The organism is Porphyromonas gingivicanis JCM 15907, assembly GCF_000614585.1.
GTDB classification, from domain to species: Bacteria; Bacteroidota; Bacteroidia; order Bacteroidales; family Porphyromonadaceae; genus Porphyromonas; species Porphyromonas gingivicanis.
Window position 1 is genome coordinate 57672 of the sequence record NZ_BAKX01000005.1, and the last position, 57516, is coordinate 115187.

General features: G+C 42.4%; 55 protein-coding genes, 3 tRNA genes and 5 pseudogenes (2 of these 63 running past the window's edge). 49 read left to right on the plus strand and 14 right to left on the minus strand.

Translation table 11 applies throughout. The features are described from left to right. The 4 genes from JCM15907_RS06320 to JCM15907_RS06335 form a co-directional block, all read right to left on the minus strand. Positions 1-1602: the 5' portion of an Omp28-related outer membrane protein gene (locus JCM15907_RS06320; protein WP_025843165.1), read on the minus strand. The gene continues 315 nt to the left of window position 1, outside the view; 1602 of the gene's 1917 nt are visible here — the first part of the coding sequence; its start codon is at positions 1600-1602; the stop codon falls past the left edge of the window. 67 nt (positions 1603-1669) lie between these two features. Then, positions 1670-4744 (minus strand): T9SS-dependent choice-of-anchor J family protein, encoded by a 3075-nt coding sequence (locus JCM15907_RS06325; protein WP_159099924.1) that lies wholly within the window; start codon positions 4742-4744, stop codon positions 1670-1672. Next, positions 4663-4899 carry a hypothetical protein gene (locus JCM15907_RS06330; RefSeq protein ID WP_025843167.1) on the minus strand — a complete coding sequence of 79 codons (237 nt, stop codon included), beginning with the start codon at positions 4897-4899 and terminating at the stop codon, positions 4663-4665. The genes JCM15907_RS06325 and JCM15907_RS06330 overlap by 82 nt, the downstream gene beginning before the upstream one ends. Before the next feature lie 185 nt (positions 4900-5084). Then, positions 5085-5270, minus strand: coding sequence for a hypothetical protein (locus JCM15907_RS06335; protein WP_025843168.1), 186 nt, complete (start codon positions 5268-5270; stop codon positions 5085-5087). Positions 5271-5336: 66 nt separating this feature from the next. Here JCM15907_RS06335 and JCM15907_RS06340 point away from each other — a divergent pair. The 5 genes and pseudogenes from JCM15907_RS06340 (at position 5337) to JCM15907_RS06355 (ending at position 9246) form a co-directional block, all read left to right on the plus strand. Continuing rightward, a tRNA-Gly gene (locus JCM15907_RS06340) sits at positions 5337-5409 on the plus strand. Between the two features lie 717 nt (positions 5410-6126). Further along, positions 6127-7562, plus strand: a pseudogene (locus JCM15907_RS11130) (CCA tRNA nucleotidyltransferase). Between the two features lie 72 nt (positions 7563-7634). Beyond that, a complete protein-coding gene (locus tag JCM15907_RS11135) occupies positions 7635-8501 on the plus strand; it encodes a cation diffusion facilitator family transporter (protein ID WP_242396826.1) in 867 nt (288 codons plus the stop codon). After that, positions 8471-8665, plus strand: a complete 195-nt coding sequence (locus tag JCM15907_RS13395; protein WP_242396828.1) for a hypothetical protein — start codon at positions 8471-8473, stop codon at positions 8663-8665. The genes JCM15907_RS11135 and JCM15907_RS13395 overlap by 31 nt, the downstream gene beginning before the upstream one ends. An 11-nt stretch (positions 8666-8676) precedes the next feature. Next, positions 8677-9246 (plus strand): hypothetical protein, encoded by a 570-nt coding sequence (locus tag JCM15907_RS06355; protein WP_025843169.1) that lies wholly within the window; start codon positions 8677-8679, stop codon positions 9244-9246. Between the two features lies 1 nt (position 9247). Here the strand turns inward: JCM15907_RS06355 and JCM15907_RS11140 are convergent, their stop codons facing one another. The 3 genes from JCM15907_RS11140 to JCM15907_RS06365 form a co-directional block, all read right to left on the minus strand. Beyond that, positions 9248-9976, minus strand: coding sequence for a pirin family protein (locus tag JCM15907_RS11140; protein ID WP_242396830.1), 729 nt, complete (start codon positions 9974-9976; stop codon positions 9248-9250). Continuing rightward, a complete protein-coding gene (locus JCM15907_RS13400; RefSeq protein ID WP_242396832.1) occupies positions 9907-10125 on the minus strand; it encodes a hypothetical protein in 219 nt (72 codons plus the stop codon). The genes JCM15907_RS11140 and JCM15907_RS13400 overlap by 70 nt, the downstream gene beginning before the upstream one ends. A 70-nt stretch (positions 10126-10195) precedes the next feature. Then, positions 10196-10801 carry a Crp/Fnr family transcriptional regulator gene (locus tag JCM15907_RS06365; RefSeq protein WP_025843170.1) on the minus strand — a complete coding sequence of 202 codons (606 nt, stop codon included), beginning with the start codon at positions 10799-10801 and terminating at the stop codon, positions 10196-10198. Between the two features lie 392 nt (positions 10802-11193). Between JCM15907_RS06365 and JCM15907_RS13405 the strand changes: the two genes are divergently transcribed. The 5 genes from JCM15907_RS13405 (at position 11194) to JCM15907_RS06385 (ending at position 16202) form a co-directional block, all read left to right on the plus strand. Further along, complete coding sequence (locus tag JCM15907_RS13405; RefSeq protein WP_242396834.1) at positions 11194-11751, plus strand: hypothetical protein; 558 nt, start codon at positions 11194-11196, stop codon at positions 11749-11751. Then, positions 11685-13829, plus strand: coding sequence for a transglutaminase-like domain-containing protein (locus tag JCM15907_RS11145; protein WP_242396836.1), 2145 nt, complete (start codon positions 11685-11687; stop codon positions 13827-13829). The genes JCM15907_RS13405 and JCM15907_RS11145 overlap by 67 nt, the downstream gene beginning before the upstream one ends. Positions 13830-13864: 35 nt before the next feature. Beyond that, on the plus strand, positions 13865-14845 hold the full coding sequence (locus JCM15907_RS06375) for a D-alanine--D-alanine ligase (protein ID WP_025843171.1): 981 nt from the start codon (positions 13865-13867) through the stop codon (positions 14843-14845). Next, the gene (locus tag JCM15907_RS06380; RefSeq protein WP_051522419.1) at positions 14842-16020 is read left to right on the plus strand and encodes a lysophospholipid acyltransferase family protein; all 1179 of its coding nucleotides are present in this window, start codon (positions 14842-14844) and stop codon (positions 16018-16020) included. The genes JCM15907_RS06375 and JCM15907_RS06380 overlap by 4 nt, the downstream gene beginning before the upstream one ends. 110 nt (positions 16021-16130) lie before the next feature. Beyond that, positions 16131-16202: transfer RNA gene (locus JCM15907_RS06385), tRNA-Arg, on the plus strand. Positions 16203-16329: 127 nt separating this feature from the next. On the opposite strand, the gene mfd is transcribed toward JCM15907_RS06385, so the two are convergent. Both mfd and JCM15907_RS11150 read right to left on the minus strand, forming a co-directional pair. Further along, a complete protein-coding gene (gene mfd, locus JCM15907_RS06390) occupies positions 16330-19749 on the minus strand; it encodes a transcription-repair coupling factor (RefSeq protein WP_025843173.1) in 3420 nt (1139 codons plus the stop codon). 168 nt (positions 19750-19917) lie between these two features. Continuing rightward, positions 19918-20513 (minus strand): annotated as a pseudogene (locus tag JCM15907_RS11150) (sugar transferase). A 299-nt stretch (positions 20514-20812) separates the two neighbouring features. Between JCM15907_RS11150 and ruvB the strand changes: the two are divergent. After that, positions 20813-21850 carry a Holliday junction branch migration DNA helicase RuvB gene (gene ruvB / locus JCM15907_RS06405; protein ID WP_025843175.1) on the plus strand — a complete coding sequence of 346 codons (1038 nt, stop codon included), beginning with the start codon at positions 20813-20815 and terminating at the stop codon, positions 21848-21850. 144 nt (positions 21851-21994) lie between these two features. Further along, positions 21995-23388 (plus strand): annotated as a pseudogene (gene xseA / locus JCM15907_RS13410) (exodeoxyribonuclease VII large subunit). A 33-nt stretch (positions 23389-23421) separates the two neighbouring features. Here xseA and JCM15907_RS06415 read toward each other — a convergent pair. Continuing rightward, the gene (locus JCM15907_RS06415) at positions 23422-24300 is read right to left on the minus strand and encodes a hypothetical protein (RefSeq protein WP_025843176.1); all 879 of its coding nucleotides are present in this window, start codon (positions 24298-24300) and stop codon (positions 23422-23424) included. A 311-nt stretch (positions 24301-24611) separates the two neighbouring features. On the opposite strand from JCM15907_RS06415, the gene bamJ (JCM15907_RS06420) reads away from it, so the two are divergent. From bamJ (JCM15907_RS06420) to bamJ (JCM15907_RS06430), 3 genes are read left to right on the plus strand one after another with little or no spacing between them, the layout of a single operon-like run. Next, positions 24612-25208 carry a BamJ family beta-barrel-assembly machinery protein gene (bamJ, locus tag JCM15907_RS06420; protein WP_025843177.1) on the plus strand — a complete coding sequence of 199 codons (597 nt, stop codon included), beginning with the start codon at positions 24612-24614 and terminating at the stop codon, positions 25206-25208. A 25-nt stretch (positions 25209-25233) separates the two neighbouring features. Further along, positions 25234-26034, plus strand: a complete 801-nt coding sequence (gene bamJ, locus JCM15907_RS11160) for a BamJ family beta-barrel-assembly machinery protein (protein WP_025843178.1) — start codon at positions 25234-25236, stop codon at positions 26032-26034. A 26-nt stretch (positions 26035-26060) separates the two neighbouring features. Continuing rightward, positions 26061-26897 carry a BamJ family beta-barrel-assembly machinery protein gene (bamJ, locus tag JCM15907_RS06430; protein ID WP_025843179.1) on the plus strand — a complete coding sequence of 279 codons (837 nt, stop codon included), beginning with the start codon at positions 26061-26063 and terminating at the stop codon, positions 26895-26897. Between the two features lie 290 nt (positions 26898-27187). Here bamJ (JCM15907_RS06430) and JCM15907_RS06435 read toward each other — a convergent pair whose 3' ends face one another. Further along, the gene (locus tag JCM15907_RS06435; protein ID WP_025843180.1) at positions 27188-27637 is read right to left on the minus strand and encodes a PEGA domain-containing protein; all 450 of its coding nucleotides are present in this window, start codon (positions 27635-27637) and stop codon (positions 27188-27190) included. 345 nt (positions 27638-27982) lie between these two features. Between JCM15907_RS06435 and JCM15907_RS12335 the strand changes: the two genes are divergently transcribed. The 8 genes from JCM15907_RS12335 (at position 27983) to JCM15907_RS06465 (ending at position 33764) form a co-directional block, all read left to right on the plus strand. Further along, positions 27983-28699 (plus strand): hypothetical protein, encoded by a 717-nt coding sequence (locus JCM15907_RS12335; RefSeq protein ID WP_051522422.1) that lies wholly within the window; start codon positions 27983-27985, stop codon positions 28697-28699. Positions 28700-28722: 23 nt separating this feature from the next. Beyond that, on the plus strand, positions 28723-28959 hold the full coding sequence (locus JCM15907_RS12340) for a hypothetical protein (RefSeq protein WP_051522423.1): 237 nt from the start codon (positions 28723-28725) through the stop codon (positions 28957-28959). A gap of 38 nt (positions 28960-28997) precedes the next feature. Continuing rightward, positions 28998-29543, plus strand: coding sequence for a hypothetical protein (locus tag JCM15907_RS12345; RefSeq protein ID WP_051522424.1), 546 nt, complete (start codon positions 28998-29000; stop codon positions 29541-29543). 16 nt (positions 29544-29559) lie between these two features. Continuing rightward, entirely contained in the window at positions 29560-30567 is a 1008-nt protein-coding gene (locus tag JCM15907_RS12350; protein WP_025843181.1) for a glycosyltransferase family 2 protein, read from the plus strand. A gap of 9 nt (positions 30568-30576) precedes the next feature. Beyond that, complete coding sequence (locus tag JCM15907_RS12355; protein ID WP_025843182.1) at positions 30577-31581, plus strand: glycosyltransferase family 2 protein; 1005 nt, start codon at positions 30577-30579, stop codon at positions 31579-31581. Between the two features lie 8 nt (positions 31582-31589). After that, positions 31590-32747, plus strand: a complete 1158-nt coding sequence (locus tag JCM15907_RS06455; protein WP_025843183.1) for an EpsG family protein — start codon at positions 31590-31592, stop codon at positions 32745-32747. A gap of 1 nt (position 32748) precedes the next feature. Beyond that, positions 32749-33378, plus strand: a complete 630-nt coding sequence (locus tag JCM15907_RS06460; RefSeq protein ID WP_025843184.1) for a glycosyltransferase family 2 protein — start codon at positions 32749-32751, stop codon at positions 33376-33378. A 77-nt stretch (positions 33379-33455) separates the two neighbouring features. Further along, the gene (locus JCM15907_RS06465) at positions 33456-33764 is read left to right on the plus strand and encodes a hypothetical protein (RefSeq protein ID WP_025843185.1); all 309 of its coding nucleotides are present in this window, start codon (positions 33456-33458) and stop codon (positions 33762-33764) included. Positions 33765-33824: 60 nt separating this feature from the next. Here the strand turns inward: JCM15907_RS06465 and JCM15907_RS13415 are convergent, their stop codons facing one another. Both JCM15907_RS13415 and JCM15907_RS11180 read right to left on the minus strand, forming a co-directional pair. Further along, positions 33825-34082, minus strand: a complete 258-nt coding sequence (locus JCM15907_RS13415; protein ID WP_242396838.1) for a hypothetical protein — start codon at positions 34080-34082, stop codon at positions 33825-33827. Beyond that, positions 34079-34687, minus strand: coding sequence for a glycosyltransferase (locus JCM15907_RS11180; protein WP_242396840.1), 609 nt, complete (start codon positions 34685-34687; stop codon positions 34079-34081). Before JCM15907_RS11180 ends, JCM15907_RS13415 begins: the two co-directional genes overlap by 4 nt. A gap of 188 nt (positions 34688-34875) precedes the next feature. Between JCM15907_RS11180 and JCM15907_RS06475 the strand changes: the two genes are divergently transcribed. The 12 genes from JCM15907_RS06475 (at position 34876) to JCM15907_RS11190 (ending at position 42263) form a co-directional block, all read left to right on the plus strand. Next, positions 34876-35499, plus strand: coding sequence for a Crp/Fnr family transcriptional regulator (locus tag JCM15907_RS06475; protein WP_025843186.1), 624 nt, complete (start codon positions 34876-34878; stop codon positions 35497-35499). Between the two features lie 45 nt (positions 35500-35544). Further along, positions 35545-36369 carry a sulfite exporter TauE/SafE family protein gene (locus tag JCM15907_RS06480; RefSeq protein WP_242396842.1) on the plus strand — a complete coding sequence of 275 codons (825 nt, stop codon included), beginning with the start codon at positions 35545-35547 and terminating at the stop codon, positions 36367-36369. A 272-nt stretch (positions 36370-36641) separates the two neighbouring features. Next, the gene (locus JCM15907_RS13420; RefSeq protein WP_242396843.1) at positions 36642-37217 is read left to right on the plus strand and encodes an MBL fold metallo-hydrolase; all 576 of its coding nucleotides are present in this window, start codon (positions 36642-36644) and stop codon (positions 37215-37217) included. Next, entirely contained in the window at positions 37214-38056 is an 843-nt protein-coding gene (locus JCM15907_RS13425) for a rhodanese-like domain-containing protein (protein WP_242396846.1), read from the plus strand. The genes JCM15907_RS13420 and JCM15907_RS13425 overlap by 4 nt, the downstream gene beginning before the upstream one ends. Before the next feature lie 35 nt (positions 38057-38091). Beyond that, positions 38092-38412 carry a rhodanese-like domain-containing protein gene (locus JCM15907_RS06490; protein ID WP_025843188.1) on the plus strand — a complete coding sequence of 107 codons (321 nt, stop codon included), beginning with the start codon at positions 38092-38094 and terminating at the stop codon, positions 38410-38412. 263 nt (positions 38413-38675) lie between these two features. Further along, positions 38676-39668 carry a tryptophan--tRNA ligase gene (gene trpS, locus JCM15907_RS06495; protein WP_025843189.1) on the plus strand — a complete coding sequence of 331 codons (993 nt, stop codon included), beginning with the start codon at positions 38676-38678 and terminating at the stop codon, positions 39666-39668. A 34-nt stretch (positions 39669-39702) separates the two neighbouring features. Continuing rightward, complete coding sequence (locus JCM15907_RS06500; RefSeq protein ID WP_025843190.1) at positions 39703-40113, plus strand: DUF3127 domain-containing protein; 411 nt, start codon at positions 39703-39705, stop codon at positions 40111-40113. Positions 40114-40144: 31 nt separating this feature from the next. Beyond that, positions 40145-40621, plus strand: a complete 477-nt coding sequence (locus JCM15907_RS06505) for a 23S rRNA (pseudouridine(1915)-N(3))-methyltransferase RlmH (protein WP_025843191.1) — start codon at positions 40145-40147, stop codon at positions 40619-40621. Between the two features lie 59 nt (positions 40622-40680). After that, positions 40681-41010: a PAS domain-containing protein gene (locus JCM15907_RS06510; protein ID WP_025843192.1), complete on the plus strand. Its 330-nt coding sequence runs from the start codon at positions 40681-40683 to the stop codon at positions 41008-41010. A gap of 7 nt (positions 41011-41017) precedes the next feature. Beyond that, positions 41018-41275 (plus strand): hypothetical protein, encoded by a 258-nt coding sequence (locus JCM15907_RS06515; RefSeq protein WP_025843193.1) that lies wholly within the window; start codon positions 41018-41020, stop codon positions 41273-41275. A 27-nt stretch (positions 41276-41302) separates the two neighbouring features. Continuing rightward, entirely contained in the window at positions 41303-41443 is a 141-nt protein-coding gene (locus JCM15907_RS13430) for a hypothetical protein (RefSeq protein ID WP_242396848.1), read from the plus strand. Then, the gene (locus JCM15907_RS11190) at positions 41430-42263 is read left to right on the plus strand and encodes a type I phosphomannose isomerase catalytic subunit (RefSeq protein ID WP_242396850.1); all 834 of its coding nucleotides are present in this window, start codon (positions 41430-41432) and stop codon (positions 42261-42263) included. Before JCM15907_RS13430 ends, JCM15907_RS11190 begins: the two co-directional genes overlap by 14 nt. A gap of 109 nt (positions 42264-42372) precedes the next feature. Here the strand turns inward: JCM15907_RS11190 and JCM15907_RS06525 are convergent. Next, positions 42373-42456 (minus strand) — tRNA-Leu (locus JCM15907_RS06525). A gap of 597 nt (positions 42457-43053) precedes the next feature. Between JCM15907_RS06525 and JCM15907_RS06535 the strand changes: the two genes are divergently transcribed. From JCM15907_RS06535 to rpsC, 14 genes and pseudogenes are all read left to right on the plus strand, one after another. Then, positions 43054-44742, plus strand: coding sequence for an MSCRAMM family protein (locus JCM15907_RS06535; protein ID WP_148297481.1), 1689 nt, complete (start codon positions 43054-43056; stop codon positions 44740-44742). 15 nt (positions 44743-44757) lie between these two features. After that, positions 44758-47469 carry a T9SS type A sorting domain-containing protein gene (locus tag JCM15907_RS06540; RefSeq protein ID WP_036885592.1) on the plus strand — a complete coding sequence of 904 codons (2712 nt, stop codon included), beginning with the start codon at positions 44758-44760 and terminating at the stop codon, positions 47467-47469. Positions 47470-48022: 553 nt separating this feature from the next. Continuing rightward, positions 48023-50218, plus strand: coding sequence for a hypothetical protein (locus JCM15907_RS06545; protein WP_025843196.1), 2196 nt, complete (start codon positions 48023-48025; stop codon positions 50216-50218). A 267-nt stretch (positions 50219-50485) separates the two neighbouring features. Beyond that, positions 50486-50869, plus strand: coding sequence for a 30S ribosomal protein S12 (gene rpsL, locus JCM15907_RS06555; protein ID WP_025843198.1), 384 nt, complete (start codon positions 50486-50488; stop codon positions 50867-50869). 203 nt (positions 50870-51072) lie between these two features. Further along, positions 51073-51549 carry a 30S ribosomal protein S7 gene (gene rpsG / locus JCM15907_RS06560; protein WP_025843199.1) on the plus strand — a complete coding sequence of 159 codons (477 nt, stop codon included), beginning with the start codon at positions 51073-51075 and terminating at the stop codon, positions 51547-51549. 22 nt (positions 51550-51571) lie between these two features. Beyond that, a pseudogene (gene fusA / locus JCM15907_RS11195) lies at positions 51572-53694 on the plus strand (elongation factor G). A 16-nt stretch (positions 53695-53710) separates the two neighbouring features. Further along, positions 53711-54016 (plus strand): 30S ribosomal protein S10, encoded by a 306-nt coding sequence (gene rpsJ / locus JCM15907_RS06570; RefSeq protein ID WP_025843200.1) that lies wholly within the window; start codon positions 53711-53713, stop codon positions 54014-54016. A gap of 28 nt (positions 54017-54044) precedes the next feature. Next, positions 54045-54662, plus strand: a complete 618-nt coding sequence (gene rplC / locus JCM15907_RS06575; RefSeq protein WP_025843201.1) for a 50S ribosomal protein L3 — start codon at positions 54045-54047, stop codon at positions 54660-54662. Positions 54663-54666: 4 nt separating this feature from the next. Then, complete coding sequence (gene rplD / locus JCM15907_RS06580; RefSeq protein ID WP_025843202.1) at positions 54667-55296, plus strand: 50S ribosomal protein L4; 630 nt, start codon at positions 54667-54669, stop codon at positions 55294-55296. An 18-nt stretch (positions 55297-55314) separates the two neighbouring features. Beyond that, entirely contained in the window at positions 55315-55608 is a 294-nt protein-coding gene (gene rplW, locus JCM15907_RS06585; protein WP_025843203.1) for a 50S ribosomal protein L23, read from the plus strand. Positions 55609-55616: 8 nt separating this feature from the next. Beyond that, positions 55617-56443 (plus strand): annotated as a pseudogene (gene rplB / locus JCM15907_RS11200) (50S ribosomal protein L2). A gap of 20 nt (positions 56444-56463) precedes the next feature. Then, positions 56464-56730 carry a 30S ribosomal protein S19 gene (gene rpsS / locus JCM15907_RS11205; RefSeq protein ID WP_036884877.1) on the plus strand — a complete coding sequence of 89 codons (267 nt, stop codon included), beginning with the start codon at positions 56464-56466 and terminating at the stop codon, positions 56728-56730. A gap of 42 nt (positions 56731-56772) precedes the next feature. Continuing rightward, a complete protein-coding gene (gene rplV, locus JCM15907_RS06600) occupies positions 56773-57183 on the plus strand; it encodes a 50S ribosomal protein L22 (protein ID WP_025843204.1) in 411 nt (136 codons plus the stop codon). 4 nt (positions 57184-57187) lie between these two features. Then, on the plus strand, positions 57188-57516 hold the beginning of the coding sequence (rpsC, locus tag JCM15907_RS06605; protein WP_025843205.1) for a 30S ribosomal protein S3. It continues 412 nt past the right edge of the window; 329 of the gene's 741 nt are visible here — the first part of the coding sequence; its start codon is at positions 57188-57190; the stop codon falls past the right edge of the window.

The window sequence follows — 57516 nt, forward strand, 5'->3', positions numbered from 1 at the left end:
AGAATCAAGCTGGAGGGTGTAGTCTTTTTGATAGTTATAACTACTCAAATCCAACTTATCTCCCCATGTAGAGGCATTCAAAATAGCTCGAACGACCCCATTTTGGATGTATTCTTTCTTTCCCAACTGAGTGGTAGATTTAATAGAGTCTTCTACAATGAGAACCGTAAGGCGTGGTTCTTTAGCAAAAGGCAACTCTTTCGCAGCAGACTCGCCTTTAATTCTAATATCCAATCGATTTGTTGCCTTGTCGAGTTTAAGCTCTCCATTTACGGAAATAAATGCAGGAAAAGAAGCTCCGTTATTTATGACGAAAGTCGTTAAGCCCTCTACACCAACAAAATAAGCAGGTCCTCTCTCTTCAAGCCCTGGATATATATCTCTGTTTATAGCTATTGCAGGGAGGAATGTTTTATTATTTTCAAAAAATACAGAAAGATCATTTGTATAGGGCAAGGAGTAAGTATCTTCGTATAGATGGTGCTTAATCCAAACCACATCCTTACGTTTATTAATAGCAACAGCATAAAGAGAGTCTGCTTCGGGCATAGCCCTATGGCGCTCAGAAGTGAACTGCTCGAAAAGGACTTTCTTAGACATTACACTACCACCTTCTTTGAAAACGAAGAGGTTCTTCTCTAAATGGTCATTCCCCTTATTACTATCAAGTTTTTCATTAACAGTAAGTACATCCAACTCGATGGTATGGTTGCCTTCTTCGGGAAATTTTATGCCTCCCATTGTAATGAAAGACTCCAATCCTATGGGTAAATTGAGGGTGTCTACTGTTATCTGCTGAAATTCTTTTCCATCAGATTTAAGAGAAAAAGTTACCTTTTTGACATTACTCTTAGAGTAGTTACGAAGGCAGAAATCAACGGACGAAGGCGTGTTGCGACTCACGAAATCACTCGACTCCAATCGTCTTATACCCACATCATTCAAAGGAGCATTATCTCCCTTGGCATAGGCAAATATGGCGATGTTATAGTCAAGAGGAAAACGATCTAAGGGATCCCATTTAGTCGCAGGGGGACCTAAGAAAAAGTTTGCTCCACTCTCTCGAGCGCCGCGAGTAAAACTCAACTGAACAGCAGGAAAATTACCAACACTATAATGTGCAAATATCCCTATGTAGAGAGGCTTGTCGGCTTCGATAGGAATCTCGCGTTGTAGCGTTACTACATTCCAAGCATTTTCCTTGAGATTTTCGACTTTTTGCTTTAGAGGAAAGTTGCTGAACCCCATATCTAAGTCAGGAGTTACAAAAACGTATATCGCATCTAAAATACTTTTTTCCAAAGAGGGCTGGTAGAATACGATATCGGTCAATGTATTGCCAGCATACTTATTAACGATTTCTTTTTTTAGTAGAACAGCTGCACCTTGATCCACAGGTTGATCAGACCATTGGAGCTTCAATGTACCGCCTACGCGGTCTTCGGTGTATCCAATACGTAACTTACTTTCATCTGTTCGAGGGCTTTTTATAGTATTTTTTCCCGAGGAAGGCTCAAAGAAAACACCGCCATTCCCTTGAGACCACCCTAAAGTAGCCCCAGTAGAAAAGAGAGTAAGTAGTAGTAAAAGTTTCTTTATCATAAGTTCTTGATTATACGATTTGGAGGATAGAATCGACAACAATCCTATCCTCCGAAAAATATAAATATTATTGATTTACACTAACCTTAATACTGGCAGTAGAACCATCTACTCCTTGTGCCGTCACTACGTAAACGCCAGGAGTCAAGTCTAAATCAACTTCATAATTACCCTCTACGACATGCTTCTTTTCGATGAGACGCCCCGTCAAATCGTAAACACGTACCATACTTGCATTAAAATTACCAAGCTGAAGTTTCTTTGTCATAGAGTTATAAGAGATAGCAGCTCCTACAACAACTTCTTGTACCCCCGTACCTCCCTTGATAGCCAAACGAAGTTGAGGTACCCAATCTAATAAAAGCATAGCTTGTGCATTGGGGTTAGATGGATTTAATTCATTACGAGCCATGTAGCGCATTGAGCGAAGCTCTCCACTCCCTTTTCCAAAAGTTACAAACTGAGCAGGGTAACTATTTCCTGTTGTTCCTTCTTTCCACACTTGGATGCAGAGGTGTTTGTCTTTTTGGTATTCAAAATCTTTAGAGAAGTTGAACTCCATTCGATTAACTCCATCCTTGATACTTAACTGTCCTTCATACACGAGTGTCATATCTTTTGGATTCATACAAGCCGCAACTGGAGTAAGATCTTTATAGTCCTTTATGTCTACGTTTGCCATATAAATCTTAACGTCTACATCTTCCACAGAAGCTACCCCATTGATATAGTCGTATGCCATACGGGAAATCAGTGCATCTTTTACCAAAGCAAGCTCTTCTGCATGGTAGATGGTTTGGCTCACAGAGTATTGTCTTGAGAAACTCATTGGGAGAGTCGTTTCGTGGGTAATAGAATTTCTCGTAATCAAGTGACTCCAAGGAGCAGTGCCTGCGGGAAGGATTTTCACATCAAATGTTTGAGAACGATTGTTATTCTTTTCTCCGTCGCCTTCCAAGACTACCTCTGCTGCCAACTTTATCATTCCTTCTACTTGAGGATTGTAGTTAATAAAGCATACTGCGCCCTTCTTAGATTCTATAACGGGAACGTCCGAAGTTTCTGCAAGGATAGTAGCATTATCTCCCTTCACTTCGAGAAGCCTTACTTTGTAAGAGCTTTGAGCTTCAGAGCCTTCGTTGTAAATTTTGACAGCCACTTTATTCTCTAAATCTTTGATCAATTCACTAATTTCAAATTCTTCTACAGAAAGGTCTTTCTTGTATAGTTCTTTGACCATAACATCTTGTATAGAGAACTTGTTACGAACCTCCATCGTACCAACTGAAGTACAGTGAATGCCAAGATTATAATTTCCATCTTCGGAAATATCTACAGTCATCACCTCTGTTTGAATTTGATTGGGCTTCGATGAAGTGTAATCTTCAAATTTTTGAATTTCTTTCTGAGCAGCTACAGATGCTCCTTTGCCAATATTCACAGAGAAGTTATGAACAGAGTAAGCTATATCGAGCTGTGTTTGAATGATGATTTCGTAGCGCTTACCAGCTTTCAATGTGATAGCTGGAGAGAAGAGCCAGTCATCAGCTGCTTGTTCGTAGGGTGCTGGATCAAGAGCCATACGTTGGAAGTTGTCGAAACTTCCTCCTAAATACTCAAAAGTCTTACCATCTTTGTTAGCATCAAGTACAGTCCAGCTATCTGCATCGTCTTGGGTTTTGAAAGAAGTGTGATAGGGAGTTGAGTAAGCCTGTCCTGCTTTAATCTTCTCCGATTCCGTTGGAACACCTTTACCCACATCGTTTTTGGGGACGATAATGTAAGAGTAGGCTTGTATTACTCCCAAAGTATTGTCTAAGAATGTTGTTTCTTTAGTATTCTCTACGACTACTTTTTGGTCGGGCATACGTATAACAGAGTAAGAAATCTTAGATGGATCAATCCACCCCTCGTGTCCACCCTTAGTAGGCGCAGACCACGTAATTTCTATATCCGAACCCTTCTTTTCTCTCTTTAGATTTTCTACCTTTCCAGGGATGTCTTCGCCTACATAGCAACGAATACTATCCAAAACACCCATACCAGCACTGTTCTCTACCTTTACGTAGTAGGTATGTATACCTTGTGGTACATTGGTATCTATCCATTGCATTGTAGCTCCAGGATACCCTCCTGCTATGCTACTAACGATATTGCTTCTTTTGTCTCGGGCAATATAAACCTTTTGGATAGAAGGCAACTCTGTTTTATCCCATGTTTTAGAAGGATTCTTCCAAGTTATTTTAGCGTTATTCTTATTTTTTGAATCAAAAGTAGCACTCAAATCTTCAACACGAGCTGGAGCCTTTCTTTCCGAAGCGACTTCATAGGGGATATAAAGACCTGTAACAATATCTCCAAAACCAATAGAACCCAAAAAGAGAGACTCCCCACTTTTAGGATCTACCTTTACTGCATACTGTATTCCCGAGTTGTCGGATGCCAGCCAGTAGAGATCGCCCGTAGTATGATCAAAATCTACAGTATGGGTATAGTTAGGAATAATTGCACTATTGTCTCTCTTTATCTCTTTTTTAGTTGATTCTATTTCTTGGAAATTGGTGGTATCAAACTGTACGATTTGGCTTCCTACATAATTGCCCTCTGCATTAGGCTTCCCAATTATTCCATACAGGTTGCCATCATAATCATAGGCTGCTCCAAACACATAAACATCTAAATCCTTTACAAAAGTAAATTCTCCTGTATTCGTGTTTATCTTGTAGACAGCAGAAACTGCTTTGTCTGTACGCTTGCTACGTCCCAATCCCCAACATTGTTTATTCTTATGGTCGTAAGCCAACTCATAGATTGTAGGCCAATTTTGAGACTCTGGAGATTCGTACACATACTGTCTGATAGTTTTTATCTCTCCCGTATTAGTATCTATTTCCACAAAAGCATGTGGAAGGACCTGATGGGTATAGAGGGTTACAATGTATCCGATATACTTATCTCCAGTATAAGTCCCTCCATGGAGTACCTTGATTTTGAATTCGTTTTTCTCTGCTATAGGACCAAGGCGTTCTATATCTAATGTCTTTGTAGAGTAAAAACGCACTACACTCGGATAGGCAACTCCGTCTTTGAGTGTTGTCCCGAAAAATAGTACGCCTTTTTTTGCACTGCTCCCATCATCCAAACGAAGTTGAGGTCTGGATCTTTGGGCGCAGTACTACTCTTTTCTGTCAATGCAGGGTAGGTACCTTGCTGAGGCATACTCCCCTCTTTTTGAGCAAAGAGAAGACTAAACGAGGCACCTAACAAAGACAAACAAAGTAAAATCTTCTTTTTCATCTTGTTCTATCGTTACTAAAAATTAAACATATTTATCCACTCACTGAAGTTTTGCACTCTACCGTGTGTCATTACGACAGTGATTATACAATGTCGTCGAAAGGAGTTTGACCATTGCACAAGACACTTGCAGTGTATGTACACTGTCGGTCTCAGAAAGCTCTATTATTAAGTCTTTCCGATCATCAAAGATTATCATTTCTCTCTACCGTCTTCACAAGGATTACTCCTTCGGGAGAGAAGATTTTGAGAAGTGTATTGCAAAAAAACTTCCCCTTTTCCACATAATATATCGCTATACGCCCATCTAAAACAAAGGTAGCAAAAAGAATGATAATAAGAGAATGGATAGCAAGTCTTCTTCTGTTCATTCTCTTCAAACTATTGTTTTTGTCAAATTATTTGCTACCTTTGCACTTGGATTTGAAATATCTTATGCGGAAATAGCTCAGTTGGTAGAGCATAACCTTGCCAAGGTTAGGGTCGCGAGTTCGAGTCTCGTTTTCCGCTCTCGGGTTTGGCTCTCCTATCTTATCATTAGATGGGGGAGTTTTTTTGTCAAATAGAGTTTCTACATACAAGTATAGAGAACCTGTCCCTCTTGCTCGCTCAATAGTTCTGAAGAAAAAATATTGAAAAAGAATCTCTTGTTGGCTATTACCTCCTCTTATACTATCGGGAATGATTTCTCCACGATGTAGCCTTATCTTAACCCCCTCTATTTCTATCTTTCATAACCATTATAGCTTTTCATCGTAACCCTTAACCCTTTTGAGCAAAAAGGTCTGTGCTAAGTCTCGAAAGGATTAACCCTTTGTTTTTCCTCCTACAATGGGAACTGTTGTACACTGCCCTATTTAGCGCATTACTGCCTGCATACAGGCTGGTTATCTACTTGTGTATACTCTCTTTCTTATCATTATCAGTGATTTATAGTTATGGTTAATTGCAAAGTCTCATAAAAGTTCACGCAATCGCCTCAAGGCAAAGGAAACACTCACAAATACCTAACCCGAACAAAACATCGGCGACAACTATAACGAACAGATAGCAAATAAAGCCTCTAAAAGCTATTTCAACAACTCTTTAGATTGTTCTTGCAGGGTTATCCCCACCTTCTGTATTTTCATCGTACTATCCCCTACAAGCCAAAAGGAGAGAGGTTTTCTCTAAGAGAAAAAGCCTAATTTTGTTACCATAATATTGAAATAACTCCGTTTCCTTAATATGTTGGATGAGAAAAGTTTAGCACAAGCCATCAATACACCTCTATTTCACCTCATCGGAGAGGCTGCTGACGAATTGGGAGTTGAAGCCTATGTGGTGGGGGGGTATGTACGAGACCTAATACTGAATCGTCCCTCCTACGATATTGATGTGGTTTCAGTGGGGAGAGGGATTGACCTTGCTCGTGCTTTCGCCAAAAAGTGGGGCAGAGGAGCGCACCTTTCCGTATTTGCCAACTTTGGTACTGCACAGGTCAAGAAAGGAGGTAAAGAAATTGAGTTTGTCGGGGCAAGAAAAGAAAGCTATCGTAAGGATAGCCGTAAACCCATTGTAGAAGACGGCACACTTGAAGAAGATCAAGAGCGTAGAGACTTTACTATAAATGCTATGGCTCTCTGTCTAAATAAAGAACGCTATGGAGAGCTGGTAGACCCTTTCTATGGCATTGAAGATTTGGAAGACTGCCTCCTGCGCACCCCCTTAGACCCCAGCATCACGTTCAGCGATGACCCGCTGCGTATGCTACGTGCTATTCGCTTTGCGGCACAATTGGGCTTTTTCCTCCACGAAGAAACTTTTGAGGCTATCGAACATAATGTAGAGCGTATTTCCATCGTATCTGGCGAGCGTATTATGATTGAATTGAATAAAATCATGGCGTCTCCACGACCCTCCATAGGGTTGGAACTTTTAGAGCAAACGGGGCTTATGAAAGTAATTCTACCAGAGTTACTGGCTCTAAAAGGAGCAGAAACGAAAGATGGTATCGGACATAAAGACAATCTGACGCACACCTACCGAGTAGTGGATAATCTTGCTATGAAGAGTGACCACCTATACTTACGGTGGGCAGCTCTCTTGCACGACATTGCCAAGCCTATAACGAAACGTTTTGACCCTAAATTGGGCTGGACTTTTCACAATCACAATATCGTGGGGGCAAAGATGGTTCCTCGTATTTTCAAACGTCTTAAACTCCCTATGGATGGCAACATGAAGTACGTCGCTAAAATGGTAGACCTCCATATGCGCCCTTCTACGCTGGTAGATGAGGGAGTGAGCGACTCTGCCATACGACGCTTACTATTCGAGCTGGCGATGATATAGATGATTTGATGCTATTGGTAGAGGCTGATATTACGAGCAAAAACCCTCAACGAGTAAAGCGTTATTTAGATAATTATGTTATAGTACGCCGAAAATTGAAAGAAATTGAAGAGAAAGATCGCATCCGCAACTTCCAACCTCCTATATCCGGAGAGGAGATCATGGAACTTTTTGCTCTCCCCCCCTCACGCATTGTGGGTACACTTAAAGAGTCTATCAAAAATGCCATCTTGGATGGTGTTATTCCCAACGAATATGAAGCAGCCTTCCAATATCTCAAAGATAAGGCAAGTAGTATGGGGCTTGCTTGTAAGGATACCCAAAAGTGAGTAAAAAGAGGTGAGCTTTTGACAGTTTTTTGTATATTAGCCCCCAAAAAACAACATATAATATCAAAAGTTATGAGACACACAGAAGACCACAAACATCCTACCTCTTGTAGCTCTACCCATGAGCATGAGGCACACAAGCATTGCCACCATCACGAACATACTCATGAGCATGGAGTGCATGAGCATCATCACCACCATGGGCATAGTCACATTTTAGGACATCACCATCATGGGGCAGAGGGCAATATCAAGATGGCTTTCTGGCTCAACTTGGCATTTGCGCTTTTTGAACTTATTGGAGGTTTTTTTACACAAAGTATAGCTATCCTTTCGGATGCTCTACACGACTTTGGCGATGCGCTTTCCTTAGGTGTGGCATGGTACCTACAACGATTGAGTGGCAAGGGGCGTGATGCGCGCTTTAGCTATGGCTACAAACGCTTTTCTCTCCTTGGAGCCCTCTTCATCTCCACAGTGTTGTTGGTCGGCTCTCTATTCGTTATCACAGCAGCCATACAAAGACTCTCTGATCCTGGTGAACCCAAGGCGGGGTGGATGATTGTTATAGCTGTGGTGGGGCTTGCAGTCAATGGAGTAGCTGCACTACGAGTAAGCAAGGGAAGTAGCCTTAACGAGAGGGCTGTGATGCTACATCTATTGGAAGACGTATTAGGTTGGGTCGCAGTACTTGTGGTAAGTATTGTAATGAATTTTGTAAACTTGCCTATCTTAGATCCTATCCTCTCAATTGCTATCTCCTGTTGGGTACTTTTCAATGTAGTTCGTACCCTATTGAGTACCTTCAAAGTTCTTCTTCAGGGAGTGCCTGCCAACATCTCTTTGCATGATATTGAGGGACGACTTACTACCCTGCCCGAAGTCGTTTCTATGCATGACTTACACCTTTGGAGTGTAGATGCGAGTGGCACGTACTAACGATTCATGTGGTGTACAATACTACCCTCTGCAACTCTGCCCAAGAGGTTTTGGCTCTTAAAGAGCGTATTCGTCAAGAGATTACCGCCTGCGGAGTACAGCATGCTACCATAGAAATGGATGCTCCCGATACCGATTGCGGTATGACCTCTTGCTGTCAATAAATCTTACCTATATGACGCAATTACCTATCCCACAGGAAGAAGAGGAAGAGGTTTTCGACTTTGCCTCACATCGTTTCAACGCCAGCCACTACTCATTAGGGCGCGTCATCCCCTTCTTTCCGTGGGATGCCCTTTTTCGCCACCTCGATATGGAGGGCGAATACCCAGCACTACTTTACACGAACGAGGAGGCAGAGCAGATTTTCGAGTCGCTCTCCGAAGCCCTCTCTTCGCTGGTTTTAGAGCCGAACATCGAACTAAGCATTTCGCTGGACTATACAGAGGCGACTACCCCATCGGGGCAAGAGCAACTGATGGGTGTCCTACAAATTGAATGGGAGGATAGTAGCCGTTGGAGAGATGAACTCTCTGACATTATGGAGTATGATAAACTGATGCCTTTCCTTATCGAAGCAGTGGTACGCCACATTATCTGCGAAGAGGGATACGGACAGCCTTTAACGCCTCAACTTGAGGAGTACACGGCTATGCAAGAGGGAGAGAAGTATCGTGTCAAAACTCTATATCATTTGCTCTCTCCCTATCTTGATTTTAAGATTAATGGAAGGGTAGAGTGTTAAATCAATCTTCTAAATGGCCAAAACGTCCCTGATTAACATCATCAAAAGCCTGTAGTACCTCCTGTTTACTATTCATAACAAAAGGACCATAGGCTACAATCGGTTCATTTAGGGGCTCTCCACTCATTACAAGTACTATAGTATCAGGTTCAAGGGCTCGGAGGGTAAAAAGCTCACCCTCGTTTTCAAATTTGAGCAGATTATCGGTAGGCACATCGTACTCCTCTACCTTTATGCTGCCCTTCACAACCAGCAAAGCCGTATTGTAGTGGGCAGGAAAAGAGAACTCTACTTCGGCTCCCTCTTGCAGTTTAGCATTCATCAAATGAATAGGCGAGTGGGTTTTAGCTATCCCTTCTATACCTTGGAAAGAACCTGCGATAACTTCCACAAACCCTCCTCCATTAGCGAGGGGTACTTTAGGAATATCTTTATTGGAAAGAGCTTGGTATCTGGGGGCTGACATTTTATCCTTTCGAGGCAAATTGGTCCAAAGTTGCACCATTTGAAAAGTACCTCCTCTTTGCGCCCATTCTTTGGCATGATACTCTTTGTGGAGAACTCCACGAGCAGCCGTCATCCACTGCACATCTCCCCTTCCTATCACACCTCTATGCCCCGTGCTATCATGGTGTTCAACCATACCTTCGTAGGCAATGGTTACTGTTTCAAAACCTCTGTGGGGATGCACCCCAACTCCTCCAGGAACAGCGCTGGGAGGTACTTCCATCTTGGCATTATAATCCAAAAGGAGGAAAGGTCCATCTCCTGCATAGAGAGTCCATAGACAGAAGGCACAAAGTTGTGTACCCGAAACCCATCTCCTACCCAATGAGAAGACTGTGGGTAAGTAACGAAAGCAATCTTCTTGTTTGTCATAACACTAATACTTTTGTTTTAATTGTACAACAAAAATAGCTCGACAAAAGAAGGTGTACATTGATCTATATTAAGAGTTTCGAGGGGGAGTATAGTGCCTCTCGGCAAGCTCCCGACGAATACGGCTCAAGCTCTCAGGAGTAATGCCGAGATAGGAAGCTATCATCAGTTGAGGTACGCGCGACATAATCTCCGGATAAGTTTGAGTAAAATAGAGGTAACGCTCTTCGGCAGAATCGCTTTGTAAAGAGGTTATGCGTCGTTGCAAGACTTGAATGTGTTCATAGAGAAGATTTTTAGTAAAGTTGTCAAAGGAAGAATCTTCTGCTATCAGGTGTTGAACTTCATCTTCATCTAAGAGGAGTATTCTGGAGGGTTCTATTGTCTCTATGAAATAGTCTGATGGTTGATTAAAAAAGATGCTATTCACATTCATTAAAAACCAACCTTCGATGGCAAAATGCAACAGATGTTCTCGCCCCTTCTCATCTATAGAATACTCTCGAACAGCTCCTTGTTCTATAAAAAAACGATGTTTACAGAGCTGACCCGGAGTAAGTAGAAACTCGCCTTTTTTCGGCATTAACACCTTGCTACGCTTAAACAATTGCTCCATTTGTTCGTTCGAGAGCTTAGTAGAGGAGCGTAAATATTCACTAAATAGGTATTCTTTCATCTCCTATCTTCTCATAATAATCCTATAAAGAACAAAGGTAAAGAAAGGAAACAAAGAAGAGACTCTTGCTTTACACTACACTCGCTACATTATTGTACAACGCTCTCTATTGATAAAGGGTATAATGGTTAGAAGCAAAAAGATTAACCCTTTTGATCATTTGCACAGAGGGTTTTACCAATTTGCATTAATGGTTCTAATTACAATGGTAGAAAACAATCTCTGCTCCCATCGTTCCCTTGAATCTTGGAAAAAGCAGTAAATTATTTTGGACAAGCCTTCTTTGGGTTAAAATATCGTACCTTTGCCTCATATAGGGCATAGGGTATGACCCGACTACGTTAATGTAGCCTATATTTTAGATAAATTATTTCCATTATTATCTTCATCGTATGAGCCGTAAGCCTCTCGTTTTAGCGCTCCTTTGGAGCCTTCTTTTTTTAGGGTTAAACCTCTCTTGTGGTCGTAACCACTTTATCAAAGATAAGGATATAAGAGAGCGTGTAACAGAAGACTTTCGTCAGAGAGACTCTCTTTTGGGAGGGCAACTATCACAACAATTTCAGTTTGCTGAAGAAACTCCCACCCAAGAAGAACTCGAAGCCTTGGAGTTTCTCTACGCTTATATGCCCCTGTCTGACATTATAGATTATAGCGCATATGATCATCTATATGATGTACGTGCTAGTTTTCAGGCTCGCAAGGAGTTACCTTGGGGCAAACTTGTACCAGAAAGAGAGTTTTTACACTTCGTACTCCCTCAAAGAGTCAATAACGAAAATTTAGATGGAGCACGCCCTCTTTTCTATAAGGAGCTTAAAGAACGAGTAGAGGGACTTTCTATGCGTGAGGCTGCTCTGGAGGTAAACCATTGGTGTCATGAGTGGGTAACTTATGCTCCAGTGATGCTCGCACACGCTCTCCTCTGGCCACGAAACGTAATGCCTTAGGACGTTGTGGCGAGGAGTCTACCTTTACTGTTGCAGCCCTACGTGCAGTAGGTATTCCTGCTCGACAAGTTTATACCCCTCGTTGGGCACATACCGATGACAATCATGCTTGGGTAGAAGCATGGATTGAGGGTAAGTGGTATTTCTTAGGAGCTTGCGAGCCTGCTGCCGACTTAAATATAGCTTGGTTTAACTCTTCCGTTGTACGTGCCATGTTGGTACATACGAAAGTATTCGGCTACTACGATGGTCCCGAAGAGGTGCTTGTCCGCACGCCCAACTACACTGAAATCAACTGTATAGATAACTACATAACCACTCGCAAAGCAGAAGTACGAGTAGTTGATCAAGAGGGGAATGCTGTGCCCAACGCCACCATACGCTACTGTATATATAACTATTCGGAATTTTTCCCCGTGGCTAAATTAGAAAGCGATGCAGAGGGAGGAGCCTCTCTATCGGTTGGTTATGGAGATATGCTCATCTGGGCAAGTAAGGGAGATAAAATGGGCTATGTACTCTCTAAATCTGACCAAAAAGAGCCTTTGACAATCACTCTTGGTGCTTTCGAAGAGTTACCTATTGCAGCAGAGTTCTCTATTATTCCTCCAAAAGGAGAACCTCTACCCTCAACTGCTTCTGAAGAAGCTATTGCCTTCAATGACAAACGACTTGCAGAGGAGGACTCTATACGAAAAGCTTATGAAGCAACCTTTGCTCTTAGCGATGAACAGCGTGCCACCTGTGCCACTTGGGGATTGCCCCAAAAAGAGTTGGATGCACTCTTCTCTACGGCAAGAGCTAATGCGCAGACCCTTTACGACTTTTTGTCTCAAGAGGGGAATAAGGAGTTAGCCTTTGCTTTCTTACAAACACTCGGCACCAAAGATTTAAGCGATATAAAGCCAGCCCTACTACGGGAGTTTTTTGAACAAGTACCACAAGGGGCTACCTCTTTCGAGCTACAATATCTCTACAATCCTCGTATTCAATATGAAGAGCTGTCGCATTGGCAAAAGGCATTGGCACTCTTCGATGGAGTACCCAGTGATCCTCAAACAATCTTCGATGTTTTGGTCCAAAAAGTAGTGGTAGAAGAGAAACAGAATACCAATGGGGCACCGATCTCTCCTGCAGGAGTCCTCGCCTTGGGATATTCAGACACACGCTCTCTAAAGATAGCCTATGTAGCAGCACTGCGTACTAAGGGTATCCCTGCGCGTATCAATCCCACTACAAGAGCAGTCGAATACTCTCTCGATAAGGGAGCTAATTGGCATAGAGTAGACTTCGAAACACAGAGTATTACCCTACCTAAAAAGGGGAAACTTGACCTTATGCGTCATACGGACACGACTATTGAACCGAAGTATTATAGCCATTTTTCTGTGGCGCGGGTAGACAATACTACATCATTCCCTACTACTATTTATTATGACGAAGAGGGTGCTACCGAACTAAGCAACCTTTTTGCCCAGCCACGAGAAGTAGAGGAGGGTAACTACTTGGTTGTTTCGGGTACTCGCATGGCTTCGGGTACGGTATTGGCACATATAGAAACTTTGAAAATCGCCGAAAAAGAGACCACAAAGCATACTGTAAAAATACCCTCTGATCCCGATGATGTATCGGTTATCGGTTCTATAAATGCCGAAGCGACCTACCTCTCTGTACCCTCTATGGAGCCTACCTCTATCATATCAACAACGGGGAGAGGCTATTTTGTATTGGCTATTCTCAAACGAGGTACAGAACCGACTAACCATGCGCTTAAAGATTTGGAGCGTGTGCAGGCACAACTTAATGCTTGGGGACGCCCTTTCTTGCTCCTCTTCTCCAACGAAAGCGAGTACAACGGATACAAAGCAGAAGAGTTCCCCGCGCTACCTAATTTATTAAGCTACGGTATAGATGCTAATGGAGCTATCGAAAAGATGGTTCGAGAGGCTGTGAATAGTACTTCTAAAGACCTACCTTTAGTCGTTGTAGCTGATTCTTTCGGGCGCGTTGTGTTTGTTCGACAGGGCTATACCATCAGTTTAGGCGAGCAAATCCTCTCTATTCTACCTAAGTTGTAAGCCTAATTTTTCACTTTCAAAGATAGATGCTTTCTATGCGTTCTGTTATAGCAGTGGTTGCGGGTGGATATTCGGGAGAATACGAAGTTTCTCTACGTAGTGCCGCCAACATTATGCGTTCGATAGACCAAGCCCTCTTCGAACCCTACTTAGTATTGATAGGCAAAAAGGCTTGGCAAGTACGAATAGGGGATAGCTATTACCCCATAGATAAGAATGACTTCTCTTTTGAAGAAGAGGGGGTAAAACGTCGCTTCTCTTACGCCTTTATAACACTACATGGTACTCCGGGAGAAAATGGACTTTTGCAAGGGTATCTGGATATGTTGCAAATACCCTACAACACAGGAGGGGTACTCACCGAAGCTCTTACCTTCGATAAATATTGTTGCAATCGTTACCTCTCTACTTTTGGCATTCGTACAGCTCAATCTGTACGTCTATTGGCGAGAGAAGTGTACGATATAGAGTCCATTGCCCGAGAGATTACACTACCCTGCTTTGTTAAACCCAATGTAGGAGGTTCCAGTATAGCCACCAGTAAGGTAACAGATAAAGAACAGCTTCAGCCAGCTATAGAGCGAGCCTTTCAAGAGGCCCCTGAAGTCATGGTAGAGCGTATGATAGTAGGCACGGAAGTAACTTGTGGATGTTATATAGTCGGAGGAATTGCCCATGCCCTTCCTGTTACAGAAGTAGTAGTACACGATGTAGAGTTTTTCGACTACGAAGCAAAGTATTTGGGCAAAAGTGATGAGATAACGCCAGCTCGTATTCCTGATGAACAAACTCAGCAAATACAACAACTTACCAAAGATATAGCACGCTATATCCAAGCTAATGGTATCATTCGTGTCGATTATATTATCGAAGCAGATGGTAGACCGACCCTCTTAGAGGTAAATACAACTCCGGGTATGACCGATGCCAGTTTTATACCACAACAGGTACGAGCTGCCCAAATGGAGCTGAGCAACCTTTTTACAGAAATTATTCAAGATAAACTTCAGAAATGATGGATAATAGCCATTTGACAGCTTCCGTACTGGAGAGCATACGCCCCTATACCGATCAAGAAGTAGAGGCTGCGGCAAAAGCCCTAACGCAAAACCCAGAGTTCAATATGGTACTACGGCTTGCCACTCCAGAGCATGCCGATGCCTTTATTGCAGCTATCCAAGCGGCACGTACCATCAAAGATTTTAAGCTCAATTTTAGCTACAAACTCATAAAAGGGATTGTACAGGGTAACTCTTTCAGTTGCAATATATCGGGTCGCTCTCGGTTAGGTGCAGATGTCCCCTATACATTCATCTCAAACCATCGAGATATTGTGTTGGACTCTGCCCTCCTTAATATATTACTGGTCGATATAGGGTATCGCCTTCCACGTATAGCCATTGGTGATAATCTTCTGGTACGCCCTTGGGTCAAAGACTTGGTACGTCTCAACGACAGCGTTATTGTGCAGCGTTCGCTCCCTCCGAGACAATTCTTGACCTCTGCACAGACATTATCGCAATACATCCGGTTCTCTATACAAGAGGACCAAAGTTCTATGTGGATAGCCCAGAGAGAAGGAAGAGCAAAGGATAGTGATGACCGTACACAAATAGCCCTCCTCAAAATGATAGCCTTATCGGGAGAGGGAGAGGTCATAGACCGTCTTAAGAGTATCAACATAGCCCCCGTGAGCATAAGTTACGAATACGACCCCTGTGACTACCTCAAAGCACGCGAATTATACCTACGTAAACGTAACCCTGAGTACAAGAAACCCGATGGCGAAGATGTACTCAATATGAAAGAGGGGATAATGGGCTATAAAGGGCGCATTCACTTTGCCTTGGGAACACCTCTCAACCAACTCTTAGAAGGTGTAGAGTTGCCTAAAGCGAGTAACGAACAGTTGCAACTCGTAGCGGCAACCATCGACAGAGAGATACATAAGCTCTATCGACTCTACCCAGGCAATTACATTGCCGAAGATTTACTTTCTGAAACGAATACCTATGCTCAAGCGGGGCATTATAGTACTTCAGAGAGAGAGCATTTCGAGAAATATCTTGCTCAACAAATAGATAAGACAGGGCTTCCCGAAGAGGCACACGAAGAGATTAGGGCATGGCTTCTCTTGATGTATGCCAATCCTCTGCGCAATCAGCTCAAAGCCACCGAGGTAAACGTGTAGGTCGGAATAAAGAATTCTTCGGAGATAAATCGCTATTTTTGCAGAGCATTTGTTTTCTCTGCTCTACACTCGATAGAAGAGAGAGGCGATGCTACGACTCTGAAAGGTTTGGCTTCGTAGTTCAACGGATAGAATAGTGGTTTCCTAAACCATAGATTCGGGTTCGATTCCCGACGGAGCTACTTCTCAAAAAGAGACAATCGGTCTCTCCTTGAGCGAACTTAGGATTTTCTCTACAATAGGCTCAAAGAGCATTGTAGTAGCCCCCTTGTTTGCTCTCTTTTATAGTATTTTTAGGCAATGTCATTCTTAGTATTCCGTTGGGGTACTAAGGATTTCTTTTAGTATCTCGACTCCTTGTTGTACGGATGAGACATAGCGAATGCGAGCTACTCTATGCCCTTTCTTACCTTCCTCTATGAGACAGGTCTTGGTGTGTTGAGTGATATAGACCAAAAGCTGGGAGAAAAGTTCCGATTGATAGTAAGCATTGGAAGAGTCTTCGGGTAAGAAAAGATTCATTCCCCCCTTGCGAAGCGTTATTTTGATTAAGCCCAAACGCCGTCCAAGGGAACGTAAAGAGGGCACCCGTATTAGCTCCTCGCCCTCTTGGGGTATTGGCCCAAAACGATCTTTGAGACGCAAACAAAACTGTTCTATGCTCTCCTCGGTAGTTAAACTATCTAATTCTCGATATAGGGTAATACGCTCGGCATCTTGAGGGATATAATCAGGCGGAAAAGAGAGGGCAAGGTCGCTCTCGAAAATTGTATCTAAAGGCTCTTCCAGAGCCTCTTTATCTTCGGTAAATAACTCTGCAAACTCCTCTCTCTTGACTTCTCTAACCGCTTCTTCAAAGACTTTATGATAGGCATCTATACCCATATCGGCTATAAATCCGCTCTGCTCGCTGCCAAATATATTGCCCGCCCCTCGGATATCTAAGTCCTGCATGGCAATACGTAAGCCACTCCCCAAGTCGGAGTACCCTTCTATGGCACGTAATCTTCTTTGAGAAGTGTCGTTCAAAAGCGAAAGGGGTGGAGCAATTAAGTAGCAAAAAGCCTTTCGGGAAGAGCGTCCCACTCGTCCTCTCAGTTGATGCAGACTACTCAACCCATAGTGATGGGCTCTGTCGATTATAATCGTATTGGCATTGGGTATATCAATGCCGTTCTCAATAATAGTGGTTGCAACCAAGACGTCGTACTCATGGCGAGCAAAGTCCAAGATAAGCTCTTCTAAGTCGGAGGGTTGCATCCGTCCATGCCCTACAGCCACTCGACATTTCGGTACATTACGACGTATCATAGCGGCAATGTCCTCAATGTCCTCTATGCGGTTGTGTACATAGTACACCTGTCCTTGACGACTAAGTTCGTAGTTTATCGCCTCGGCTATAATCTCGGTATTGAAATCTATTATCTCTGTATAAATAGGGTATCGGTTAGGTGGAGGCGTAAGTATATTGCTTAGGTCTCTTGTGCCCATTAGAGAGAATTGAAGGGTGCGCGGAATCGGTGTAGCACTCATGGAGAGAGTATCGACATTGACCTGTAACTGGCGTAAAGCCTCCTTGACTTTGACGCCAAACTTCTGTTCTTCATCAACGATGAGTAGACCTAAATCTTTGAATTGTATATTCTTGCCCACCAAACGGTGTGTGCCGATGACAATATCTATCTTTCCCTCTGCCAACTCTGTAAGAAGGTTTTTAGTCTCCTTAGCTGTTCGAGCTCGCGAGAAGTAGGCTATTCGTACAGGGAGGTCTTTGAGTCTTTCGTTAAAAGTGCAGTAGTGCTGATAGGCGAGCAGAGTAGTAGGCACCAAGACAGCTACCTGCTTACTATCGCATACTGCTTTGAAAGCGGCTCTTATGGCGACTTCAGTTTTTCCAAAGCCTACATCTCCACACAGCAAACGGTCCATAGGACGAGCTTGCTCCATATCTCTTTTAACAGCTTCGACTGCTTTTAATTGATCGGGAGTCTCCTCATAAATGAACGAAGCCTCCAGTTCTCGTTGTAGATAGGTGTCGGGCGAAAAAGCGAAGCCCTCCGATTCTTTACGAGCTGCATAGAGTACAATAAGCTCCCGAGCTATATCCTTGATCTTCTTTTTAGTCTTCTCTTTGATGCGTAGCCACGCTCCACTTCCTAATTGGCTCAATTGAGGCTTGCCATCATCCTTAGCCCTATACTTCGAGAGCTTGCGCAGATTGTGTAGGCTCACGAGGATATAATCGTTGTTTCGATACACGATTTTGAGAACTTCTTCCTCTTTCCCCTCTCTCATCATAGTAATCAACCCCGCAAACTGTCCGATGCCGTGATCATAGTGTACGATATAATCGCCGGGGCTAAAGCTATTCAAGTCTTTGATGGTGAGGGAGACTTTTCCCAAACGCACCTTATCGCTCTTGAGTCGATACTTGTGATAACGCTCAAAGAGCTGATGGTCGGTGAGGAAAACCTGACGTGTAACGTGATCTTCAAATCCCTCGTGGAGCGTAATAGAAAGTATGTGAGGGAACAAATCCTCTCGACCCAAATCTCGTAAAATTTCACTCAAACGCTCCGCTTGATTAGCTCCTTCCGAGAGAAAATACACCTTGTATCCCTGTTCTCTATAACGCTCCAATCCCTCTATGAGTAATTCAAAGTTCTTATGAAATAGAGGTTGTAAGACCGTTTGAAAAGCTACTTCGGGCATTGAGGGTAGTGTGCGAGTCGTCCGCAAATGCAGCGTAGAGAAGGATTGCATCTCTTGCTCCAGTTGAGCAACAGGAAGCAATCGAGCTTTCATATCGTAGGTAGAATCGAATCCCTCCCCTCCCTCAACCACCATAGCTTCGGTGTCTTGGAGTAGGAGAAGGCTCTCTATGGCATGGTCATAGTCGGAAAAAACGAGGCGATACGTGGAGGCAAGGAGAGAAAAGAGCGAATGTTTCTGCTCTGTTCCCATTGACGAGAGTTTAGAAACGATACTTACCGTTTCCATTTTTTTCTTGGAGAGTTGGGTTGATGGGTCGAACGTACGGATGCTTTCTATCTCATCGTCGAAGAAATCTAAGCGATAGGGAAAGTCATTGTTATAAGAGTAAATATCTACAATGCTCCCTCTGAAAGCCACTTCGCCCGGTTCATAAACGTAGTCCGTTAGGGTAAATCCCTCCTCGACAAGCCAAGCCCTAAGAACTTTAAGATCGTACTTTTCACCCACGACACAGTGTTGTATGCGCTCTGATAATTGTTCCTTAGCAGGAATAGCCTCTGCCAGAGCCATTGGGTAGGTTATGATAAGCGGTTGCTCCCCATCGCTAAGAGCCGTAACCAATTCTGCACGAAGTACCTCATAACCAGCGTCTACGTGACCATACTTTATGTGTCTTCGATAGGAAGAGGGGAAGAAACAAACCCTCTCTTTAGCTGTCAATTGTACCAAATCACTGTACAAATAGCCTGCCTCTTCTTCATCGTGTGCCACTACGAGTAGAGGTAAAGCTCCCCATTGCTCTTGTTCCCATTCGCCTCCTCTATACAGAGTGGCAAGTAGTGTAGCTACGGCAGAACCCTGCAAGCCCGAACAATGTAGGGCAGGCTCTTGTGTTTTTTCAATACGCTGTATAGCAGACTGCTGAGTCCATCGTGCCCAGTGGCTGTTATTTTTTACACTCTGCTCTTCATCAGTTCTGTGCTGGGGGAATAAGTCGCTCTTTAGCTCGCTCATACTATACAGGATTTGGTGCCCTAAAGTTACGTCTTTCTCAAGAGAATATGTAGTTTGCCCTTTAGGAATGAGCGAGGGGAGGGAATGATTCGATACAAAAAAGACCGCTATTCATCGGTCTTTCAAAAAGTGAAATAGGAGTATAAAGGCTGTACAGCCTACCGAAATTTATTTTTTGAAGAGGGTCAAATAAGCCGTCTTGAGGAGCAATTTGAGGTCTCCCATCATACTCCTGTTCTTGACATACTGCAAGTTCAATTCTATCTTCTTGGGCATTATAACCTCTCTAAAATAGGTTTCGGGGTCTTCTACACTGCCCAAAAGAGCATTTTCGTCTCTAAAATAGATTGAAGCCTCACTGGTTATGCCCGGACGTACCGAAAGAATTGGTTCATATAGTTTGGGGTAAAGCTCTACTTGCTGGCGCACTAATGGACGAGGGCCAACGAGACTCATGTCGCCCTTCAATACATTAATCAGCTGTGGGAGTTCATCTATTTTCATACGGCGCAATACATACCCAGCTTAGTAATACGAGGGTCATTGTCTCCTACGGTAAGAAGCTGGTCTTTACCCCAATCTTGATACTCCATGGAGCGGAATTTATAGAGGATAAAGTCCTTATTGTAACGCCCAACACGAGGTTGACGAAAGAAAACCGTACCCTTGGTATCAAGTTTTATCCAAATAGCAACGATTAAGAATACAGGAGAGAGTAGGATAAGTCCTAATAAGCTGACAATTATATCAAGTAATCTCTTCATTCGGTGTTGTTGGTGCTTATGGGCTCTTTAGGCTCTCTTTTTTCTGTGTGTAAAGGTAGTAAAATAAACCTGCCCTTAAAAATAGCAGGGTAAACTTTTTACCAAAAGGTGGCGCATAGAGCCCTGACTCGTTTTGCAAAATTAAATACTTTGTGTGATAACTAAAGAATTGTAGGTAAGAAATATTCGCTGTGAAGTGCTTTTCTCCTCGCTCCATTGGAACTATTTGTCTCAGTATCCAAAAAACAAGGCTCTAAGAAGTAATAAGCAACACATATTCTCTTTACCTTTGCGTACAAATGAACCCAGAGTTTGACATCAGAAACGAATCGTTTAAGCCTGAAACCGAAGAGCAAATCGAAGCTGCTCTCCGTCCCATTAGCTTTCGTTCTTTCCACGGACAGGAAAAGGTTGTGGAGAACCTTTCCATATTCGTCAAGGCTGCTTCATTGCGAGGCGAGGCCTTAGATCATGTATTACTACACGGTCCTCCCGGGTTGGGTAAGACTACTTTATCCAACATTATCGCTTCGGAGCTTGGGGTAGGTATCAAAATAACGTCGGGCCCTGTGCTCGACAAGCCGGGAGATTTAGCAGGGCTACTCACTTCCTTAGAACCCAAAGATGTGCTTTTTATAGACGAGATACATCGTCTAAGCCCCATTGTGGAAGAATACCTCTACTCCGCAATGGAGGACTTTAGGATAGATATAATGATTGATAAGGGGCCTGGGGCTCGCTCTATCCAAATAGACCTCAATCCATTTACCCTCATCGGTGCTACTACTCGTAGCGGTTTGCTTACTGCTCCTCTAAGGGCACGATTTGGGATAAATATGCACTTAGAGTACTACAACGTGGAGACCATCAAATCCATCGTACTACGCTCTGCCACCATATTGGGAGTGCCGTGCGATGAATCTGCCGCGCTTGAGATAGCCAGCCGTAGCCGAGGTACACCCCGTATAGCCAATGCTTTGTTGCGCCGTGTGCGAGACTTTGCTCAGGTTAAAGGCGATGGTGCAATTGATTTGGAGATTGCCACCTATGCCCTTGAGGCACTCAACATAGATAGTTATGGTCTTGACAATATAGACCATAAATTGTTGGCGACGATAATTGACAAATTTGCAGGAGGGCCTGTGGGGCTAACCACTATAGCGACTGCAATGAGCGAGGATGCTGGTACTATCGAAGAAGTGTACGAGCCTTTCCTTATCAAGGAGGGATTTTTGAAAAGAACTCCGAGGGGGCGTGAGGTTACCGAATTGGCATATCGGCACCTGAACAGACCCTTTGCGGGAGTACCTTTAACACTCTTTCCCGAAGAAGAATAGCCCCTTACTCATAAGGTATAATGGTTTCCGTTCAAAGGGTTAATGCTTAGGATCAAAAGGTATAATGGTTTTTGGAAAAAGGTATAATGGTTTTGAGCTATCGGGGTATAGCTTGCAAAAAAGGCTACTAAACAGCATAAGTCAATGAAGATATTCACTCTCTTTGAATTGAATAGCTCTATTCGAAGAGCCTTTGACCACCATTTCAATGGGATGTATTGGGTTAAAGGAGAGGTTAGTGGGCTTATGCGTTCGGCAACGGTACAGAGTTGCTACTTCGATCTTATAGAAAAGGAAGAGGGTTCTCCCCGTATCAAAGCTAAAGCCTCTGCAGTCATTTGGTCTTCCATAGCCTCCCAGCTTATACAAAAGTTTGAACAAGCTACGCAACAGCGTTTTCAGAGCGGATTGAGCGTACTACTACTCGTTAAGTTGCGTTTTCATGAACAGTATGGGTTCTCTCTCGATGTACTCGACATAGACCCTTCACATACCTTAGGTGGTATGGCTCTCAAACGATTAGAGACCATAAAACGTCTAAAGGTAGAGGGGTTACTCTCCCGACAAAAGAACTTACAACTACCTTTGCTTATCCGTCATATTGCAATTATTAGTTCTCCTTCGGCAGCAGGATATGGCGACTTTTGCCGTCATATTGTAGATAATCGCTACGAGTACCCTTTTCTATACCAGCTCTACCCTGCCACTATGCAGGGGGAGAATACGGAACGCTCTATTATTGAAGCCTTACAGCGTATCGTAGCCTCTGGTGTCCCCTATGATGCGGTTATCATAATCCGTGGCGGAGGTGCGGTGAGCGACCTCGTAGCTTCGATGGTTACGAACTTTGTGCCTCGGTGGCACGCTTCCCACTACCTGTTATTACAGGCATTGGACACGAGAGAGATCAAAGTGTACTCGATATGGTAGCCCACTTGGCTCAAAAGACACCTACTGCTGTGGCAGACTTTTTGGTACATAGGCGCAAAGCAGAGAGCGATAGAGTAGAAACCCTCTGCGAGCAACTCCGTAGGGCTGTGGGCGTAATGGTAGATATTAACGCGCGTTACTTGGACCGCTTACTGCTAAAACTACCCCAAGTAGTACATCATGTTACACGAAGAGAGGAACTCAATGTACAACAACTGGAGCAAAAACTCTTTCGAGAAATAGGATATAGCCTCACCCATCAACACAACAAATTATCGCTTGTAGAGCAACAACTTTCGCTCCAAACACATCGACTCAGAGAGCAAAAATACTCCGAACTACAACGTCTGAGTGATAAAATCGGCTACCTCATCCCAATAAAACTATCGGAAGAAAAGCAACGCTTGGCACATCTCGAGGCCATACACTCGTTATTAAGTCCACAAAGCACTCTCAAAAGAGGGTATAGCATTGTGCGTACTCGAGGAAAAAGCCTCTCCTCTGCCTATAACGTACAGCAAGGAGAGTCCCTTGATATTATCCTCTATCAAGGTCGTCTTGAAGCCATGGTAACAAAAACAACCCTCCCAGAAAATTCTGAAAGTTGATAAAAGGGAATAAACTCTATTGACGGTCTCTATTTAGTGCTTAGTTTGCTTAGTCTTACGCTTCTTGTCCGACCAATAAAGGATTACGATAAGCACTACAAAAGAGAGCAGCATAAGCCCCATTTCCAAGAGATAATCTAAGGGATGTACCCAAATCTCCTTAAATAAGTCCCAACGTCCGAGTATTTCCACAAAATTCCAAAAAATAATTACCGTTGGTATAGCATAGCGAATAGCTGCTCCCATATCTTGGATACGTATCAGTCGCATGAAAAGATAGAGCGACCAAACGAGAGACCCAAAAGCTACAATATAAGTAACAGGATGCCTATCGCCCAAAAAGGCTTGGTCATAAACATAGAGCAAGAGGAGGTAAAAAGTCCACAGAAGGATATTTAACTCCATGAACGTAACAATAGATTTGTTTTGCAACGATGGAGTAAAAGAGGATCTCCCTTCTTTGCGTACAATGCGACGCTGTATCCAATTCAAAAAAGTACATCCTGTACGAGAGTTAAAAAGATAGCCCATCATAGTCATAGCCCAGAAGCCTATGCTTGAAGGCATCAATAGGTATTCGGGCTTGGTCACAATCTCTCCTCCCTCCATTAAAGGCTCTATACCATAGCGACGAGCTATGTAAACGTAGCCAAACTCTATCCATCCTGTCCAAAAGAGCAACCCTCCAATGAAGCCAAGTAGGGTTTGCGGTCCCGTCTTCTTTATATAAAAACCTATCAATGTTACAATCAAACCTATAAGTCCCATTATAAAGGCTGCGATGAAGAGCTGGTCATCTCCGAAAAGATGTTCGCAGACAATCATCAAGGCATGCCCCAAAGGCATACTAAAGAGTACTATCAAAAAAGCCCATACTCCGTGCAAATTGAATCTTTTTGTATTGCTTTCCATTTGTTTTTACGAATCACTTTATTTTTTTATCTCCGCAAAAATAGTATCTAATTGTATTATTTCCCTGTTTTTGAATACGATTATGTTTTATTGTCCTCCTTGTCATTGCTTTTCTATTTCCCTAAAACGAAGGCGCAAACCTCTGTGCTACGCTACAAATAGGTTGATTGTAAAACAATTATCTAATAAAGCCAAACATACCCCTCTTCATATATCAATAAAAATAGGTACATTTGTCCCGATTTATACCCTACATAACAGGGACTTAATCTATACACCAAGTAATTAATAAGGATAATTGATAGAAAAATATGACAGATAAGGTAAGTTATGCATTGGGCTTGAGCATCGGCTCTAATCTCAAAGGAACAGGAGTAAATAACCTCGTAGCAGAAGACTTTTTGGCAGGTATGAAATGTATTTTCGAAGCCACGACTCCTGCTATTTCCCACGAAGAGGCACAGGCTGTTTTAGGAGCTTTTTTTGAAGACCTCCAGAACAAAATAAAAGATGCCAATCTTGATGCTGGACGCAAATATATGGAAGAAAACAAGGCTAAACCGGGTGTAATTACCTTAGAGAATGGTCTACAATACGAAATACTCAAAGAGGGTAACGGACCTAAGCCTGTAAAAACCGACACCGTAACCGTACATTATGAGGGAACTCTTATAAACGGAGCTGTTTTTGACAGTTCTATCAAGCGTGGAGAGCCTGCCTCTTTCCCTCTCACAGGAGTTATTTCTGGTTGGACAGAGATACTTCAACTCATGCCTGTAGGCTCTAAGTGGCGTGTAACAATACCTTCCAATATGGCCTATGGTGAGCGTGGAGCAGGTCAGATGATTGAACCCAATGCGACCCTTGTATTCGAAATCGAACTTTTGGCCATTGAAGACCAACGATAAGACTTTTAAGAAAACAATATCAGTTATGCGTTTTAAGAAATATTTTTCCTATCTGCTATTGGCTTTCCTTCCTTGTACAGCAATAGCACAAGAGGTGGTAACAACAGAAAAACAGGAGAGTAATCCAACGGAGCAACTTGATGCAGGTAGGGCAAGTTATGCCATAGGTGTCTCTATGGGATATATGATACTACAAAACTTGGCACAATTACCTGGTGGTCAGAATATCGACCAAAAAGAAGTTTTGAGAGGAGTATCCGACCTACTTGAGCAGAAAGCAACCCTCTCTCCCGAAGAGGCTGGTATAGCCATACGCGATTACTTTGACGGCATACAAAAGAAAGAAAACGAAGCTAATCGTGTGGCAGGAGAGACTTTCTTGGCAGAGAATGCAAAGAAAAAAGGAGTACAAACCACCAATAGTGGACTTCAATACAAGATTATAAAGAAAGGTAAAGGCATCAAGCCTACCGTTGAAGATACAGTAATGGTACATTATAGAGGTAAGTTGCTTGATGGTACAGTTTTCGATAGCTCATACGAACGCGGTGAACCCATCAAATTTAACCCTCTACAAGTAATCCCTGGGTGGACCGAGGGGTTATGCCTTTTACCCAAAGGGACCAAGGCAGAGCTTTACATCCCTCACAACTTAGCCTATGGTGAGCGTGGTGCAGGACGTAATATCCCCCCATTCTCTGCTCTGATTTTTGAAATCGAGATGATTGATGTCATCAAAGGAAAGCCCCTTCCCATAGCCACAGATGCCCCAATATCTGAGAGCAAGGAAAAGGCTTCTACTGCAGACAAGAACGCTAAGAAATAAACCAAATAAAATAAACAGAATAGACAATGAAAAAACTTCTTTATGCTACCCTTGCGGCAGCAACGATATTTGGAGCCTTCTCTTGCAATAGTGCTTCCAATACAGAGAAAGACCCTGCCAATGATAGCTTGGCTATGGCCCGCGGTTATGTAATGGGTACTCAGATGGGACAACAGCTTATGTACTCGGCTATGCAGGGTCAAGCCATCGACACTACCCTCTTCCTCCAAGGATTCAAAGATGGTGTAGCCAAGGCTTCTGACTCTACAAAGTTCTCTTACTTTGCTGGAGCTATTACAGGTCATCAGATGGGAACTTCTTTGGTAGAGGACAAAATTGACCAGAAGCTCTTCTTGAAGTACTTCGAAGCTGCTTTGATGGGCGATACAACCTCTATAAAGTGGGCTTCCGAAGATGCAATGACTTACCTCAACGAGGCAGAGCAAAAGTTTGAAGAGAAGAAACTCGAAACCAAATTTGGTAAGAATAAAACCGAAGGAGCAGAGTACCTCGCTAAGTTTGCCAAAGAAGAAGGCGTTCAAAAAACAGAGAGTGGTTTGGCTTACAAGGTAATGACTCCTGGTACAGGGGCTACTCCTACTACTACTGATCGTGTTAAGGTGCACTATAAGGGTACTCTTATCAACGGCGAAGAGTTCGATAAGAGTGGTGAAGAACCTGTAGAGTTTGGTGTAACACAAGTAATTTCTGGATGGACTGAAATGCTCCAGATGATGAAAGAGGGTGAAACCGTTAAGGTGGTTATTCCTCAAGAATTGGCTTATGGTAAACGTCAAACAGGCAATATCGAGCCTTTCTCTACACTGGTATTCGAGATTACATTGGTAGAGGTAGTTAAGTAAAACAACAAGTATCTACAATAACTTCTCCCAATGCTTCCAAGGCTTGAGAGAGTTGTTATGAAAGTCTTTAAAGGGTATGCGTATCATGAATGGTACGTGTACTCTTTTATTTTTGAAACTTGAGCCAAGGATTTCAAGAAGATAATTAAGACTGGATACTGAAATACAATGTGCTCGAGACGATACTTAACCATCTACAAAAAGAAAGGGCTGAGAGCTTTCCTCCCACCCCTTCAAGGTTGCATTCGGCAAATATGTCTCTACATTAAGATAGTGTTACAGCCCCGACTTCAAGGCTGAACATATATGGTAGCTTCTTTAGTATTGCTATTGAGATGGATCTCCTTGGCTTTTTTTACGTTCTCTACAAGCTCTCTCTCTGGTTCCAAATCTACATCATAATGTTTGCGAGAGTATTTATAAACAGAACCCGTAACAAGGTCTACTGCCCAGCCTATAAGTCCCGTGGTATTTAATACAGAAACAATGTTAAACTCTCTATCAAGAGTAACCACTTTGGTACGGTAGCCGTCTAAAACGAACTCTACCTCTTTGCGATTTATTGAACGATCTATGTGCTCGCTGCAAGGTGTTTCGCAAAGTTCGATACCATCCAAAAAGACCTTGGCTCCAGAAGGATTGGACTTAAAGGTTATACGATCCTCTGTTCCTGTAAAGATGGTAGCACAGCTACTAAAGAGTAGAGCAGAGGCAAGCGCAAAAGGCAAAATCTTCTTCATAAATACTTTTTTGTTTAATGTGTTGATACTATTGGTTACAATTGGCAGAGAGTTAGAGGCTACTCTGCCTTTTACTGTTGCAAATATATACTTTTTGCTTAAATGTTGCTACAAGGCTTTTTTTCAACTTTCTCGTTGTATAGAAACGGAATGAAATAAAACCTACTTTTCTTTTACTATGCTATTAAAGAGAGTAGTCAATACTTGGGGTATGTAACCTCTGCTCTACATATGTCTCTATAAAGAGGATAGCAGAGGTGCATTTTAGTTATTTGGGGCAATAAGGTATCTTTGCACACGTTTATTGTACAGGAGACTTCCTCACACGTACTTATCCTAAGTTCAATGGTTACTACAGATAGAGCTACTAACAGCTTGCGTAATGCTCGCTATGCCATAACTTTTTATATGCTGGGGCAAGTGGTAGCCCTCTTTTTTCGTCGCTACTTTATACAAGAGTTAGGCGATGCCCTTCTCGGACTAAATACCACCTTGGTGAGTTTCTTAGGTTTCCTCAATATGGCGGAATTAGGACTTGCTACTGCTATCGCCTTTGCCCTCTATGCTCCATTGGCAAAAGGAGACCAAAAAGCAGTGCAGGAAATCATCTCAATACAAGCATGGTTTTATCGTTGGGTTGTTCTCTTCATTCTAATAGGGTCTGGAGTATTGCTTCTCTTTTTTCCTCGCATCTTTGCAGAGAGTGGCATCCCTATGTGGTATGCCTATGCCACTTATGGAGTATTGCTCCTTAATGCGCTGTGGAGCTATCTGTTCAACTATCGGCAGATTATATTCTCTTCGGATCAAAGAGAGTATAAAATCACTTTCGCTGCTCAGTTTCCCAAACTTATTAAACAGATACTTCAAGTATTTGCCATTCTCTACCTGCCTCAACCCTATATTTGGTGGTTGGGATTAGAGGCTCTTTTTGGGGTCTTGAGTGCGTTACTTATTGAATGGATGATACACCGAAATTACCCTTGGCTCAAAGCAAGTGCATCTTTGGGGGGAGGGTCCGCAAAGAATATAGCGGTATACTCCGCCATACTGGTCAAGTAATTTATCACAAAGTAGGGTGTTTTGTGCTACAACAAAGTACTCCTCTTGTACTTCTCTTCATATTTAAAGCCCGGGAGGCTCTACCCATTGTAACCATATACCAAAACTATCTTTTTCTACAAGCGGGTATTATGGGGATTTTTAGTTCCATTTTCAACGGGCTGACAGCGAGTGTGGGCAACCTTATTTTGGAGGGCAATCATGAAAGGGTAGCGAGCTTTTTCGCCATCTTTATGCCCTGCGCCTTTGGCTCTCTGTAGTAGCTGCTTTTTCGCTTCTATACTATTCTAAAGCATTTATGATACTTTGGGTAGGAGGAGAACGATACTTCTCTCAAATTGATTTGATACTTTTTGTTCTCTGTCTTCTGCTCCAAATCACCCGACTTCCTGACCAGTTTCTTGCAGCCTATGGTATGTTTCAAGATATAGCAGCACCTATGGTCGAGGCTGCTCTCAACTTAGGACTATCCATTCTGTTGGGTCTCTATTTCGGGATAACGGGGGTGCTTTTAGGTATTGCGATAAGTCTTCTCATTGTGGTACATGGTTGGAAGCCTTATTTCCTATATTCTCGGGCTTTCAGGACTCCTGTTCTCCCCTTTTTCCTTCAGCAAGCCAAAGCATTAGTACTACTTCTATTGCCATTATACCTTTTCAGTTATATGCCCGAATGGTTTAGACCTGAGCGGACAGGACTTGTAGATTTGCTTCTCTCGGGTATGAGTGGAACAGCTATCTTTGCAGCAGTATCTGCCCTGTTATTGTACCTCTTCCATTCAGATTTCAGAGAGGGACTATTGATGTTACTCAGGAAAGTGAAGTTGGTTCGTACTCATTCTTAGGAGATATTATTAGACAATGGACTCATTCCCTTTAGTATCCGTTCTTATTCCCATCTATGGAGTCGAACAGTATGTTGAGGCATCGCTACGCTCGGTACTTCAACAAGAATATCCTAATTTAGAGGTTATTTTGGTAGACGACTATTCGCCCGACCAAAGTGTACCCTTAGCACAAAAGGTTATTGAGCGGGAGAACAATCGCAACCATACTATCCAATGGGTGCATCATAAGGTCAATCAGGGGTTAGCTGTGGCACGTCTTTCGGCTCTTCAAGAGGCCAAAGGTGAGTTTCTACTCTTTTTAGATAGTGATGACTATTGGAATACCCCTTCCATGGTAGGGGAGATAATAGCACAAATGATTGAAAAGAGTGCCGACCTTGCGCTATTCAACTACACGGAGCAACGGAGCAAGACTACCCGTAAGGTTAAGGTTTTGGAGACAGAAGTACCTTTGCAACAGACCATAGCTTGTCTCAAAGGAGAAACTCCCTCCTTTCTTTGGAATAAATGCTTCCGAAGAGATCTTTTTCTGTCTGTATCTGCCGTGTGGCTACCTACTTGCAATCTTTGGGAAGATATGCACAATGTACCCCTATACATCTTTCATACAGAACGCATAATTTATATAGACCAATACTATCTGACCTATCGCAGGTTGCCTAATTCGGTAAGTAATCAACTCTCACCGATAGCCAGAGCCTCCGTTTGGACCATACATCAAGATTTGGTACAGCGCTTCTCTGCTTTGGAATATAAAGATGAGTCTACCTGTCAAGCCTTATCGGAAGCTCTCGAAGTGAATGCCCTTCTAACCCATATGATACGACTCAAAACAAATTCTTTCAGAGAGTACAAAGAGATTGCTCAAGAGCGCACCGATTGGAAATGCGTTATATCCTCTCGTAGGGGATGGAGTGCGCGATGGGATGCTGGGGTACTATTCTTAAATCGTATCGGTTGCTATTGCTTAGGGTTTCGTCTCTTTCGTCTTAAAACTCGCCTTATTAGAATGATTTTATAACCTCCCATTATGGCAACACCTTTCCCTCTCGTATCGGTTTTAATCCCTGTTTATGGAGTAGAACTCTATATCGAGGAGTGCTTGCGCTCTGTGCTACGGCAGACTTATACCCCGTTGGAAATTATTTTGGTGGATGATGCTTCGCCCGACCAAAGTATCGAGTTAGCAGAAAGAGTCATTGCTCAGGACAATAGGTATCGTCATCAGGTACATATCGTACGGCATGAAAAAAACTTAGGTATAGTGGGAGCTCGCATTACAGCTCTAAAAAAAGCACAAGGAGAATTACTCTTCTTTTTGGATAGTGATGACTATTTCCTCTCTCCCTATGCCATTGAAAAAAGTGTGGAGTGTATGCTACGAGAGCAAGCTGATATGCTCATCTTTAACTACACTGAACTTTTCAAAAAGAGTCAGCGAAGAAGTACATTACCTCGAATATACGATTCGAAGAAGTTGGTCTATGCTCTCTTAGAGGGCACTACTCCAGCTTACTTTTGGAATAAGGTTTTTCGTCGAGATTTATTCTTAGAAAAAGCGAACTTTTTCCAGATGGGCAACAACATGTGGGAGGATATGCAAAATGTGGTACTTTATAGCTTAGTCACGCAACGAATAGTCTACTTAGAAGATAATTTCGTGGCTTATCGTCGTACCAACGAACGTTCCGTAACGCTGGACTTCTCTTCCAACAATATTTTATCGATGCGTCGAGTCGTTATATTTCTCTCTGAACATTTCAAAAAGCACTATACAGGCAACGAACTCGAATACCTTAACGAAGGTCTCAACAAAGCATCAAGTGTGGTAGACTTAGTGGTCCTGTGTAGTAGCAATTATCAGGGGATGCGCAAAGCCCTTACCGCATACCCCTCTCTACATACCTATGCTCAAGAAGTAGGAGGTGTAGGGGGTAAAATACTACGTCTTGCCTTGCTTTTTTACAGGAAGCGGATGCCTCATATAGCCTATGCTCTGCTACGCTTAAAAGCCTCATTACGACACCTTCGATAAATCTCTGTATGCCTTCCTATTCGATATTACTCTATTCTATATTCTTCGTTTCGACGATTATCCTCCTTTGGCACATTGCCCGAGATGAATATGGACGTCGCGTGCCCCTTTTTCTATTGGGTGTTGTCTTGGTGCTTTTCTCGGCTTTTCGTTACAATGTAGGGCGAGACTACTCCATATATATGCGAGCTTACACCCGATATTACTCATACGACTCAGAGCATATGGAGGGAGTTTGGAATCTATTCAAAGCACTATTGAACTTCTTTGAATTCGAGTTCCCTATGTGGACATTCCTTGTAGCGATTATATTCATTGTTATAGTATTCAGAGCCTTCCGACAGCAAAGCTACAACTTGGCACTTGCTCTGTTCGTATTTATCTTTATGTATCGTCTCTATTTTGAGTCGTTCAATATGGTGCGCCAAACAATGGCAGAGGCTGTTTGCCTTTTTGTAATACCTTACTTACAGAAAAAACGCTACATCCCAGCTCTCTTCCTTCTCATAGGAGCACTTTTGATACACAAGTCCGCTTTCATAATGGTAGCCATTACACCACTTCTTTTCATTCGCTATTCTCGTTATTTGGCAGGTGGAGTACTGCTTCTCTCGCTAACAGTTTTTCCTCTTCTCTTCAAGACTATACTCATTGCCCTTATACCTTATATGCCATTCGATACCTTTTATATCGAAACTATGTATGAAACCCAAGAGGGTAATGGTTCGGGGATAGGCTTTATTATCAATACTCTTTTGGCTTTCTATCTACTCTACCGACAGAAAGATTTGACTCAAAGAGATCCCCGTCTACTTCCTTACATAAACACGTGGCTCTTCGTATGTTTGATTAGCAACTCTTTCTCTTTCTTCCAAGTGGCAGACCGCTTGATGTACTATCCGCTGATGTTCTTCCCTTTATTGATATCCAATGTTAGCGTTCGGGGCAGTCATCGAGACCGAGTAGTATTCTTTCTCTTTATGGTCTTCCAAATAATGATTACGATAAAAACAATCGCAGATCCTCGGGAGACATTCCACAACTACAAGATTATTTTGAAGGACAAAGATGCTCCGAGCGACTTTTGGGTGGGCGAAAATCACACTACCAACTATTTCCTTATAGATGGAAATAGCCTCCTTTCGGTTGCAAAAAAACATGTGTAGAATGAAACAGAATGAGCCAAACGAACGTCCTTTGGTGTCGCTATTGATACCAATCTATGGTGTGGAGAACTATATTGAAGAGTGTTTACACTCCGTTTTACGGCAAACCTATACGCCCTTAGAAATTATTCTGGTAGACGATTGTTCGCCCGACAGGAGTGTTGAACGAGCAAAAAGGCTCATTGCTCAAGAAAATAAGCACAATCATCAGATACATCTCCTTCGCCACGAAAAAAACTTAGGTATAGCGGGAGCTCGCATTACAGCTCTAAAAAAAGCACAGGGAGAACTACTCTTCTTTTTAGATAGCGACGATTATTTTCTCTCCCCCTATGCCATTGAAAAAAGTGTGGAGTGTATGCTACGAGAGCAAGCCGATATGCTCATCTTCAACTATACCGAGCTTTTCAAAAAGAGTCGGCGAAGAAGTACATTACCTCGAATATACGATTCGAAAGAATTGGTTCATGCCCTTTTGGAGGGAGCTACTCCAGCTTACTTTTGGAACAAGGTCTTTCGTCGAAATCTCTTCCTAGAAAAAGCGAACTTCTTCCAGTTGGGCAACAATATGTGGGAGGATATGCAAAACGTAGTGCCTTATAGTTTGTCGGTGCAACGAATAGCTACATAGAGGAGAGTTTCGTAGCCTATCGCCGTACCAACGAACGCTCTGTAACATTAGACCCTTCGCATAAAAATGTAACCTCTATGAAAAAGGTGATAGGCTTCTTGGAAAATCTTTTTATAGAGCGCTTGGGAGAGGAGCAAGCTCAGACCTTTGCGGCCAGTTTTGCCGCAGCCTATCACACGATTGATATAGGAGTATTGTGCAATGCTTCGTACCAGGACTTTTCTACTCTAATACGTAACAACCCTGAGTTGCATGCTCATATCCGTCGGATGCCACGAATGAGTGGGTATTTCCTGCGTTGGGCACTTCTTTGCCACCAGCTTCATCTAACCCCTCTCTCCTTCCTTGTGGTGCGTAGCAAAGAATTCCTACAAAAAAGGCGATAGTCATAAAAACTATCGCCATCTTTTTATCTTTTCCTTTTGTTCGATTTTCAATCTAAATCCTTAGGTAGTTGTTCGTAAAAAACATCTATAAAAGTGACAAAGGAGCTTCTTGGGCAGGAGGCGTGGAGGCACTCGTAAAAGGATATTGCGCCAACACTCATAACGATTGATAAAGCCGATTTCAACGAACTTCTCCTGCAATTTTATTTCACTACAAATATACTTCCATCCCTTACGTCTTTGGTAGGTATTCTCGTCCATTCTAAAGCAGAGGAGCGACTCTGGCAGAGAATGAAAGCGCGCTCCGCTAACAATCATCCTTGCCCATAAAAAGTAATCCTCAAAGAGATAAAGATGCTGGTAGCTGCCTGCCTTATGATGGCACTTTTTCGGAAGACTACCGAGGGGTGATTTACGGGACAACGACGTTTGGCATAACGTACCAAGGCCTCATGTGTCTCGGGAAGGGTGCGTCTTGATAGTACCTTGTTGGGAGTATCTCGAAACTCATCAATCGTGCAGTTGAGCAAATCAATTTCAGGGTGCTTATATATGTAGTTGATTTGTCGCTCGAAACGATGGGGATAGGCTATATCATCGGCATCCATACGGGCTATAAGTTCGTATCTACAATGACGAAGACCTTCGTTCAAGGCTTTTCCTAATCCTCCGTTTTGAGGTAAACGAACTACCTTTAGCAGGTCAGGATAGAGTTCTTGATACTCTTCTATAATAGTGTCAAGAGCATCGGTAAGAGGGCCATCGCATACCAAAACTACCTCGGGAGGCATAAGTGTCTGCTGAAAAATGCTCTTTATACTCTCTCGAAAGTGTCCTGGCTCCTCCCCATGGTATATAGACATGAGTACGCTAAACCCTCTATCAAGATCTGGCGCCTCACGCAACGTTTCCACAGGAGCCATTTTTGTGCCCTTTGATGATGTGTTGTGGTGTGTCACGACTATCGTATAACTTTTTTAAGTAACGCAAAGTTATACCTTTTTATTATGGTTTCTGTTTTTTTTGCTCTTAATCTGTTAGATAGACGTTACTGGAGGAGGAGAATGAGCCTTGCTTTCTATGAGGAGAAATTTTTAGTAAGTTTGTTTCTATGAAACAGATAGAAGAGATTTCGGAGTTTCGCTCCTCTCCCGAACTTATTGAAAAGCTCCACAAACACAGTATCGCCAAGAGCTATGAAGCGGGTAGCGTTATCCTCAATGAAAATGCACATATCCGCTTTATCCCAATAGTGGTCAAAGGGGTGATGAAAGTATTCCGTACCGAAGAAGATGGCAGAGAGATTTTACTCTACTACATTAAAGCAGGCGAGAGTTGCATTATGTCCTTTTTGGGTGGATTACACAATGAAACCAGTAAAGTGCGCGTAGAAATCGAAGAAGATGCCGAAATACTTTTCCTTCCCGTCGATAAAGCATCGCTCTTTATGAAAGAGCATCCTGAGTGGGTAAACTATATCTTTCGATCGTATCACAAAAGGTTTGAAGAACTATTAGAAACCATCAACGCCATAGCCTTTAAGAAAATGGACGAAAGGCTCTTGGTACTCATCCAAAAGAAGGCTGAACTCATCGAAAACAACACCATCGTTATAACGCACGAACAGCTCGCCAGTGAGTTAGGCACTGCCAGAGCCGTTGTATCACGCTTGCTCAAACAACTCGAAGAGGCGGGGATAGTACGCTTAGGGCGCAATAAAATCACTCTTATGTAACCAAAGTAGCAGTATAAAGCTCTCTCTATAGCGACCTTTGCTCTGTTGATTGAAAATAGAGACTTTATGCATATCGTTGGTTACTTAGCATCTGTTTTAATAGGCCTGTCGCTCGGAATTATCGGTGGTGGGGGGAGCATTCTTACCGTACCTGTATTGGTTTATTTATTGGGGGTAGACCCTTTGCTCGGCACTGCTTATTCTCTCTTTATCGTTGGCATAACAAGTGCAGTAGGGAGTTACTCCTATTTTCGTCAATCATGGGTGGACCTCCCCACGGTGCTACTCTTCGGACCTCCCTCTATCCTCGCAGTGTTTCTTACCAGAGCCTATTTAGTGCCAGCCATTCCGCCCACTATTCTAACTATTGGTAATCTTACCATAGATCGGAGTATGCTGTTGATGCTACTCTTTGCCGTACTGATGTTGCTGGCCTCTATCAGTATGATAAAGCCTTCTAAGGAAAGCGATAAAAAAACAGCTACGACCTTACAAACCTCCAAGGGGAGATACCTTTTTATCTTTTTAGAGGGAGCTATTGTGGGCACGCTTACAGGTCTGGTAGGGGCAGGTGGCGGTTTTCTTATTATTCCAGCATTAGTACTCTTCGGTGGGCTTTCTATGAAGAAAGCTATCGGCACTTCTCTCGTAATTATAGCTGCTAAATCTCTCTTGGGATTCTTGGGCGAACAAAACCTTGCCAACCTTGATTGGCAATTACTCCTGACGGTAACTACGCTCTCTATGGTTGGTATTTTAATCGGCACTCGACTTTCGCAGTACCTCGATGGAGAGAAGCTCAAGCCAGTTTTCGGCTGGTTTGTCTTCGTTATGGGAGTTTACATCATTTTCAAAGAGATATTCCTATAAACACCACTCCCAAGGGTATTACAAAAAGTCTACGATTAGAGAGAAAGCAGAGGGTTAATGCTTTGGGTTGAAACCCTCTGTACAAACTTGCAAAAGGATTAAGGGTTAGCCTCAAAAGGTATAACCCTTTTTTATTCAAAATACAGAGGAACATAACAACATAAAAGAAAGAAAATTGCAGATACTACGCTTATGTGACTAAAGTAACTGTACGAGATGAAAAATAGCCTCATCTTTGTCTCTGTAAAATGAACGCTAATGCAAGCCATAGTATGAAAATAGAACAGATTTACACAGGTTGCCTTGCTCAAGGTGCCTATTATATCGTATCGAAAGGAGAGGCAGCTATCATAGACCCTCTACGTGAGATTGGACCCTATGTAGAGCGTCTCCAACGAGATGGTGTACAACTCAAATATATCTTAGAGACTCATTTCCATGCCGACTTTGTGAGCGGGCACCTCGATTTGAGTCGTGCCACAGGAGCTCAGATTATCTATGGACCCACAGCTCAACCACAATTTGATGCGATTGTAGCAGAAGATAACCAAACCTTTCCCTTAGGAGCAGTGCAGATAAAAGTACTCCACACCCCTGGGCACACGTTGGAAAGTTCCTGTTTCCTTCTCATTGATGAAGAGGGTAAAGAGACTGCTCTCTTTAGTGGAGATACGCTTTTCTTAGGCGATGTGGGTCGCCCCGACTTGGCACAAAAGGCGGCTAATATGACACAAGAGGAATTGGCGGGTTTACTTTACGATAGCTATACAACAAAATACTTCCTCTTTCGGATGAAATCATCGTATATCCCGCCCATGGAGCAGGTTCGGCTTGTGGCAAAAATATGATGCAAGAGACGATAGATAGCCTTGGTAATCAGAAAAAGGTTAATTATGCTCTGAACCAACCTTCCAAGGAAGCCTTCATCGATTCTGTAACGGAGGGGTTACTTCCTCCGCCGGGGTATTTCGGAGGCAATGTAGCGATGAACAAACAGGGGTATGATAGCTTTGAAAATGTCTTAGAGCGAGGGCTCTCGGCTCTATCTCCCAATGACTTTGAAACTCTTGCAGAGAGTGCTGGTGCTCTCGTTTTAGACACAAGAGCTGCAGGGGAGTTTGCCCAAGGATTTATCCCCCGCTCCATAAACATCGGTCTTGATGGAGATTTTGCCCCTTGGGTGGGGGCTATGATTGTAGATGTTAAGCAGCCCCTACTACTCGTTACAGAGCCAGGCAAGGAAGAGGATGCCATTACGCGCTTAAGTCGTGTAGGTTTTGACCATGTTTTGGGCTATTTACAGGGAGGGTTTGAGGTATGGAGAGCCTCCGGTAAAGAAGTAGACCATGTAGAGCGCATCTCGGCAGAGCAGTTAGCAGAGCGTTTCCCTCTCAAAGAAAGCATCGTAATTGATGTTCGCAAGGAGAATGAATATGCTGCCGAGCACGTGGAAGACGCCTACAGTCGTCCGCTGGCTTACATCAATGAGTGGATACAGAAACTCCCTAAAGAGCAACACTTCTACCTGCACTGTGCAGGAGGCTATCGTAGTATGATTGCCGCAAGTATCCTTTTGGCACGAGGTTATCGTAACTTCACAGACGTAGAGGGAGGCTTCGCAAGCATTGCACAAACCTCAATTCCTAAAACAGATTTTGTATGTCCCAGCAAAGTATCAAAAAAATAATTTCATATTCAATACCAGTAATCATTATACTCGTTATGTTCGGATTATTCAAAAACCTTTTCTCTCAGACTGACGATAAAGCCTTGGCAGAAGCTATACGCGAAGGAGCATTCCTTGTAGATGTGCGTACTCCAGGAGAGTTTGCTTCGGGTAGTGTCAAAGGCGCAGTAAACATTCCCTTAGACCAAATCGAAAGACGGATTGACGAATTCAAAGAGAAGAAAACCATCATCGTATTTTGTCGCAGTGGCGGTAGAAGCAGTCAGTCTAAGAGCATTCTTGAGCGTCATGGCTTTACCAACGTCCTCAATGGGGGTACATGGGACCACGTAGCTTCACTAAAAGAAAATTTATAAAAGGGTATTTTTAAGCTTCAAAAACCACCTTTAGAGCTTCGACTTCTAAGGGTGGTTTCTTTTTTTACTGTTGGACGGCATGATGATTACAGCTTGCTACGAAGCTTTGCAAAAAGTCGGTATAGAGGTTCCCATTGTATGAAATAAGAACATAGTTTGGCGATACCGAGAGACAAGGAGAGGTATTAGAAGACGTTGAGGCGGAGAACGAGAGGATTTTCTTACCTTTGTCTGTACGATTAGATATATAATATAGATAGTGTATGGAACGTGTAGTCAGTGGGATACGCCCTACGGGTAATTTGCATTTGGGTAACTACTTTGGAGCTGTTCGAGGTTTTATTGAGATGCAGCATAACTATGACAGCTTCTTCTTTATTGCAGACTGGCACTCCCTTACCACCCACCCACGTCCCGAAGATATTGTTCGCAGTACACAGACCATACTGGCAGAATACCTTGCTTGTGGCTTAGACCCCGAGGTCTCTACCATTTATAGACAGAGCGATGTCCCCGAGGTGCTTGAGCTTTATCTCTACCTAAATATGAATGCTTATTTGGGAGAACTGGAGCGTACTACTTCTTTCAAAGAAAAAGCCCGTAAGCAACCCGATAATGTAAACGCGGGACTACTTACCTACCCAACTCTTATGGCGGCCGATATACTCTTACATAGAGCTGTACGAGTACCCGTAGGTAAAGACCAAGAGCAAAACATGGAAATGGCTCGCAAGTTTGCTCGTCGATTCAATACAATCTACCAAACCGAATATTTTACCGAGCCACAATCTTGGGCCTTGGGAGAGAAAGCCATCAAGATACCAGGGCTTGACGGCTCTGGAAAGATGGGCAAGAGCGAGGGTAATGCTATATACTTAGTAGACGATGAGAAAACATTGACTAAAAAGGTGATGCGTGCCGTTACGGATAGCGGACCAACGGAACCTAATAGTATGATGCCCGAAGCCATTCAAAACCTTTTTACTCTGTTACAAATAGCCTCTTCGGAAGAAGTGTACAACCACTTTTTAACTGCCTATAATGATTGTTCTATCCGTTACGGAGACCTCAAAAAGCAGTTAGCAGCAGACTTAGTCGCTTTTTGTGCTCCCATTAGAGAGCGTATTTTAGAGATTGAAAAAGACCAAATACTCTTGGATAGAGTGGCTCGACAAGGAGCAGAAAAAGCTCGTGAAAGTGCTCGTAAAACCATCTGCGAGGTGCGTCAAATCATCGGGTTTAAACCTTTGAACTAAATCATCTTTTTGAAACAATAATTATATTAGATATATGGAAATTCAAGGAAGAATTATTTTCGTTGCCCCCGAGGTGGGTGGTACGAGTAAAGCTGGTAATCAGTGGCGTAAACAGGAATATGTATTGGAAACGTTAGGACAGTATCCTAAAAAGATTTGTTTCTCGCTCTGGGGCGATCGCATCGACCAATTCAGTATTCAAGAGGGAGAAGACCTTACCGTACAAATAGACCTCGAAAGTCGTGAGTTCAATGGAAGATGGTATACCGAAGTACGTGCATGGAATGTAGCTCGTGGGTTTAATTCTATGGAACAGCCACAAGCACCAGCTATAAACAATGACTACCTTAATCCTAATATAGGAGCACCTTCGTTCTCTGCAGCACCCCAAACTACAGCCACAGAGTTTTCAGCTTCTACCGAAGGAGACGACCTACCATTTTAAGTAAACCTAACGGCACCACTATTCGTAGTAGATGCAAATTCGATTGCTCGTAGTAGGACCTGTCCAGGAGCGCAATTTAGACGCTCTCATTGAGGGGTATACCCAGCGCATAGGACACTATCTGCCCTTTTCGATAGAAACTATCCCAGATATTACTCCTGTTGCTCTCCGCAAAGACCCTGAACGACTAAAGGTTTTAGAGGGAGAGCAGATACTGAAACGACTTAAAGCAGGAGAGGAGGTATTACTCTTAGACGAAAGAGGTAAGGAGCCTACCAGTCGAGAATTGGCGAATTTGTTACAAAAGAAAATGCTTTCGGGTATCAAACGTTGGACGTGGATTATAGGAGGAGCTTATGGTTTTTCTGAAGCTGTATATGCTCGTGTGCCGACACGTATATCGCTAAGTAAGCTCACCCTAACTCATACTATGGTACGGCTACTTGCTACCGAACAGCTCTACCGAGCCTTCACGATTTTGAACAACGAACCCTATCATCACGACTAAAAGTCTAAAAAGCGAACCTTTTCTCTACGAAAATGGAAAGCCAAAGAAGCCCAGAGTGGATGAATTATTTGGAAGAAGCTGACATCGCCATAACGATTTGCGACAGAGAGGGCAAGATTTTAGAGATGAACCAACAGTCCAAGGCAGTTAATCAAAAACCTGGACAGGAGTTGGTGGGTCAAAACATCTTAGACTGTCATCCAGAACCTGCTCGCTCTCTCTTGGTACACCTTATGGAACACCAAGAGAAACATGTGTACACCATAGAAAAGAAAGGTAAGAAGAAGCTCATCTACCAAATACCTTGGTACAAAGATGGCGTTTATATGGGCTTTGCAGAACTCTCTATGGTTATCCCTTTTGAAATGGAGCATAAGATACGCGGTTAAAAGCGAAATGAAAACAAACCCTCGAGAGCCTCGAAATAAAAAAGCCGCACTTCGCCGTATTCGATGGAGTGTGTTGGTTTTGGAGCTTTGGGGACTTTTGGTGGCAGGTTACGTCTTTCTGGTTAAAAAGTTGCCCTTTACTATGGAAAGAGGTATGCAACTTGGTGTCTCTCTTTTACTACCTCTACTGCTCTACTATATATACGTCAAGCGCTGGCAGATACGCTCCTCTAACTTTCAATCGAAAGAGGAAGACGAAGAGTAATTTTATCAGATAAATAAAGATTGCTATATGGACTCCATAGCCCTATACCCTCTTAGCTTTACGCCTATCTTTCGCCCTGTCCTTTGGGGAGGGACAAGGCTTATGGGGTATAAGCTACGCCAACAGCGATCAACCCATAGGAGAGAGTTGGGAGATATCACCCCTTGAAGAGCATCTCTCCGTAGTAGAGAGTGGACCTCTCCAGGGACTGACGCTCCAAGAACTGATGCAGACTTATGGAGAAGGGATACTGGGACGCCAAGATTATCGACGCTATGGAACGCACTTCCCTCTCCTTATTAAGCTAATCAATGCCGAACAAGACCTTTCAGTACAGGTGCACCCCGACCGAGTATTGCCCAAAAGTGAGATGTGGTATATACTGGGTACTTCGGGAGAGGCTCGCATCTCCGCTGGGTTTCAAGAGGGAGTAACGAAAGATAGCTATCTCTCTGCTATCAACGACCATCGAGTTTCCGAGCTATTACATTATGATACTATCAATGCGGGCGACCTTTTCTACATCCCAGCAGGACGTATTCATACCATAGGTGCAGGTTCTTTCCTCTTTGAAGTGCAGCAACCCTCCGATACGACCTTCCGCATATTTGATTACCAGCGAAGAGACCAAAAAGGAGAACTGCGTCCTCTACACTTACAACAAGCCTTAGAGGTACTCGACTTCACAGCCTCACCTCCCTATAAAGCAACGTATCACGAGGAGCATGATAGCCTCAATACGCTCCTCTCGACCCCTCATTTCGTTTTCAGTACTTTGAGACTCAATAAACCTTATATATTTACTCCTCCAAAAGGCGAAGAATGTGCTGTCTTTTTTATAGCCGAAGGTTCCATCGAAGTAGAAGATCTCTTTGGACAGAGGGTTCTCGTTGAACAAGGGCATAGTGTGTTGCTTCCAGCCCAGTTGATGCCTCTTACAATAATTCCTTCTTCCAAAAGCAAGATATTAGTCGTAACGTTGCCTTGACTTCGCAAGAGAAGCGCGTAGTACGAACATAAATCTCTTTTTCTGAATTACATATAAAGAAAAAGCTGGTCAGTCTTATCGACTAACCAGCTTTACATTTTTATTTTTGTGCCCAGAGCCGGGATCGAACCGGCACGAGTGTTACCTCATTGGTGTTTGAGACCAACGCGTCTACCAATTCCGCCATCTGGGCGAACGCTCTGCGAAAGTACTACATTAGTTTGATATATACAACAATGAGACTAAAAAATGGCAGAAAAATCTCCAATAGACCGAGCTACGCTATTTCCATTATTGTATCCAAATATCTATTCTTCTCACCTTTCCGTTAAAAGTAGACCTTTGAAGTTTCGTGTTATGGTCTCAAATAGAGTCTCTTTTCTTTTATTTCTTACCACTATACCTTTTGATTCAAATCATTACCCCTTCGGAGTCTTCTCTCGGAGGGTTTTTAGGCTTTGTTTTGATGGTGTTATATCTTAGTTTTTTTGCTTTTTTATATGTCAAAACAAGAAATAAGAAAAAAGGAGAATTCTCTTTGATGTATTTTTTATAACATTGTAGTAATATCGTTCTTAATGTCGATTTTTAGGGCTCTGTGAATAAAACTGAAAATAGATGGGAGTCTATATTTTTTACTATATTTGGCGCCAATAAACCTTGACTACTATACATAAGAGGGATAAAACTATTGGTTAATTTTTTTTCGCTTAGGTGTAGTATCATCTACAATATTTTTTAGTCCTTAGAGACCAAATTACTTAATTATATAAAATAGGAATAAATGAAGATGACAAGAAACATGTTACTTACAGTTCGTTTAAAAGCATGGGGTTGGGGATTTTCTCTCCTGACCTTGCTCGCATTGAACAGTTATTTTGCTACCGCTCAGGGGAGAATAACCCTCTCAACTCAGCTAGCTATTGGTAGTACATTGGACTTGAAAATGGAGGTGGCTCCAGGAACAGAGGTAGTAAGAGAGGGAATTGGAGTAGATAATGTAATAACGGCTCAAGAGATTACTCTTACAGGAGATTTTGTGAAATTTACGGTAAATACCTCTCGCGTAACAACTCTGAAGGCTAATTGCCCTAACCTAAAAGAGTTGGATGTTTCTTTTAATGAGCTTTCAGAGCTTGACCTGACGAATCTACCCAACTTAGAGTTTTTGGGGTGTTTTGCTAATAATATAGAAGAGCTAAATATCGAATCGTGTCCTAAGATAACGCGTCTTAGTTGTGGCTATAATGGCATGAAAAAGGTGCATGTGGGATCAAATCCTTTGATGAGGTATGTTAGCTGTCATACTAATGATTTTGATGGCTCTGCTTTTGAGAGTCTGTGTCAAAGTCTACCAGATCTCTCTGCTATCGAAGAAGAAGAACAGCGCGGTCAAATCATCTTGATTAATGCAGAGCATGAAAAAGAGAATAACCAGCTTACAGATCCTATACTTGTTGAGTTTCAAAAAAAAGGATGGCGCACATATCAAGTGATAGAGTCTCAGATTTATCCCATCGACCCTCTCAATAAAGATTCTTTCATAGGTTTGACAACCTCTGTTGCAGTAGGAGAAACAGTGGGTTTGGAATTAGTTCCCAAAGAGGGCTCTCCTATTCTTATAGAGGGGCTGGAGTTATTGGATTCTTATCCTTCTCACGAGGGATGGGCTGAATATAAGGTTACATCACAGGATATTAAGATTTTTGGAGAAATAGAGACTGTACTGCTTCAGAAAGATGACAACTTTTCTTTGTCTAAGATTGATGTTTCCACAATGAAGTCGTTAGTTATCTTTGAAGTTTGGGGAGGGGCACACTCTTTTTCATCATTAGATTTTACCAATCTTGAAAAGATCCAGAAAGTAAGGGTTGCTTCTGTTCCATCTCTTGAAAAGATTAGTGTGCAAAGATGTCCTCTTCTTGAGGACTTGAATATTCAAGCTTCGTCTCTCTCATCAGTAACAATCGCTGAGTGTCCTAACTTGAATTTTGTTTCTTGTTTTGAGAATAAAATCAAACTCGATAATATGAAAAAGTTAGTTTCTTCTCTACCAGAGCGTGGTGCCGATGAAAAGTATAGACATTTTTATATGGTGAACTCTTTGGCTGGTGCTGACAACGAACAAAACGAGTATAACAACGAAGTTTTGAAGATACTTAGAGGTAAGAATTGGATTCCTTTTGATTGGAAAAATGGAGAAGGAGCGGATGAAGAAAATGATATTCTTGGAGGTGTTCCTATTGCAGTAGAGAAACCTTCTGCTCCTTCATTGGAAAGAGTTCTTATCGCTAATGGAGAGCTTCGTGTAGAGGAAGTGCTACCAGGTACTGTTTTTACTCTTTATGACGCTTCTGGAAAAGTTATTGCTTCTGCTTCTACCTCATCGGAGGGTGTTGTGCGGTTTGATGTAAGCAACTTACCATATGGTACTTACGTTGTTGCTTCACCCCATTATTCTACCAAAATAACCATTTGATAAACATATATGATTATGAATTTACATCGACTTATTGATTGTGGAAGCAGAAAGATAGGCCTTTTTGTGGCTGTGTTGCTTTCTCTCTTTTCAGTGCACTCTTATGCACAGACAGCATCTCCCAAGGTAGTTTTTAAGACCAATTTAGAAGTAGGTCAATCGATAACTTTTGGGGCTAAGGCTAAAGGCTCTTTAACTATAAAGGGTGTAACAGGGGCTCAGTGGAATCCTTCTGGTGACGATGTTACTTATGAGGTAGGAGAGGGACAGACTATCACTCTGGAGGGAGATGTTACCCATCTTTATCTAAATGATGCAAAAGTGACAGAATTTGATGCTACGAGTGCTCTTTCTCTTAGCTACTTGTCTGTAGAACGCAATGAATTGAAAGCACTTGATGTGAGTAACAATGAAAAGTTAGAATATCTTTATGCGCGAGATAATCAAATTACCGATATGCTTCTTTGCTCTGGAGGAAAGATATTTCGCGTTTATTGCTCTCTTAATCAATTAAAAGGAGATAAGATGGAGAAGTTAATCGAATCATTACCCGATTATACAACCTCTCCTAATCCGGGTCTTTTGGCAATTGCCGATCTTTCTCAACCTGATAAAGAGGGTAATGTTTGCTCTAAAACTTTGGTACAAGAGGCTCTTTCTCGTAGGTGGAGAGTACAAGCTTTCAATGGAACTCAGTTTGTTGCTTATGAAGGAGTTGATGATGGAGGTAGTGGTAACCAGAAAGAAAAGATTGTTCTGAGAACTCTTAAGGCTAAAGGGGCTACTATTACAATGAAGATAAGTGCAAATGGAGAGGTTAAAGCCCAGGGCTTGACAGAATCTATAGTGCCTAATGCACAAAATACTTACACTCTTTCTTCCCAAGAGATTGTCCTTGAAGGGGAGATTACTGGATTGGAAGCTCCAAACTGTGAGTTGATCAATCTAAATGTGCGTAATGCTAAGAACTTGCAAGAGATAAATTGTTCGAATAACCCTCTTAAACGACTTAATTTTTCGGAAAACAAGTTGCTTAGAACCCTTCAATGTGCCGACAATAGTCTTGTTGAGTTGAATTTGGCTAATAATGCGGCTTTAGAGGAACTTAACTGCTCTAACAACTCTTTGAAACAATTAGATTTGACTTCTAATGTTAAGCTTCATAAGATTAATTGTAGCAATAACAGCATTAAGGGATTGGACGCAGATGTGTTGGTAAACTCAATTGTAGATCGTTCGGCTATGGGTGTTCGTGGAGAGTTGATTGCTGTTTCTCTACAAAAAGATAACAATAACATCTACAAGCATCATGTTGCTCAACTTAATAGTAGAGGGTGGGATGTGAAGGCCCTTAATGGAACAGAGCTTCAACCTTACGAGGGTAAAGAACAGCCTTACTTGTCTTTTGTAACTTCGAGAAATGTTGGTGAGAAGATTAAACTCAAAATTAAATCCGAAAACAATGTTACTGTTGAAGGATTGGAGGGAACTTGGATCAATGACCAACAAGTAGAGTATACTATTTTGAGTCAAAAAATTACGTTGCGTGGTGATATATACTTCTTACACTGCTATAGCAATGGGGTTACAGAGATGGATTTTTCTCATGCCGACTTTATTCAAAAGATAGATTGTTCTGACAACTTCATAGATAAAGACCATATGACAAAGCTCATAGCTTCTCTTCCTAATAGGGTAGGTATTGAGCCAATGGGAGAAATAACAGTGCGTGATACAACGAAAGAAAAAGAAAATAATGTTTGTACCCAACAGCAATGTTACGAAGCTCGTCAGCGTGGTTGGCAAACTATGAAGTACTCATCGGGAACTGGCTATTCTAAATACGAAGGAGATGATGAGTTTGATATTCCATCGACAAATAATATCATCAAATTCAAAACAGATCGTCCTGTGGGAAGTACAGTAACAATAGAGGTTAAAGTGAAAGATCCGTCTTCACAAGTAACGGTTATTGGGCTTAATGGTACTTTCGATACGGATATCGAAGTAGTTTATGAGATTGAAGAACAAGAATTCTCTTTCCAGGGGGACATTACTTCTCTGCGGTGTGTCGGTAATGATATTACAGCTATTGACTTGAGCGACTCTCACTCTTTGAAACTATTGAATTGTAGTCGCAATAAGATAACGGAGTTGAACCTCAGTAATCAACGTTTCTTAGAAACCCTATTTTGTCAAGACAATAGAATAGAAAAATTGAACTTTTCAGGTAATCCTAAATTAGAGTGGGTGAATTGTCATGAAAATAACATTAAGGAAGAGGGCTTTAAGGAGATTGCAAATACAATTGTAAGTCGTTTTTATTTTGAAGAACCAGGTTCAATTATTTTCTTTAATGCTTATGACGCCTCTTCTCCAGATAAAAATGTGGCATCTGCAGAAGATGTAGCAACTCTTAAGGAAAAGAAATGGGCTGTTCGTAAAATAGTTGGAAAAGAAGGGATGCTATATGTTTTTGAAGACTATCTCTTCTCGTCTGATATAACTCGTCCTTCTTTTTCTTATTATGTTGATCGAAATAATAGAACCCTTGTTTTGACGGGGATGCAAAGTGTTGATGCGATTGCTCTTTTTGATATGAATGGACGCTTGATCGAGATGTCTCATAGCAACTTTGATGGAAAAGCCTCTATTGATGTGCAAGCTCTTCCTTCAGGATGTTATGTCGTGAAAGTGGGCAAAGAGTCTAGAGTTATAATATTGTAGTATTCATTTGAGGGAGTGTGCCTCTAAGTTCGTTTTAGACACACTCTCCTTTTAATGAATTATAGTATTAGAGGCTTTCAGACAATTCTCTTTGTTGAGCTTGATTTTGAGTCGATAAGAGAGAAATAGATTGTTCTTAGTTTTAGAGGGGGTGGGTTAGAATTTTAATTCGACTCACCCTCTTTTTTGTAACTGGAATCTTTTGAAGGTATTTCTTTTCTCATATTTATTGTAGGGATAAGAATTTGTTGTATGTAATACATACTTGTAAAACTGGTAGCTACACGGCCTCTATTTGTCTATTTGTAAGAAGTTACCTATCTTAGCGCGGATATTATGCTCTTTGTATCCCTATTAATATATATGGAATGAGTTTTTCTAAAGTTGCGGAGGGTTTCTTTAGCTTATGCTTCCATAAGAGTATGCGTAACTATTGTATGCCTCGAGCTAATACATAGAAACTTATTAGATGATTTATAGGGATTGATGTCCGATTGGACGGACTTTTGGGGTAGTGTATATTGAAAAAAGTGTAACAATTATTTTTTGAAGAATGAAAAGACTAATTACAATTGCTTCTGTGTTAGTAAGTGCTGTACTTGCTTCGTCATTAGCCTTAGAAACGGCGAATGCTCAGTACACGTTTGGTGAGTCTCAAACATCTGTGAGAGAGAAGGTGCAAGGAAGAGAGATTCTCCCCTCTCAGGAACGTGTGAATATGTTTCTCTCCGATGGAGTGACTCCAGAAACCTATGGATCCAAGAAAGTGGTACTTAAAGAGACTTTCTCTAAGTTGACTACGGGGACTGAAGAAAAACCAGACATGGATACTAAAATATATGTAGGTTTTAACGAAACTCCTATTTCGGAATATCCTGTTTGGTTTAATATGAAGGCCGAGTATGCCGAAGATGGAAAGATTTGGGGGGCAGGTAATGTTTACCCAGCTGGGGGTAAACTCTATATGGCAGAAAAAGAGGCTAAGATTAATACACATCTTGTAGACCTTTCTAAAGAACAGGGGAACTTCTTTGTTCGCGTAAGGGCACGTGCATCGAGAGCTCTAGAGGAGGGAGAGGAAGGAATACTTCTTGTAGAGGCTGCTGAGACATTCAATATGTCCCCAACATGGAGAATAGGAGAGCCTATTCTTATAACAAATCTTTCTACGGAGTGGAAGGATTACTATTTCCTTTTCCAAGATGCGGGGGAAAGCATGATAGTTAACATTGTAAAGAGGGCGCAAAACGAAGATTATGGAATTCTTATCGATGAGATTGAAATTTCTCAAGTAGAGCCTTTTGTTGCTATGCCTACTCTTAAGAACTATCTCAATTATAAGGGGGCGAGTGTAGACCTCCGTTGGAGTAAAGTAGAGGGTGCCGATGGTTATCTTTTGAGTGTATATCACTTAGTGCCTACTGGAGAACCAGCTCCTCGTCCAGGAATGCCTGCTCCTACCAAAAAGGAATATATTGTAAAAGAACAAAAGATCGAAGGGGGGAATACGGAGATTTATAATCTCTCTGGATTAACTTCTGGAGAAGTTTACTTCTATACTCTTGCTGCGACTAAGGGAGATAAGAAGTCTATCGAGGCTCTTTATGCAGAGGTTTATGATTTGGAAGCTCCAGTGGTTAATCCAATTCAGAATAAGGCTGTTAATGGTGTGTTTAAGGCTTCTTGGGGTAAGGTCCCTTCAGCAGATGTTTACAACGTATGGGCTTATTATGATCGCACGGCAGAGCAGGATGGAGAGTTTGTAGTTACAAATGAAGATTTCTCTAACCTCAGAGATCAAAATGGAAATATTCCACAATGGACTCCTGAAAATCCAGATCCTGGGGCGCAGACATTTCAAGGTATAGGTCGTGCGCTTGAAACTGTGCAGGCAGGCTGGTTGGGTTATACATATGCGCCTTACAAGGGTGTTGTTTGTTTGGATGGATGGCATTATTACTCTGCGAGGACTAATGTTAGTCTGCAGTCAGAAGAGTTAGACCTTTCTAAGGATGGTGGTAAGTTTAAGGTTAAAGTGGACCTTTGGGGCGTTCTTGGTGAGGTTACAGATCAAAATGCTAACGTGCTTGAGCGTATACAGACAGAAGCTGCTATTGCACTCTTTACCTATGATGAAGAGCTGGGCAACTTCAAGCAAGTAGAGTTGATCTATCCTGAAGGTATCACTCCTAAGTGGAAAACTTACGAAATTCCTTTTACCAAGGGAACAAAGCGTTCTAAATTGGGTATTTTCGCTGTAAAGGGTAATGGTAACCTTTACATTGATAACTTGAAGATTACTCAAAATTACAAGAAGGGAGAGATTTTCCGAGATCCTTGTTATTTGAAACAATTTGTAGATGGGTTGGAGCATGAAGTGAAGATTGAGGGACCCGCTGCAAAACTCGTTACTCCTATTCATGTGCGTGTTGTGGCTGTTCGAGGTAAGGCTCCTCAAGATCAGTTCTCAAGCGTTAAAATTAAGGCCAGTGAATATTCTGATTATGTAACAGTTCAAAATACGGTAGGAGCAGAGACTGTTCATAATTTGGCAGAAGCTAATGTTTATGCTGTAGAGGGAGTGTTGCGCGTAGAGAACCCTTTGGAAGCTCAGGTTACCGTTTTTGGTGTGGCAGGAGAGGCGTTGTACGTGAATGCTTCTGGAGAGCAAGCTCTTGTAGTAGAAGGCTTGACATCAGGGACTTACGTAGTTACTGTGGGCAACGAAGTGTTCAAAGTGCTTCTCTAATTAAAAGTCAAGAGGCATGAAGCAAAGTAGCTCATGCCTCTTTTGATATATTGCAGTGTAGGGCTTCGGCAGACTCTTTGTTCTGTCGAAGCCTTTTTCTGTGCTTGGGCTTGTTTCTATTCTGTATAGTACTGTTATAAAGGAACTTTTGTCGCTATTAGCTCTTGGAATGTTTGGATTGTTCATTTTTTGTTTGTAACTTTGTCCCGCTTAAGCTATGTGTATAGCTCTGTAAACTATAATGTAATAAGTTTAGAAATAAGAAAAATGCCTACGATTCAACAGTTAGTTAGAAAGGGACGTGAGCGCTTCGATGAAGCTGGAAAATCTCCTGCTTTGGCGGCTTGTCCACAACGTCGTGGGGTTTGTGTACGCGTATATACTACTACGCCAAAGAAACCAAACTCTGCAATGCGTAAGGTGGCCCGTGTGCGCTTGACTAATGGTAAAGAAGTAAATGCTTACATCCCAGGAGAAGGACACAACTTGCAGGAGCATAGTATTGTTCTTGTGCGTGGAGGTCGTGTGAAAGATTTGCCGGGGGTTCGTTACCATATTGTGCGTGGTACATTGGATGCCGCTGGCGTAAATGGTCGCTTGCAACGTCGCTCTAAGTATGGGGCGAAGCGTCCTAAGGCTGCAAAGAAGTAATTTGAGCCTTTAGGTTGTTTTTGTTGGAGGTTGGGTGAATCTCCAAAGAAGAGGATAATAAATAAAGAACCAGTTTCGGGTTCAGTTGGATCGGCTATCTTATTATAAGGTAGGTTGAGTAAATGTCCTGGTGTGGATGTTGAAGACGTTCGGCTCTTGAGCTGAACCGACAACCGATTCGGAACAAATGATTTTGAAAAACAATGAGAAAAGCAAAGCCAAAAAAGCGTCAGGTGTTACCTGATCCTGTGTTTGGAGATCGTCAGGTGACTAAATTTGTTAATCACTTGATGTATGATGGTAAGAAGAATCTTGCCTATAGCATCTTTTATGATGCTCTCGAGATTGTGAAGGGAAAACTCTCTTCAGAAGAGAAGAGTGCTTTGGAGATCTGGAAATCTGCATTGGATAATATAACTCCTCAGGTGGAGGTGAAGTCACGTCGCATCGGAGGTGCTACTTTCCAAGTTCCTACAGAAATTCGTCCAGAACGTAAGGAGTCTATCTCTATGAAAAACTTAATCCTTTTTGCGCGTAAGCGTGGGGGGAAAACAATGGCAGATAAGTTAGCTGCGGAGATCGTAGATGCTTATAATAACCAAGGTGCCGCGTTTAAGCGTAAGGAAGATATGCACCGAATGGCCGAGGCAAACCGTGCTTTTGCACATTTCCGTTTCTAATTTTTAAGATAAAGCAAGCTATATGGCAAACGATAAGAATTTAGGCTTGACGAGAAACATCGGTATCATGGCGCATATTGATGCCGGAAAGACAACTACGTCAGAACGTATTCTATTCTATACAGGGCTTACCCATAAAATTGGAGAAGTTCACGAAGGAGCTGCTACCATGGACTGGATGGAGCAGGAGCAGGAACGCGGTATTACTATTACCAGTGCTGCAACAACTACTTATTGGAACTATGCTGGTGATAAGTATAAAATCAACTTGATAGATACTCCGGGACACGTTGACTTTACAGTGAGGTAGAGCGCTCTCTCCGTATTTTGGACGGAGCTGTTGCTACTTTCTGTGCAGTAGGCGGTGTGCAACCTCAGAGTGAAACGGTGTGGCGTCAGGCGGATAAGTATGCTGTGCCTCGCATTGCGTATGTAAATAAGATGGACCGCTCTGGAGCTAACTTCTTTGAGGTGTATGCTCAGATGCAACAAGTGCTTGGAGCTAAACCTTGTCCTATCCAAATCCCTATTGGAGCTGAAGAAACTTTCAAGGGAGCTGTTGACCTCATTAAGATGAAGGCGATTGTATGGAATGATGAGACAATGGGGGCCAACTATGAAGAGTTGCCTATTCCAGCCGAACTCCAAGCAGAAGCAGATGAGTGGAGAGACAAGATGTTGGAAGTTCTCGCGGAGTGCGATGATGTTTTGATGGAGAAATATTTTGATGATCCCTCTACCATTACAGAAGATGAAATTCGCACAGCTATCCGAAAGGGCACACTCTCTATGACTATCAATCCGATGTTGTGTGGATCTTCTTTCAAGAATAAGGGGGTTCAAACGCTTTTGGACGCTGTTTGTGCCTTCCTTCCCAGTCCTGTAGATACGCCTGAGGTAGAGGGGACAGATCCTAATGATGCGGATACTATTATTACGCGTAAGACCACTCCTGATGAGCCTTTGTGTGCTTTGGCGTTTAAGATTGCAACAGATCCCTATGTAGGTCGTCTTTGCTTTTTCCGTGTCTACTCAGGTTCTCTTACAGCGGGGAGTTATATTTTGAATTCTCGTACAGGTAAGAAGGAACGTATTTCTCGACTTTTCCAAATGCACTCAAATAGCCAAAATCCAATGGAGGTCATTGGTTGTGGTGATATTGGAGCTGGAGTTGGTTTTAAAGATATTCGTACAGGAGATACCATTTGTGATGAAAATGCTCCAATTACTCTTGAGGCAATGGAATTCCCCGTGCCTGTTATCGGTATTGCAGTAGAGCCCAAAACTCAAAAAGACCTTGACCGTTTGGGAGTGGGTTTGGCTAAGTTGGCAGAAGAAGATCCAACTTTCCAGGTTGCTACTAACGAAGAAACAGGTCAAACTGTTATTAGTGGTATGGGAGAGTTGCACCTTGAAATTATTATCGACCGCTTGAAGAGAGAGTTTAAGGTCGAGTGTAATCAGGGTCGTCCTCAAGTTTCTTATAAAGAGGCTATTACGAAGGCTGTTGAAATCCGAGAAGTTTATAAGAAGCAGACTGGTGGACGTGGTAAGTTTGCCGATATCATCGTTCGTGTAGAGCCTGCCGATGAAGATTTTGAGGGGGACTTGCAGTTTATTGATGTCGTTAAGGGTGGTAATATCCCCAAGGAATTTATTCCCTCTGTTCAGAAGGGATTCCAGCGTGCTATGAAGACTGGAGTTTTGGCTGGCTATAATGTAGATCGTCTCAAGGTAACTCTTTTAGATGGTTCGTTCCACCCTGTCGATTCAGATCAACTTTCATTCGAAATTGCAGCTATGCAGGCTTTTAAGAATGCTTGCGCGCAAGCTAATCCTGTACTATTAGAGCCTGTAATGAAGTTGGAAGTTGTTACTCCAGAAGAGAGTATGGGGGATGTTATTGGAGACCTTAATAAACGACGTGGTCAGGTGGGTGGTATGGAAGCCAGCCGTACTGGTGCTCGTATTGTTAAGGCTGATGTGCCTCTTGCAGAGATGTTTGGTTATGTTACAGCCTTGCGTACTATTACGTCAGGTCGTGCGACAAGTACTATGACATTCTCTCATTTTGCTGAAGTGTCATCTTCTATTGCTAAGCAAGTGCTTACAGAAGTTAATGGCCGTGTTGATTTGATCAAGTGATAATTAGAATAAAGATATGAGCCAAAAAATTAGAATCAAGCTCAAGTCCTACGATCACATGCTCTTGGATAAATCTGCAGAGAAGATCGTTAAAGCTGTGAAGGCTTCAGGTGCTATGGTTTGTGGTCCTATTCCATTGCCTACACATAAGCGTATCTTCACAGTCAATCGCTCTACTTTTGTGAACAAGAAGTCGCGTGAGCAATTCGAACTTTCGTCTTATAAGCGATTGATCGATATTTACAACGCTTCTAAGCAAACAGTGGATGCTCTTACTAAGTTGGAGCTTTCCAGTGGTGTGGAAGTGAATATCAAGGTCTGAGATTTGGAACATTAAAACAACAAAAGAAATGCCAGGATTATTAGGAAAAAAAATCGGAATGACTTCCGTTTTCAGTGCTGATGGGGTAAATCTTCCATGCACTGTTATCGAAGTAGGCCCTTGTGTTGTTACTCAGGTGAAAACAAGTGAAAAAGATGGCTATGATGCTATTCAGTTAGGCTTCGTTGAAGCTAAGGAAAAGCATACTACTAAGCCTCTTATGGGACACTTTAAGAAAGCTGGAGTAGCACCAATGAGGCACTTGGCCGAGTTCAAAGGTTTTGAAGGAGAGTATAAGCCCGGAGATACCATCAAGGTCGACATTTTTGAAAATGTTGGCTATGTTGATGTGATTGGAACCTCCAAGGGTAAAGGCTTCCAAGGTGTAGTAGCACGTCATGGTTTCGGCGGTGTGGGTCAAACAACTCACGGTCAGCACAACCGCTTGCGTGCTCCAGGTTCTGTAGGGGCTTGTTCATACCCTGCGAAAGTATTCAAGGGTACTCGTATGGCAGGTCAGACAGGAAACGAGCGTGTTACTGTTCAGAATCTGGAAGTGATTAAAGTAATGCCAGAGCACAATTTGTTGCTCATTAAGGGGAGTATCCCTGGGCATAAAGGTTCAATTGTAGCAGTTGAGATTTAAGCGTATGGAATTGTCTGTATATAACATTAAAGGGGAGGATACAGGCCGCAAGGTAGTCCTTGATGATGCCGTTTTTGGTATTCAGCCCAACGATCATGCAATTTATTTAGCTGTAAAGCTTTATCGTGCTAATCAACGCCAGGGTACGCATAAGTCAAAAGAACGTAGCGAGTTGAGTGGTTCTACCCGTAAGCTTATTCGTCAAAAAGGTGGCGGAGGTGCTCGTCGTGGTGATATTAAATCTCCTCTCCTCCATGGTGGAGCTCGTGTTTTCGGACCTCGTCCAAGAAATTATAGCTTCAAATTGAACAGAAAGTTGATGCGCTTAGCTCGTCGTTCGGCTCTCTCTTATAAGGCGATGAATCAAGAAATTAAAGTGGTTGAAACTTTTGATTTCAATGCGCCAAAAACTAAAGATTTTGTGGCTATGACAGTTGCTTTAGGGGTAGCTAATAAGAAAACCCTTTTAGTGATGCCTCAAGTGCCATCAAATGTTTACCTCTCTGCTCGTAATGTGCCTCAGGCTTCTACAATCAACGTGGATAAGCTTAATACTTATCAAGTGCTCGATGCTCATCGCTTGATTTTTACTGAAGATGCGGTGGCATTTGTAAATGAATCGTTTAAATCTTAATCAATACAGCAGGTATATATGGGTATAATTATTAAGCCAATTATATCGGAGAAGATGACAGCAACAACGGAAAAATTTCCAGAGCGTTATGGTTTCCGTGTTTCTCCTAAGGCAAACAAGATTGAGATTAAGAATGCTGTTGAGAGTATGTATAATGTAAAGGTTGTGTCTGTAAACACTTCTAACGTTACTCCTAAATTGAAAGTGCGTTATACTAAGAAGGGTATTCTCCGCGGTCGTGCTTCTGCTTATAAAAAAGCTATTGTTACGCTCGAAAAGGGACAGACTATTAATTTCTTTGCTAATATTTAATTGTAAAAATGGGAATTAGAAAACTCAAGCCCACAACTCCTGGGCAGAGACATAAGATTATTGGTGCGTTTGATAAGATTACTGCAAGCACACCAGAAAAATCTCTTGTAGTCGGAAAACGTAAATCTGGTGGACGTAACAACACTGGGAAGATGACGATGCGTTACATCGGGGGTGGACATAAACAAAAATTCCGCCTTATCGATTTCAAGAGAATGAAGGATGGTGTTCCCGCAACTGTAAAGAGCATTGAGTATGATCCCAACCGCTCTTCTCGTATTGCCCTTCTTTATTATGCAGATGGAGCTAAGGCATACATTCTTGCACCAGATGGTTTGACTCCAGGGCAAACTGTTATTTCTGGAGAGAATGTTGCTCCTGAAGTGGGCAATGCGCTTCCTTTGTCAAAAATCCCTGTGGTACTGTGATTCACAATGTGGAGCTTCGTCCTGGTCAAGGGGCAAAGTTCGCTCGTTCAGCAGGTACGTTTGCTCAGCTTGTAGCTCGAGAAGAAAACTATGTTGTGCTTCGTATGCCTTCTGGGGAGACTCGTCGTGTATTGTCCGCTTGTAAGGCTACTGTAGGTAGTGTCGGTAATAGTGACCACGCTCTTGAACAATCTGGTAAGGCGGGGCGTACTCGTTGGTTAGGTCGTCGTCCTCGTAACCGTGGTGTTGTTATGAACCCTGTAGATCACCCAATGGGTGGGGGTGAAGGACGCGCTTCTGGAGGTCATCCACGCTCACGCAATGGTCTCTATGCTAAGGGACTTAAGACACGTGCTCCTAAGAAACACTCTTCGAAGTATATCATTGAGAGACGTAAGAAAAAATAACTAATTAATCGAAGATAAATATGAGTCGTTCCTTAAAAAAAGGTCCTTATATCTGTGTTAAGTTAGAGAAGAAGGTACTCGCAATGAATGAAAGTGGCAAGAAGTCTGTTATTAAGACTTGGTCACGTGCTTCGATGATTTCTCCTGATTTTGTAGGACACACAATTGCTGTACACAATGGAAATAAGTTTGTCCCTGTGTATGTGACAGAAAATATGGTCGGTCATAAATTGGGCGAATTTGCTCTTACTCGTACATTCCGTGGTCACTCAGGAAATCGTAAGTAAGAATAGACGTCGAGTTTGTTGACATAACAAAAAGAATAGACAATGAGTAAAGTGAATAACAATACGATTAATCGCACTAAGGCCGACGGTACTATTCCTTGCTTTGCAAAGCTAAATGATGTACCCACCTCGCCTCGTAAGATGCGTTTAGTTGTGGATAATATCCGTGGTATGGAGGTAAATCGCGCTTTAGGAGTTTTGAGATTTTCTTCTCGTAAAGCGGCTGCTCTCCGTATCGAAAAACTCCTCCGTTCTGCTATTGCAAACTGGGAGCAAACTAATGGCCGTAAGACTGAAGAAGGGGAGCTTTACGTATCTCGCGTTTTTGTAGACGCAGGTGCTACTCTCAAGCGTCTTCGTCCTGCGCCACAGGGGCGTGGTTATCGCATCCGTAAGCGTAGTAACCATGTTACTCTTTTTGTAGATACGCTTAATAACGAAAATAACGACTGAGAGCATGGGACAAAAAATTAATCCAATAGCAAATCGCCTCGGATATATTCGTGGCTGGGATTCTAACTGGTACGGAGGTAAAAACTATGGACCTACTTTGTTGGAAGATAGTCAGATCCGTAAGTATCTGAATGCTCGTCATGCCAAAGCTGGTATTTCGCGTATCGTTATAGAAAGAGCTCTTCGACTTGTAACCGTTACTATTTGTACTGCAAGACCTGGTCTAATCATTGGCAAGGGAGGGCAGGAAGTAGACAAGTTGAAAGAGGAACTCAAGAACCTTACAGGCAAAGATGTGCAGATTTATATTTACGAGATTCGTCGTCCAGAAGT

Excerpts from the sequence above, each read along its gene's own strand:
- JCM15907_RS06330 (WP_025843167.1), bottom strand. The coding sequence starts at position 4,899 with ATGAAAAAGAAGATTTTACTTTGTTTGTCTTTGTTAGGTGCCTCGTTT.
- JCM15907_RS06335 (WP_025843168.1), bottom strand. The coding sequence starts at position 5,270 with ATGAACAGAAGAAGACTTGCTATCCATTCTCTTATTATCATTCTTTTT.
- JCM15907_RS11135 (WP_242396826.1), top strand. The coding sequence starts at position 7,635 with ATGAGACACACAGAAGACCACAAACATCCTACCTCTTGTAGCTCTACC.
- JCM15907_RS06355 (WP_025843169.1), top strand. The coding sequence starts at position 8,677 with ATGACGCAATTACCTATCCCACAGGAAGAAGAGGAAGAGGTTTTCGAC.
- JCM15907_RS11140 (WP_242396830.1), bottom strand. The coding sequence starts at position 9,976 with ATGGAAGTACCTCCCAGCGCTGTTCCTGGAGGAGTTGGGGTGCATCCC.
- JCM15907_RS13400 (WP_242396832.1), bottom strand. The coding sequence starts at position 10,125 with ATGACAAACAAGAAGATTGCTTTCGTTACTTACCCACAGTCTTCTCAT.
- JCM15907_RS06365 (WP_025843170.1), bottom strand. The coding sequence starts at position 10,801 with ATGAAAGAATACCTATTTAGTGAATATTTACGCTCCTCTACTAAGCTC.
- JCM15907_RS13405 (WP_242396834.1), top strand. The coding sequence starts at position 11,194 with ATGAGCCGTAAGCCTCTCGTTTTAGCGCTCCTTTGGAGCCTTCTTTTT.
- JCM15907_RS06375 (WP_025843171.1), top strand. The coding sequence starts at position 13,865 with ATGCGTTCTGTTATAGCAGTGGTTGCGGGTGGATATTCGGGAGAATAC.
- JCM15907_RS06380 (WP_051522419.1), top strand. The coding sequence starts at position 14,842 with ATGATGGATAATAGCCATTTGACAGCTTCCGTACTGGAGAGCATACGC.
- mfd (WP_025843173.1), bottom strand. The coding sequence starts at position 19,749 with ATGAGCGAGCTAAAGAGCGACTTATTCCCCCAGCACAGAACTGATGAA.
- ruvB (WP_025843175.1), top strand. The coding sequence starts at position 20,813 with ATGAACCCAGAGTTTGACATCAGAAACGAATCGTTTAAGCCTGAAACC.
- JCM15907_RS06415 (WP_025843176.1), bottom strand. The coding sequence starts at position 24,300 with ATGGAAAGCAATACAAAAAGATTCAATTTGCACGGAGTATGGGCTTTT.
- bamJ (WP_025843177.1), top strand. The coding sequence starts at position 24,612 with ATGACAGATAAGGTAAGTTATGCATTGGGCTTGAGCATCGGCTCTAAT.
- bamJ (WP_025843178.1), top strand. The coding sequence starts at position 25,234 with ATGCGTTTTAAGAAATATTTTTCCTATCTGCTATTGGCTTTCCTTCCT.
- bamJ (WP_025843179.1), top strand. The coding sequence starts at position 26,061 with ATGAAAAAACTTCTTTATGCTACCCTTGCGGCAGCAACGATATTTGGA.
- JCM15907_RS06435 (WP_025843180.1), bottom strand. The coding sequence starts at position 27,637 with ATGAAGAAGATTTTGCCTTTTGCGCTTGCCTCTGCTCTACTCTTTAGT.
- JCM15907_RS12335 (WP_051522422.1), top strand. The coding sequence starts at position 27,983 with ATGGTTACTACAGATAGAGCTACTAACAGCTTGCGTAATGCTCGCTAT.
- JCM15907_RS12345 (WP_051522424.1), top strand. The coding sequence starts at position 28,998 with ATGATACTTTGGGTAGGAGGAGAACGATACTTCTCTCAAATTGATTTG.
- JCM15907_RS12350 (WP_025843181.1), top strand. The coding sequence starts at position 29,560 with ATGGACTCATTCCCTTTAGTATCCGTTCTTATTCCCATCTATGGAGTC.
- JCM15907_RS12355 (WP_025843182.1), top strand. The coding sequence starts at position 30,577 with ATGGCAACACCTTTCCCTCTCGTATCGGTTTTAATCCCTGTTTATGGA.
- JCM15907_RS06455 (WP_025843183.1), top strand. The coding sequence starts at position 31,590 with ATGCCTTCCTATTCGATATTACTCTATTCTATATTCTTCGTTTCGACG.
- JCM15907_RS06460 (WP_025843184.1), top strand. The coding sequence starts at position 32,749 with ATGAAACAGAATGAGCCAAACGAACGTCCTTTGGTGTCGCTATTGATA.
- JCM15907_RS06465 (WP_025843185.1), top strand. The coding sequence starts at position 33,456 with ATGAAAAAGGTGATAGGCTTCTTGGAAAATCTTTTTATAGAGCGCTTG.
- JCM15907_RS13415 (WP_242396838.1), bottom strand. The coding sequence starts at position 34,082 with ATGATTGTTAGCGGAGCGCGCTTTCATTCTCTGCCAGAGTCGCTCCTC.
- JCM15907_RS11180 (WP_242396840.1), bottom strand. The coding sequence starts at position 34,687 with ATGGCTCCTGTGGAAACGTTGCGTGAGGCGCCAGATCTTGATAGAGGG.
- JCM15907_RS06475 (WP_025843186.1), top strand. The coding sequence starts at position 34,876 with ATGAAACAGATAGAAGAGATTTCGGAGTTTCGCTCCTCTCCCGAACTT.
- JCM15907_RS13420 (WP_242396843.1), top strand. The coding sequence starts at position 36,642 with ATGAAAATAGAACAGATTTACACAGGTTGCCTTGCTCAAGGTGCCTAT.
- JCM15907_RS13425 (WP_242396846.1), top strand. The coding sequence starts at position 37,214 with ATGATGCAAGAGACGATAGATAGCCTTGGTAATCAGAAAAAGGTTAAT.
- JCM15907_RS06490 (WP_025843188.1), top strand. The coding sequence starts at position 38,092 with ATGTTCGGATTATTCAAAAACCTTTTCTCTCAGACTGACGATAAAGCC.
- trpS (WP_025843189.1), top strand. The coding sequence starts at position 38,676 with ATGGAACGTGTAGTCAGTGGGATACGCCCTACGGGTAATTTGCATTTG.
- JCM15907_RS06500 (WP_025843190.1), top strand. The coding sequence starts at position 39,703 with ATGGAAATTCAAGGAAGAATTATTTTCGTTGCCCCCGAGGTGGGTGGT.
- JCM15907_RS06505 (WP_025843191.1), top strand. The coding sequence starts at position 40,145 with ATGCAAATTCGATTGCTCGTAGTAGGACCTGTCCAGGAGCGCAATTTA.
- JCM15907_RS06510 (WP_025843192.1), top strand. The coding sequence starts at position 40,681 with ATGAATTATTTGGAAGAAGCTGACATCGCCATAACGATTTGCGACAGA.
- JCM15907_RS06515 (WP_025843193.1), top strand. The coding sequence starts at position 41,018 with ATGAAAACAAACCCTCGAGAGCCTCGAAATAAAAAAGCCGCACTTCGC.
- JCM15907_RS13430 (WP_242396848.1), top strand. The coding sequence starts at position 41,303 with ATGGACTCCATAGCCCTATACCCTCTTAGCTTTACGCCTATCTTTCGC.
- JCM15907_RS06535 (WP_148297481.1), top strand. The coding sequence starts at position 43,054 with ATGACAAGAAACATGTTACTTACAGTTCGTTTAAAAGCATGGGGTTGG.
- JCM15907_RS06540 (WP_036885592.1), top strand. The coding sequence starts at position 44,758 with ATGAATTTACATCGACTTATTGATTGTGGAAGCAGAAAGATAGGCCTT.
- JCM15907_RS06545 (WP_025843196.1), top strand. The coding sequence starts at position 48,023 with ATGAAAAGACTAATTACAATTGCTTCTGTGTTAGTAAGTGCTGTACTT.
- rpsL (WP_025843198.1), top strand. The coding sequence starts at position 50,486 with ATGCCTACGATTCAACAGTTAGTTAGAAAGGGACGTGAGCGCTTCGAT.
- rpsG (WP_025843199.1), top strand. The coding sequence starts at position 51,073 with ATGAGAAAAGCAAAGCCAAAAAAGCGTCAGGTGTTACCTGATCCTGTG.
- rpsJ (WP_025843200.1), top strand. The coding sequence starts at position 53,711 with ATGAGCCAAAAAATTAGAATCAAGCTCAAGTCCTACGATCACATGCTC.
- rplC (WP_025843201.1), top strand. The coding sequence starts at position 54,045 with ATGCCAGGATTATTAGGAAAAAAAATCGGAATGACTTCCGTTTTCAGT.
- rplD (WP_025843202.1), top strand. The coding sequence starts at position 54,667 with ATGGAATTGTCTGTATATAACATTAAAGGGGAGGATACAGGCCGCAAG.
- rplW (WP_025843203.1), top strand. The coding sequence starts at position 55,315 with ATGGGTATAATTATTAAGCCAATTATATCGGAGAAGATGACAGCAACA.
- rpsS (WP_036884877.1), top strand. The coding sequence starts at position 56,464 with ATGAGTCGTTCCTTAAAAAAAGGTCCTTATATCTGTGTTAAGTTAGAG.
- rplV (WP_025843204.1), top strand. The coding sequence starts at position 56,773 with ATGAGTAAAGTGAATAACAATACGATTAATCGCACTAAGGCCGACGGT.